General features: G+C 71.4%; 62 protein-coding genes and 1 tRNA gene (2 of these 63 running past the window's edge). 44 read left to right on the plus strand and 19 right to left on the minus strand.

Going from position 1 to position 55,092, the window contains the following annotated elements:
• From ACIRSS_RS40095 to ACIRSS_RS40105, 3 genes are all read right to left on the minus strand, one after another.
• On the minus strand, nt 1-659 hold the 5' portion of the coding sequence (locus tag ACIRSS_RS40095) for a helix-turn-helix domain-containing protein (RefSeq protein WP_400904593.1). Its footprint begins 160 nt before the window's first position; the window shows 659 of its 819 coding nt (coding positions 1-659); it begins with the start codon at nt 657-659; its stop codon lies beyond the left edge, outside the window.
• A gap of 69 nt (nt 660-728) precedes the next feature.
• Nucleotides 729-1,061, minus strand: a complete 333-nt coding sequence (locus ACIRSS_RS40100) for an SSI family serine proteinase inhibitor (RefSeq protein WP_400904595.1) — start codon at nt 1,059-1,061, stop codon at nt 729-731.
• A 58-nt stretch (nt 1,062-1,119) separates the two neighbouring features.
• Nucleotides 1,120-2,754 (minus strand): PucR family transcriptional regulator, encoded by a 1,635-nt coding sequence (locus tag ACIRSS_RS40105; protein ID WP_400904597.1) that lies wholly within the window; start codon nt 2,752-2,754, stop codon nt 1,120-1,122.
• Between the two features lie 153 nt (nt 2,755-2,907).
• On the opposite strand from ACIRSS_RS40105, the gene ACIRSS_RS40110 reads away from it, so the two are divergent.
• Nucleotides 2,908-4,398, plus strand: coding sequence for a CoA-acylating methylmalonate-semialdehyde dehydrogenase (locus ACIRSS_RS40110; protein WP_400904599.1), 1,491 nt, complete (start codon nt 2,908-2,910; stop codon nt 4,396-4,398).
• Nucleotides 4,399-4,471: 73 nt separating this feature from the next.
• The gene (locus ACIRSS_RS40115) at nt 4,472-5,323 is read left to right on the plus strand and encodes an aldo/keto reductase (protein ID WP_400904601.1); all 852 of its coding nucleotides are present in this window, start codon (nt 4,472-4,474) and stop codon (nt 5,321-5,323) included.
• Here the strand turns inward: ACIRSS_RS40115 and ACIRSS_RS40120 are convergent.
• From ACIRSS_RS40120 to ACIRSS_RS40135, 4 genes are read right to left on the minus strand one after another with little or no spacing between them, the layout of a single operon-like run.
• A complete protein-coding gene (locus tag ACIRSS_RS40120) occupies nt 5,320-5,811 on the minus strand; it encodes a hypothetical protein (protein WP_400904603.1) in 492 nt (163 codons plus the stop codon). The genes ACIRSS_RS40115 and ACIRSS_RS40120 overlap by 4 nt on opposite strands.
• Nucleotides 5,808-7,004: a hypothetical protein gene (locus ACIRSS_RS40125; protein ID WP_400904605.1), complete on the minus strand. Its 1,197-nt coding sequence runs from the start codon at nt 7,002-7,004 to the stop codon at nt 5,808-5,810. Before ACIRSS_RS40125 ends, ACIRSS_RS40120 begins: the two co-directional genes overlap by 4 nt.
• On the minus strand, nt 7,001-7,327 hold the full coding sequence (locus ACIRSS_RS40130; protein WP_400904607.1) for a type VII secretion target: 327 nt from the start codon (nt 7,325-7,327) through the stop codon (nt 7,001-7,003). The genes ACIRSS_RS40125 and ACIRSS_RS40130 overlap by 4 nt, the downstream gene beginning before the upstream one ends.
• On the minus strand, nt 7,327-7,719 hold the full coding sequence (locus ACIRSS_RS40135) for a YbaB/EbfC family nucleoid-associated protein (protein WP_400904608.1): 393 nt from the start codon (nt 7,717-7,719) through the stop codon (nt 7,327-7,329). Before ACIRSS_RS40135 ends, ACIRSS_RS40130 begins: the two co-directional genes overlap by 1 nt.
• Before the next feature lie 259 nt (nt 7,720-7,978).
• Between ACIRSS_RS40135 and hrcA the strand changes: the two genes are divergently transcribed.
• The 19 genes from hrcA to ACIRSS_RS40230 all read left to right on the plus strand — a co-directional run bounded on the left by hrcA (nt 7,979) and on the right by ACIRSS_RS40230 (nt 23,025).
• On the plus strand, nt 7,979-9,004 hold the full coding sequence (gene hrcA, locus ACIRSS_RS40140; RefSeq protein WP_372666713.1) for a heat-inducible transcriptional repressor HrcA: 1,026 nt from the start codon (nt 7,979-7,981) through the stop codon (nt 9,002-9,004).
• Between the two features lie 31 nt (nt 9,005-9,035).
• Nucleotides 9,036-10,202, plus strand: coding sequence for a molecular chaperone DnaJ (dnaJ, locus tag ACIRSS_RS40145; protein WP_400904610.1), 1,167 nt, complete (start codon nt 9,036-9,038; stop codon nt 10,200-10,202).
• 4 nt (nt 10,203-10,206) lie between these two features.
• On the plus strand, nt 10,207-10,959 hold the full coding sequence (locus ACIRSS_RS40150; RefSeq protein WP_400904612.1) for a 16S rRNA (uracil(1498)-N(3))-methyltransferase: 753 nt from the start codon (nt 10,207-10,209) through the stop codon (nt 10,957-10,959).
• 389 nt (nt 10,960-11,348) lie between these two features.
• Nucleotides 11,349-11,711, plus strand: coding sequence for a histidine triad nucleotide-binding protein (locus tag ACIRSS_RS40155; protein ID WP_400904614.1), 363 nt, complete (start codon nt 11,349-11,351; stop codon nt 11,709-11,711).
• 86 nt (nt 11,712-11,797) lie between these two features.
• Entirely contained in the window at nt 11,798-12,871 is a 1,074-nt protein-coding gene (locus ACIRSS_RS40160; protein ID WP_400904616.1) for a PhoH family protein, read from the plus strand.
• Complete coding sequence (ybeY, locus tag ACIRSS_RS40165; RefSeq protein ID WP_372666718.1) at nt 12,868-13,428, plus strand: rRNA maturation RNase YbeY; 561 nt, start codon at nt 12,868-12,870, stop codon at nt 13,426-13,428. Before ACIRSS_RS40160 ends, ybeY begins: the two co-directional genes overlap by 4 nt.
• 9 nt (nt 13,429-13,437) lie before the next feature.
• Nucleotides 13,438-14,784 carry a hemolysin family protein gene (locus ACIRSS_RS40170; protein ID WP_400904618.1) on the plus strand — a complete coding sequence of 449 codons (1,347 nt, stop codon included), beginning with the start codon at nt 13,438-13,440 and terminating at the stop codon, nt 14,782-14,784.
• Entirely contained in the window at nt 14,777-15,115 is a 339-nt protein-coding gene (locus ACIRSS_RS40175) for a cytidine deaminase (RefSeq protein ID WP_400904620.1), read from the plus strand. The genes ACIRSS_RS40170 and ACIRSS_RS40175 overlap by 8 nt, the downstream gene beginning before the upstream one ends.
• The gene (gene era / locus ACIRSS_RS40180) at nt 15,112-16,008 is read left to right on the plus strand and encodes a GTPase Era (protein WP_155545747.1); all 897 of its coding nucleotides are present in this window, start codon (nt 15,112-15,114) and stop codon (nt 16,006-16,008) included. The genes ACIRSS_RS40175 and era overlap by 4 nt, the downstream gene beginning before the upstream one ends.
• Before the next feature lies 1 nt (nt 16,009).
• Nucleotides 16,010-16,315: a CD225/dispanin family protein gene (locus ACIRSS_RS40185; RefSeq protein ID WP_400904622.1), complete on the plus strand. Its 306-nt coding sequence runs from the start codon at nt 16,010-16,012 to the stop codon at nt 16,313-16,315.
• A 23-nt stretch (nt 16,316-16,338) separates the two neighbouring features.
• Entirely contained in the window at nt 16,339-16,659 is a 321-nt protein-coding gene (locus tag ACIRSS_RS40190) for a CD225/dispanin family protein (RefSeq protein ID WP_400905882.1), read from the plus strand.
• Nucleotides 16,656-17,105 carry a DUF2752 domain-containing protein gene (locus tag ACIRSS_RS40195; protein ID WP_400904623.1) on the plus strand — a complete coding sequence of 150 codons (450 nt, stop codon included), beginning with the start codon at nt 16,656-16,658 and terminating at the stop codon, nt 17,103-17,105. The genes ACIRSS_RS40190 and ACIRSS_RS40195 overlap by 4 nt, the downstream gene beginning before the upstream one ends.
• A 184-nt stretch (nt 17,106-17,289) precedes the next feature.
• On the plus strand, nt 17,290-18,336 hold the full coding sequence (locus ACIRSS_RS40200) for an RDD family protein (protein ID WP_400904625.1): 1,047 nt from the start codon (nt 17,290-17,292) through the stop codon (nt 18,334-18,336).
• A gap of 70 nt (nt 18,337-18,406) precedes the next feature.
• A complete protein-coding gene (locus tag ACIRSS_RS40205; protein ID WP_400904627.1) occupies nt 18,407-18,865 on the plus strand; it encodes a CD225/dispanin family protein in 459 nt (152 codons plus the stop codon).
• A gap of 61 nt (nt 18,866-18,926) precedes the next feature.
• Nucleotides 18,927-19,751, plus strand: a complete 825-nt coding sequence (recO, locus tag ACIRSS_RS40210) for a DNA repair protein RecO (protein WP_400904629.1) — start codon at nt 18,927-18,929, stop codon at nt 19,749-19,751.
• Between the two features lie 41 nt (nt 19,752-19,792).
• Nucleotides 19,793-20,608, plus strand: coding sequence for an isoprenyl transferase (locus tag ACIRSS_RS40215; protein ID WP_400904631.1), 816 nt, complete (start codon nt 19,793-19,795; stop codon nt 20,606-20,608).
• Nucleotides 20,605-21,030: a YbjN domain-containing protein gene (locus tag ACIRSS_RS40220; RefSeq protein ID WP_400904632.1), complete on the plus strand. Its 426-nt coding sequence runs from the start codon at nt 20,605-20,607 to the stop codon at nt 21,028-21,030. Before ACIRSS_RS40215 ends, ACIRSS_RS40220 begins: the two co-directional genes overlap by 4 nt.
• Nucleotides 21,031-21,118: 88 nt before the next feature.
• Nucleotides 21,119-22,150: a permease gene (locus ACIRSS_RS40225; protein ID WP_400904634.1), complete on the plus strand. Its 1,032-nt coding sequence runs from the start codon at nt 21,119-21,121 to the stop codon at nt 22,148-22,150.
• Complete coding sequence (locus tag ACIRSS_RS40230) at nt 22,147-23,025, plus strand: TIGR03943 family putative permease subunit (protein WP_400904636.1); 879 nt, start codon at nt 22,147-22,149, stop codon at nt 23,023-23,025. Before ACIRSS_RS40225 ends, ACIRSS_RS40230 begins: the two co-directional genes overlap by 4 nt.
• Here ACIRSS_RS40230 and ACIRSS_RS40235 read toward each other — a convergent pair.
• The gene (locus tag ACIRSS_RS40235; protein WP_086679048.1) at nt 23,022-23,435 is read right to left on the minus strand and encodes a Fur family transcriptional regulator; all 414 of its coding nucleotides are present in this window, start codon (nt 23,433-23,435) and stop codon (nt 23,022-23,024) included. The genes ACIRSS_RS40230 and ACIRSS_RS40235 overlap by 4 nt on opposite strands.
• Complete coding sequence (locus tag ACIRSS_RS40240) at nt 23,435-23,800, minus strand: ArsR/SmtB family transcription factor (protein ID WP_400904638.1); 366 nt, start codon at nt 23,798-23,800, stop codon at nt 23,435-23,437. The genes ACIRSS_RS40235 and ACIRSS_RS40240 overlap by 1 nt, the downstream gene beginning before the upstream one ends.
• Nucleotides 23,801-24,066: 266 nt before the next feature.
• On the opposite strand from ACIRSS_RS40240, the gene ACIRSS_RS40245 reads away from it, so the two are divergent.
• The 12 genes from ACIRSS_RS40245 to ACIRSS_RS40300 all read left to right on the plus strand — a co-directional run bounded on the left by ACIRSS_RS40245 (nt 24,067) and on the right by ACIRSS_RS40300 (nt 36,592).
• On the plus strand, nt 24,067-25,152 hold the full coding sequence (locus ACIRSS_RS40245) for an LPXTG cell wall anchor domain-containing protein (RefSeq protein WP_400904640.1): 1,086 nt from the start codon (nt 24,067-24,069) through the stop codon (nt 25,150-25,152).
• Nucleotides 25,153-25,791 (plus strand): class F sortase, encoded by a 639-nt coding sequence (locus ACIRSS_RS40250; protein ID WP_400904641.1) that lies wholly within the window; start codon nt 25,153-25,155, stop codon nt 25,789-25,791.
• 81 nt (nt 25,792-25,872) lie between these two features.
• Complete coding sequence (locus ACIRSS_RS40255; protein ID WP_400904643.1) at nt 25,873-26,508, plus strand: class F sortase; 636 nt, start codon at nt 25,873-25,875, stop codon at nt 26,506-26,508.
• An 83-nt stretch (nt 26,509-26,591) separates the two neighbouring features.
• Nucleotides 26,592-27,980: a glycine--tRNA ligase gene (locus tag ACIRSS_RS40260; RefSeq protein WP_400904644.1), complete on the plus strand. Its 1,389-nt coding sequence runs from the start codon at nt 26,592-26,594 to the stop codon at nt 27,978-27,980.
• A gap of 94 nt (nt 27,981-28,074) precedes the next feature.
• Nucleotides 28,075-29,007 carry an ABC transporter ATP-binding protein gene (locus ACIRSS_RS40265; RefSeq protein ID WP_400904646.1) on the plus strand — a complete coding sequence of 311 codons (933 nt, stop codon included), beginning with the start codon at nt 28,075-28,077 and terminating at the stop codon, nt 29,005-29,007.
• Nucleotides 29,004-29,744 carry an ABC transporter permease gene (locus ACIRSS_RS40270; protein WP_400904647.1) on the plus strand — a complete coding sequence of 247 codons (741 nt, stop codon included), beginning with the start codon at nt 29,004-29,006 and terminating at the stop codon, nt 29,742-29,744. The genes ACIRSS_RS40265 and ACIRSS_RS40270 overlap by 4 nt, the downstream gene beginning before the upstream one ends.
• A gap of 26 nt (nt 29,745-29,770) precedes the next feature.
• Nucleotides 29,771-30,973, plus strand: coding sequence for a sensor histidine kinase (locus ACIRSS_RS40275; protein ID WP_400904649.1), 1,203 nt, complete (start codon nt 29,771-29,773; stop codon nt 30,971-30,973).
• Nucleotides 30,970-31,575: a DNA-binding response regulator gene (locus ACIRSS_RS40280; protein WP_400904651.1), complete on the plus strand. Its 606-nt coding sequence runs from the start codon at nt 30,970-30,972 to the stop codon at nt 31,573-31,575. The genes ACIRSS_RS40275 and ACIRSS_RS40280 overlap by 4 nt, the downstream gene beginning before the upstream one ends.
• A gap of 32 nt (nt 31,576-31,607) precedes the next feature.
• Nucleotides 31,608-32,261: a YdcF family protein gene (locus ACIRSS_RS40285; protein ID WP_400904653.1), complete on the plus strand. Its 654-nt coding sequence runs from the start codon at nt 31,608-31,610 to the stop codon at nt 32,259-32,261.
• Between the two features lie 34 nt (nt 32,262-32,295).
• Nucleotides 32,296-33,570, plus strand: a complete 1,275-nt coding sequence (locus tag ACIRSS_RS40290) for a deoxyguanosinetriphosphate triphosphohydrolase (RefSeq protein WP_400904655.1) — start codon at nt 32,296-32,298, stop codon at nt 33,568-33,570.
• 122 nt (nt 33,571-33,692) lie between these two features.
• Nucleotides 33,693-34,784 (plus strand): serpin family protein, encoded by a 1,092-nt coding sequence (locus ACIRSS_RS40295; RefSeq protein WP_400904656.1) that lies wholly within the window; start codon nt 33,693-33,695, stop codon nt 34,782-34,784.
• A complete protein-coding gene (locus tag ACIRSS_RS40300) occupies nt 34,781-36,592 on the plus strand; it encodes a glycosyl transferase (RefSeq protein WP_400904658.1) in 1,812 nt (603 codons plus the stop codon). The genes ACIRSS_RS40295 and ACIRSS_RS40300 overlap by 4 nt, the downstream gene beginning before the upstream one ends.
• Here the strand turns inward: ACIRSS_RS40300 and ACIRSS_RS40305 are convergent, their stop codons facing one another.
• Nucleotides 36,593-37,279: an alpha/beta fold hydrolase gene (locus ACIRSS_RS40305; protein WP_400904660.1), complete on the minus strand. Its 687-nt coding sequence runs from the start codon at nt 37,277-37,279 to the stop codon at nt 36,593-36,595.
• Nucleotides 37,280-37,329: 50 nt separating this feature from the next.
• On the opposite strand from ACIRSS_RS40305, the gene ACIRSS_RS40310 reads away from it, so the two are divergent.
• The gene (locus ACIRSS_RS40310) at nt 37,330-37,869 is read left to right on the plus strand and encodes a DinB family protein (protein ID WP_400904661.1); all 540 of its coding nucleotides are present in this window, start codon (nt 37,330-37,332) and stop codon (nt 37,867-37,869) included.
• A gap of 1 nt (nt 37,870) precedes the next feature.
• On the opposite strand, the gene ACIRSS_RS40315 is transcribed toward ACIRSS_RS40310, so the two are convergent.
• The 4 genes from ACIRSS_RS40315 to ACIRSS_RS40330 all read right to left on the minus strand — a co-directional run bounded on the left by ACIRSS_RS40315 (nt 37,871) and on the right by ACIRSS_RS40330 (nt 40,700).
• Nucleotides 37,871-39,271 carry a serine/threonine-protein kinase gene (locus ACIRSS_RS40315; RefSeq protein WP_400904663.1) on the minus strand — a complete coding sequence of 467 codons (1,401 nt, stop codon included), beginning with the start codon at nt 39,269-39,271 and terminating at the stop codon, nt 37,871-37,873.
• Between the two features lie 71 nt (nt 39,272-39,342).
• A complete protein-coding gene (locus tag ACIRSS_RS40320; RefSeq protein ID WP_400904664.1) occupies nt 39,343-39,732 on the minus strand; it encodes a VOC family protein in 390 nt (129 codons plus the stop codon).
• Nucleotides 39,725-40,069 carry a VOC family protein gene (locus ACIRSS_RS40325; RefSeq protein WP_400904666.1) on the minus strand — a complete coding sequence of 115 codons (345 nt, stop codon included), beginning with the start codon at nt 40,067-40,069 and terminating at the stop codon, nt 39,725-39,727. The genes ACIRSS_RS40320 and ACIRSS_RS40325 overlap by 8 nt, the downstream gene beginning before the upstream one ends.
• 31 nt (nt 40,070-40,100) lie before the next feature.
• Entirely contained in the window at nt 40,101-40,700 is a 600-nt protein-coding gene (locus tag ACIRSS_RS40330; RefSeq protein WP_400904668.1) for a TetR/AcrR family transcriptional regulator, read from the minus strand.
• 103 nt (nt 40,701-40,803) lie between these two features.
• Between ACIRSS_RS40330 and ACIRSS_RS40335 the strand changes: the two genes are divergently transcribed.
• On the plus strand, nt 40,804-41,481 hold the full coding sequence (locus ACIRSS_RS40335; RefSeq protein WP_400904670.1) for a carboxymuconolactone decarboxylase family protein: 678 nt from the start codon (nt 40,804-40,806) through the stop codon (nt 41,479-41,481).
• Here the strand turns inward: ACIRSS_RS40335 and ACIRSS_RS40340 are convergent.
• Entirely contained in the window at nt 41,478-41,930 is a 453-nt protein-coding gene (locus ACIRSS_RS40340; RefSeq protein WP_400904672.1) for a MarR family winged helix-turn-helix transcriptional regulator, read from the minus strand. The genes ACIRSS_RS40335 and ACIRSS_RS40340 overlap by 4 nt on opposite strands.
• 24 nt (nt 41,931-41,954) lie before the next feature.
• Between ACIRSS_RS40340 and ACIRSS_RS40345 the strand changes: the two genes are divergently transcribed.
• From ACIRSS_RS40345 to ACIRSS_RS40355, 3 genes are all read left to right on the plus strand, one after another.
• Nucleotides 41,955-43,313 (plus strand): MFS transporter, encoded by a 1,359-nt coding sequence (locus ACIRSS_RS40345; RefSeq protein ID WP_400904674.1) that lies wholly within the window; start codon nt 41,955-41,957, stop codon nt 43,311-43,313.
• Between the two features lie 21 nt (nt 43,314-43,334).
• Nucleotides 43,335-43,901: a carboxymuconolactone decarboxylase family protein gene (locus tag ACIRSS_RS40350; protein WP_400904675.1), complete on the plus strand. Its 567-nt coding sequence runs from the start codon at nt 43,335-43,337 to the stop codon at nt 43,899-43,901.
• Nucleotides 43,902-43,964: 63 nt separating this feature from the next.
• Nucleotides 43,965-44,735 (plus strand): hypothetical protein, encoded by a 771-nt coding sequence (locus ACIRSS_RS40355; RefSeq protein WP_400904676.1) that lies wholly within the window; start codon nt 43,965-43,967, stop codon nt 44,733-44,735.
• On the opposite strand, the gene ACIRSS_RS40360 is transcribed toward ACIRSS_RS40355, so the two are convergent.
• Complete coding sequence (locus ACIRSS_RS40360) at nt 44,707-45,660, minus strand: sigma-70 family RNA polymerase sigma factor (RefSeq protein WP_400904678.1); 954 nt, start codon at nt 45,658-45,660, stop codon at nt 44,707-44,709. The two genes, ACIRSS_RS40355 and ACIRSS_RS40360, sit on opposite strands and share 29 nt — an antisense overlap.
• Before the next feature lie 322 nt (nt 45,661-45,982).
• On the opposite strand from ACIRSS_RS40360, the gene dnaG reads away from it, so the two are divergent.
• From dnaG to ACIRSS_RS40375, 3 genes are read left to right on the plus strand one after another with little or no spacing between them, the layout of a single operon-like run.
• Complete coding sequence (gene dnaG / locus ACIRSS_RS40365) at nt 45,983-47,899, plus strand: DNA primase (protein ID WP_400904679.1); 1,917 nt, start codon at nt 45,983-45,985, stop codon at nt 47,897-47,899.
• Between the two features lies 1 nt (nt 47,900).
• Nucleotides 47,901-48,422, plus strand: coding sequence for a hypothetical protein (locus ACIRSS_RS40370; RefSeq protein ID WP_400904681.1), 522 nt, complete (start codon nt 47,901-47,903; stop codon nt 48,420-48,422).
• 48 nt (nt 48,423-48,470) lie between these two features.
• A complete protein-coding gene (locus ACIRSS_RS40375; protein WP_400904684.1) occupies nt 48,471-49,232 on the plus strand; it encodes a trans-aconitate 2-methyltransferase in 762 nt (253 codons plus the stop codon).
• Here the strand turns inward: ACIRSS_RS40375 and ACIRSS_RS40380 are convergent.
• A complete protein-coding gene (locus ACIRSS_RS40380) occupies nt 49,222-49,434 on the minus strand; it encodes a hypothetical protein (protein WP_400905934.1) in 213 nt (70 codons plus the stop codon). The two genes, ACIRSS_RS40375 and ACIRSS_RS40380, sit on opposite strands and share 11 nt — an antisense overlap.
• Before the next feature lie 125 nt (nt 49,435-49,559).
• Between ACIRSS_RS40380 and ACIRSS_RS40385 the strand changes: the two genes are divergently transcribed.
• Together ACIRSS_RS40385 and ACIRSS_RS40390 are read left to right on the plus strand one after the other, a co-directional pair.
• Nucleotides 49,560-49,632, plus strand: a tRNA-Asn gene (locus tag ACIRSS_RS40385).
• 733 nt (nt 49,633-50,365) lie between these two features.
• Nucleotides 50,366-51,022, plus strand: coding sequence for a Crp/Fnr family transcriptional regulator (locus ACIRSS_RS40390; protein ID WP_400904687.1), 657 nt, complete (start codon nt 50,366-50,368; stop codon nt 51,020-51,022).
• A 182-nt stretch (nt 51,023-51,204) separates the two neighbouring features.
• Here the strand turns inward: ACIRSS_RS40390 and ACIRSS_RS40395 are convergent, their stop codons facing one another.
• Nucleotides 51,205-52,398, minus strand: coding sequence for a TIR domain-containing protein (locus tag ACIRSS_RS40395; RefSeq protein ID WP_400904692.1), 1,194 nt, complete (start codon nt 52,396-52,398; stop codon nt 51,205-51,207).
• A gap of 86 nt (nt 52,399-52,484) precedes the next feature.
• Between ACIRSS_RS40395 and ACIRSS_RS40400 the strand changes: the two genes are divergently transcribed.
• Nucleotides 52,485-54,071, plus strand: a complete 1,587-nt coding sequence (locus ACIRSS_RS40400) for an Hsp70 family protein (protein ID WP_400904700.1) — start codon at nt 52,485-52,487, stop codon at nt 54,069-54,071.
• Here the strand turns inward: ACIRSS_RS40400 and ACIRSS_RS40405 are convergent.
• Nucleotides 54,019-55,092: the final stretch of a CHAT domain-containing protein gene (locus tag ACIRSS_RS40405; RefSeq protein WP_400905884.1), read on the minus strand. It continues 3,960 nt past the right edge of the window; only the last 1,074 of its 5,034 coding nucleotides appear in the window; its start codon lies off the right edge, out of view; the stop codon is at nt 54,019-54,021. The two genes, ACIRSS_RS40400 and ACIRSS_RS40405, sit on opposite strands and share 53 nt — an antisense overlap.

Raw genomic sequence — 55,092 nt, forward strand, 5'->3', positions numbered from 1 at the left:
GGCGGCAGGTCTGCGAAGTCGAAGATGACGAAAGGCCCGTACAGCCCAGGGTGATGGCCGCACCCCTCCGGCAGCACGCGAACCGAGACGTTCCGGGCGCGGGAAACCGCCAGCACGTGGCGGAGCTGTTCGGCCATCACCTCTCGGCCGCCGATGTTCAGGTGCAACACCGCTTCGCCGAGCACGGCGCGGAACGGCAGGGCATGGCGGCTGCTGAGCACCTCGCGGCGGGCGAGCCGGCGCATCACCCGCTCTTCGATGTCCGCCTTCGCTCGCGGCGTGGTGGCGAAAAGCGCGCGAATGTAGGCGGGGGTCTGCAGCAGGCCGGGCACCAGGCTCGGTGCCCACTGCACCATGGCGCTTGCAGTCCGCTCGTACTCGACGAATGTTGCCGCGGCGAGCCAGTCGGGCTCGTTCGCGTGGCGGACCAGGTCGAAGAGCCGAGCGCGTTCGTCGGGCGCCACCCGGAGCACGGCGAGGATCGTCGCGACCTCTTCGGGCCTCGGCACGCGTTTGCCGTGTTCCCAGTTGGAGATCTCTTGCGGCGACAACTGAGCCAGCCGGGCGAGTTCCCGGACCCCGAGCTTTCGGGCCAGCCGAGCCTTCTTCATACCGAAGCCCAAGGCTCGAGCCCTGGGCGTGGCGAACGGTGGTGACATGGACACAGCCTGCCCACGCGCAGGCCGTGCCCGGTCGGGCGACCAACCGTTTCCTGTAGCGGAACAGCGTCAGAACGCGAAGACGCCGTCCGAGTCTCGGTCCGCTTCGCACCGGTTCGCATACGTCATCCGGAACGTCACCGGCTTGCCTCGCCACGAACCGACCGCCGTCACGTCCACCGGGGCGTAGATCAGCGTGCACATCTGGTGGCGTGACTGGATCCGGGAGAAGTCGCCGCCGGCGGTCGTCAACACCGCGCATGCCTTGTCGTGCTTGGGGTGCGTGCCGCCCGCCGGGTCGCACGTCAGGACCACCGAACCGATCCGGTTGGCCGTGTCGTGGGTGGTGAGCTGCAGCGTCGACGCCGGCGGCTGCGCGGGCGCGAGGCAGCTCAAGCTCATCAAGCAGGCTGCGAAGGGGAGTAGGGCCATATCGGTTCCATCGGCAGCCCGGGGTCGATCACTGTGCTCCACGTCCGGGTGAGTCTTCTTCGCTCGACCGAGTGAGGTCCGCCGCCAGCAGTGCGACGTAGAGCGAGAGCATCGACTCCGGGTCCTCCAGCCGGACGCCGAGGACCTGCTCGATCCGGGCCAGCTGCTGGTAGTAAGCCGTCCGTGAGGTGTGCGCCGCCGCGGCCGCCGCCGACTTGTTGCCGCCCTGCTCGCAGTAGTGCCGCAACGCCTGGACCAGCCGGCTGCCGGACGCCGCGTCGCGCTGCAGCAACGGCCCCAGCTCCCGTTGGGCGAACGCCGTCACGCGCTCGTCGCCGGACAACAAGTGCAGCAAGCCGCGCAGCCTCACGTCGGACAGCCGGTGCAGAACCCGTTCGGATCCGGTCCCCAAGGCAGCCGCCGCGACCTGGCCGGCTTCCAGCAAAGTCCGGCCCGCTTCGGCCGGCGAAAGCACCGTCGTGCCGACCGCGAGCACGCCCGGCGCGCTGCCGCGGGCCTCGTGGACGTCGGTCGCGAGCCGGTGCAGCACGGTGTCCGCGTTCGCCTCCGGCGACAGCGCGATCAGCGCCCGCACCCCCAGCTCGTCGGTCGCCACCAGCGCCGACACCTTCGCGCGGCGCGCCGCCAGGACCGTCGCCTCGGCCAGCTCGCGCAGCACCGGCGGCGTGGACAGCGCAGGCCGGTTGCCGGCCAACCGGGGCCGGACCGCCAGCCCGACCAGCTGCCGCCCGGCCAGGGGCACGGCCAGCGCCGACGCGCGCGCCAGCAGCTCCGCCGACGGCGCCGGCGACGCGAGCAGCTCGTTGAGCACCGCGCGGTGGGCCTGCCGCTCCAGGCCGTCGGAGTCCTTGGCGACCAGCCGGTGCACGGCCAGCGCGGACGCGGCCCGCTCGGCGACCACCCGGTGCCGGTGCGGCGGCTGGTCGGCGCAGACGACGACGAGGCGCCCCCAGTCGTGCCCGCGCGCGCCGACGACGGTCACCAGCCAGCCCGAAGCCGCGTGGTAGCCGGTCCGCTCGCCCAGCTGCACCACCCGCGACCGGGACGGCCAGCCGGTGAGCAGGTCGGCCGGATCGGTGCCGGCCGCGTCGTAGGCGAGGACCTCGTGCGAGAGCGTCTCCAGCACCACCGGCTGCTCGGTCAGCCGCGCGACCTCGCCGAGGACGACGCCGGGTTCGGCACCCGCGACCGTCAGCGCGGTGAACGTCTCGTGGACGCGCTCGGCGGCGCGCAGCTCGGCGACCTGGGCGTCGACGATCTGGCCGTTCACCGCCTCGGTGACGCTCACGTACCGCGTCTCGCGCGAGAGCGTCACCAGCGGCAGGCCGTGCTTCTCGGCCGCGTCGACCAGCGCGGCGGGCAGCTTGTCGCTCCAGTGCCGGACCAGCTCGATCACCAGGCCGGCGGCGCCGACGCCGGCCAGGTCGGCGACGTAGCGGGCGAGCGCCGGGCCGTCGTCGGGCAGCGCGACGCCGGTCGTCAGCACCAGCTCGCCGCCGCGCAGCAGGTGCGCGATGTCGGCGACCTCGGCGACGTGCGCCCAGCGCACCGGGGCGTCGAGCCCGGCCGTGCCGGCGACGACGTGCGGACGGCCCTGGCGCAGCACCGGCAGCGCGAGCACCTCGGCGACGGTCGGGTACATGGCTCCTCGCGGTCTTACAGCTCCTCGCGGTCTGATCGGCAGGGACAGACTGTACGGCCGGGACGGTGAGTCCGTACACGTTGTCGATGGCGTTGGCGTGGCGCCCGACCGGAGACTCGCAGGAGACGTCCCCCGAGCGAAGGAGCGCGCGCCGTGACCGACCGCATCAGCCACTGGATCGACGGCAAGCCGTTCACCGGGACCGCCGAGCGCTCGGGCGAGGTGTTCGACCCCGCGACCGGGCAGGTGCGGGCGCACGTCGACTTCGCCGGCGACGCCGAGGTCGAAGCCGCCGTCGCCGCGGCCAAGGCGGCGCTGCCGGGCTGGCGCGGGACCTCGCTGGCCGGCCGGACCCGGGTGCTGTTCGCCTTCCGCGAGCTGCTGTCGGCCCGCAAGCACGAGCTGGCGAAGATCGTCACGAGCGAGCACGGCAAGGTCGAGTCCGACGCGGCGGGCGAGGTCGCGCGGGCGATCGAGAACGTCGAGTACGCCTGCGGCGCCGCCCAGCTGCTCAAGGGTGGGTTCAGCGAGAACGCCTCCACCGGCGTCGACGTCTACTCGATCGCGCAGCCGCTCGGGGTGGTCGGCGTGATCTCGCCGTTCAACTTCCCGGCCATGGTGCCGCTGTGGTTCGTCCCGAACGCGCTGGCCTGCGGCAACACCGTCGTGCTCAAGCCGAGCGAGAAGGACCCGTCGGCGGCGGTGTTCATCGCCGAGCTGTTCGCCGAGGCCGGGCTGCCCGCGGGCGCGCTGAACGTCCTGCACGGCGACAAGGTGGCGGTGGACGGGCTGCTCTCGCACGCCGACGTCAAGGCGATCTCGTTCGTGGGGTCGACGCCGATCGCGCGCTACGTCTACGAAACCGGGACCCGCCACGGCAAGCGCGTGCAGGCGCTCGGCGGGGCGAAGAACCACATGGTCGTCCTGCCCGACGCGGACCTCGACCTGGCCGCCGACGCCGCGGTGTCGGCCGGGTTCGGCTCGGCGGGAGAGCGCTGCATGGCGGTGTCGGTGGTCGTCGCGGTCGACCCGATCGGCGACGACCTCGTCGAAAAGATCACCGAGCGGATGTCCCGGTTGCGCGTCGGCGACGGCCGCGACCCCGAGTCGGAGATGGGACCACTCGTCACGGCGGCACACCACGCCCGGGTCAAGTCCTATGTGGACGCCGGAGTTTCGGAGGGTGCCTCTCTGGTGGTCGACGGCCGCGGGATCGAGGTGGCCGGCGACGGCTTCTGGCTCGGCCCGACGCTGTTCGACCACGTCCGCACGGACATGTCGATCTACACCGACGAGATCTTCGGCCCGGTGCTGTCGGTCGCGCGGACGGCTTCGTACGACGACGCGCTGGAGCTGATCAACGCGAACCCGTACGGCAACGGCGTGGCGATCTTCACCGGCGACGGGGCGTCGGCGCGGCGGTTCCAGAACGAGGTCGAGGTCGGGATGGTCGGCGTGAACGTCCCGATCCCGGTGCCGGTCGGGTACTACTCGTTCGGGGGCTGGAAGGACTCGCTGTTCGGCGACAGCCACGCCTACGGGCCGGAGGGCTTCCACTTCTTCACGCGGACGAAGGTCGTGACGTCGCGGTGGCCGGACCGGTCGCACGCGGGCGTGAACCTGGGCTTCCCGCGCAACTCCTGAGGGTTTCCGGGAATCGTCCGGGGTACTCGCGAGGTTCACCCTCGAGAGCACCCCGGACGACGATGGGACGGACATGAGCGCGAAGAACTCCGGCACTTTCACCATCGGCGGCGACCTTCCGGTCACCCGCCTCGGCTACGGCGCCATGCAGCTCACCGGGCCCGGCGTGTGGGGCGACCCGAAGGATCCGGAGGAAGCAGTCCGCGTGCTGCGGCGCGCGGTCGAGCTGGGCGTCAACCTGATCGACACGGCCGACGCCTACGGCCCGTTCGTCGCCGACCTGCTGATCAAGAAGGCACTGCACCCGTACGCCGACGACCTGGTGATCGCGACCAAGGCCGGCTTCACCCGGCAGGGCCCGAACCAGTGGATCCCGGTCGGGCGGTCCGAGTACCTGCGGCAGCAGGTCGAGCTGAGCCTGCGCCACCTCGGCGTCGACCGGATCGACCTCCTGCAGCTGCACCGGATCGACCCGAAGGTGCCCGTCGCCGAACAGGTCGGCGAGTTGAAGAAGCTGCAGGACGAAGGCAAGATCCGGCACATCGGCCTGTCCGAGGTCAGCGTCGGCGAGCTGCGGGAAGCGCAGCAGACCGCCGAGATCGTCTCCGTGCAGAACCTGTTCAACCTGGCCAACCGCGACGCCGAGCCGCTGCTGGAGCACGCGACCGAGCACGGCATCGCGTTCATCCCGTGGTTCCCGCTGGCCACCGGCGCCCTCGCCGGGGCGGACAGCCCGCTCAGCGCGCTCGCCAAGGAGCACGACGCCTCGCCGTCGCAGCTCGCGCTGGCCTGGCTGCTCAAGCGGTCGCCCGTCGTGCTGCCGATCCCGGGCACGTCGTCGGTCGCGCACCTCGAGGACAACGTCGCGGCGGCGGACATCGAGCTGACCGACGCCGAGTTCGACGCCCTCAGCAAGGCGGTCTAAGCGGGCAGGACGTTGATCAGCAGCTTCGACCGCGGGGCGATCAGCACCGTGTTGACGCGGTCCGGCCGGATCCGCTCGCGGAGCTTCCGCTCCAGCGGGTAGGTCCGGCCGCCCGTCTTCAGGTAGTAGTGCTCGTTGTAGCCCTGGCTGAGCCGGGTGGAGAGCTCGATCGGGTGGTCGCCGCCGGGCCGTTGCCTGCCGCAGTCGTGGGTCCAGCCCGTGGTCGCGACCAGCTGCCCGCTCCGCACGTCCGCCAGCCGGCGCCGGCAGACGAACGCGAACCACGCGGTGATCGCCAGGATCGGGACGAGGGTGCCGAGGACTTCGGCGGCGGTCTCCGCCACGGTGGCGAGCAGCACCGCCACCACGAGACCGGCGACGACCAGGACGGCCGCGACCCAGAAGGTGAAGTCGAGCAGCTTTCCCCGTTGCGAGGGGTGGAGCCGGCCGTGGCGGTTGGCCAGCTCCACCTCGGCCTGCTCGATCACTGGGCCTCGCCTTCGGGGTGTTTCTTCTCGTAGGCCTCTCGGCCTTCGTGATAGCGGTCGATCTGTTCGTTCTCCTGACGGCGGCCCTCGGTCACGACACCGACGGTGTCCGCCGTGCTCCACCCCGGATAGCCGCCGGCCTTCTGCCACTCCGCCGGCTTGAGCGCGCTGCGGCCGTCCTCCGAGTACTTGTCGCCGAGGCCTTCGACCTTTTCTCGGCCGGGGACATGTGACTCGGCGGCGTCGCTCCACCCCTTCGCCGTCTCCTCGGCCGACTTCGCCTCCTTGCCCGCCTGCTTGAGCTCGTTGGCCTTGCGCTCGATGTTCGCGGCCGTGTCGACGCTCTTGTCCACGAGCTTGTCGACGCCCTTGCCCACCTTCTTCAGCGCGTTCGCCGCGCCTTCGAGGGCCGCCTTCGACTTGCCCGCGCCCTTCGCCAGGCTCTCCAGCTTCTCGACGACCTTCGTGATGCGCGTGCTGATCTTCTCGGCGAGCACGCCGCCCTCCACGACCGTGTCGGCGATGAACGCCGCGACCGTGCCGCCGAAGGTGCACCACGACGCGGCCAGCGCGGCCACGGCTTTGACGATCAGCTCGCCGACGAACGACGAGATCATGTCGCGGATCAGCCCGCGCTCGGTGCCGACCAGCGCGGCGCCGACGTTCATGGCCGTCGACGCGTCCGAGGCGTGCGACGCCGCGCCGCGCAGGACGCTGACGTAGCTCTCCGCCGTCCGCTGGTAGGCCTCCGCGGAGCCGCAGTCGCTGAAGGACTGCTGGACCTTCTTCGCCTGCTGCTCGTAGCTCTCGGCCGTCTCGGTGAGCGACTTCGAAATGTTCGTCCAGGTCACGGCCTTGGCGGTGACGGCTTCGGGCTTGCCGGCGAGCTTGTCGAGGCCGTCCTTGAGGAAGCTGATGTGCTCGATCAGCCAGCCGACCCCCGCGCCGGCAAGGGTGCCGAGCGGGTCCATCGCCGCGCCGAGCAGGTCGAGGGCATCGGTGCCGACGTCCATCGCGAGGTTGCCCCAGTCGCCGTTGCGGGCGTCGGTGAGCGTCGACGCGGCGTCGTTGAAGATGCCGGCGCCGCTCGTCTGGGCGTTGACGTTGTCGAGCTCGCCCTTCGAGCCGTCGCCCATGCCGGTGGTGAAGCCGCCCGGCGACTCGGCCGTCGCGACCAGCGAGTTCTCGGTCATGCGGGCAGCTCCTTGCCGATGCCTTCGATCAGGCACTTCGTCTTGTGTTCGTGCTCGCGGAACGCCGTGTGCGCGGCCTTCACCCGGTCCGCGACGTCGTGGCCGGCCTCGACGGCCGCGCTCAGGAAGCTGTCGGCGGTGTCCACCCAGCCCTGGATCGGCACCGCGAACACCTGCCCGACCAGCCCGAACGCGTCGAAGTCGAGCGCGCCGGCGGTGCCCGCGGCGTCGACCGCCTGCTGGACCCGGCCGGCGATCTCGCGGATCTCGTCCTCGTGCCCGCCGAGGACGTCGAAGTCGACCTTCATCGCTTCGCCCGCCATCACTGCCCCCGGCGCAGGATCGGGCCGCCGAAGTCGTCGTCGGCGGACGGGTTCCGGGGCGGTTCCCGGCGCGCTTCTTCGGCCGGGAGCTCGGGTTCCGGAATCTGTTCCTGAAGGAATTTCATGGCGTCGCTGTCGGCGCCGATCACCGGCGCCATGACGGCGGTCAGCTGCCGAGCGGCGTCGAGCTGGGCGCGTTTGGCGGTCGCCAGGACGGCCTGCGCGAGCCGGGTGCGCGGCAGCTCGTCGGCGCGCGGGCCGAAGGTGAGTTCCTGCAGCGCACCGCTGGTGTTGACGGTGACCGTGACGGCCCCGTCGGCGCTCGTGGCGGTCGCCGAGACGCGCTCGAGCCGCGCTTTCGCCTCGGCCGCTCGCCGGGCGATTTCGGGCATTCCGGCCGAAGCGGGTTCAGTTCGGTTCACGGCGACCTCGGAAGTCGGGGACTGGCATGTGGATCAGAGGCAGCAAACCGGTTTTCGGTTCCCGTCTCAAGCCGGGAATTCATTTCGGGGAAAACGCATGGGAATTCGTTTGCCCGTTCTTTACCCGGTTCGCGGGGCGACACCCCTGCCCCGGTGGGCGGGGTTGAGCACGACCGGCTCAGGCTTCCGTAAACTCAAGATGAGCAGCGAGCGAGGTAGGTGAGGAACGGTGGCCAACGCGGATGAGCGCCGCTTCGAAGTGCTGCGCGCGATCGTCGCCGACTACGTGTCCAACCAGGAGCCCGTCGGGTCGAAGGCGATCGTCGAGCGGCACAACCTCGGTGTGTCCAGCGCCACCGTGCGCAACGACATGGCCACCCTCGAGGAAGAGGGCTACATCACCCAGCCGCACACCAGCGCCGGCCGCGTGCCGACCGACAAGGGCTACCGCCTCTTCGTCGACCGGCTCTCGGAGATCAAGCCGCTCTCGACCGCCGAACGCAAGGCCATCACCACCTTCCTCGACAGCGGCACCGACCTCGACGACGTCCTCAAGCGCTCGGTCCGGCTGCTCGCGCAGCTGACCCGGCAGGTCGCCGTCGTCCAGTACCCGATGCTGACCAACGCCAAGGTGCGCCACCTCGAAGTGGTGCCGCTCACCCCGGCGCGGCTCATGCTGGTGCTGATCACCGACAACGGCCGCGTCGACCAGCGCACGGTCGACCTCGGCGACGTCGTCACCGAAGAGGACGTCGCCCGGCTGCGGACGGTGCTGAACACGGCCATGTCCGGCCGGCGGCTCAACGACGCCGCCGCGCGCGTCGCCGAGCTGCCCGACCAGGCGCCGGGCGAGCTGCGGGACGCGCTCATCCGCGTCACGACCGTGCTGGTCGAGTCGCTGGCCGAGCACCCGGAAGAACGCCTGGTCCTCGGCGGGACCGCGAACCTCACGCGCAACGTCGCCGACTTCCCGGGCTCGCTGCGCCAAGTCCTCGAAGCCCTCGAGGAGCAGGTGGTCGTGCTCAAGCTGCTGGCCGCCGCGCGCAACCCCGGTGCGATCACGGTGCGCATCGGTGAGGAAAATGAGGACGAGCAGATGCGCAGCACCTCGGTCGTCTCGATCGGCTACGGCCGCGACGACGTGGTGCTCGGCGGCATGGGGGTGGTCGGCCCGACCCGGATGGACTACCCCGGCACGATCGCCGCGGTGCGCGCGGTCGCCAACTACGTGGGGCAGATCCTGCACGGCCGCTGAGCCGGGCAGAGCAGAAGGAGAAGCGAAGACGGTGGCGAGGGACTACTACGGCATCCTCGGGGTGGCGAAGAACGCGAGCGATCAGGACATCAAGCGCGCGTACCGGAAGCTGGCCAGGGAGCTGCACCCCGACGTCAACCCGTCGGAAGACGCCCAGCACAAGTTCGGCGAGGTCACGACGGCCTACGAGGTGCTGTCGGACCCGCAGAAGCGCAAGATCGTCGACCTCGGCGGCGACCCGATGGACAACGGCGCGCGCGGCGGGGGCGGCGGTGACCCCTTCGCCGGCTTCGGCGGCCTCGGCGACATCATGGACGCCTTCTTCGGCGCGGCCGGGGGCGGCGGCGGACGCGGGCGCGGACCCCGCAGCCGCGTCCAGCCCGGCTCCGACGCGCTGATCCGGCTCGGCCTCTCCCTCGAGGAGTGCGCCACCGGCGTCGACAAGGAGATCGCCGTCGACACGGCGATCGTCTGCGACCTCTGCCGCGGCGCCGGCACCAGCGAAGGCACCTCGGTCAAGACGTGCGACACCTGCGGTGGCGCCGGCGAGGTCCAGTCCGTCCAGAGGTCGTTCCTCGGCCAGGTCGTCACCGCCCGCCCGTGCCCGGTCTGCCGCGGCTTCGGCGAGGTCATCCCCGACCCCTGCCGCCAGTGCGGCGGCGACGGCCGCATCCGCGCCCGCCGCAACGTCACCGCCAAGATCCCGCCGGGCGTCGGCGACGGCATGCGCATCCGCCTCTCCGGCCAGGGCGAGGTCGGCCCCGGCGGCGGCCCGGCCGGCGACCTCTACGTCGAGATCGACGAGACGCCGCACGAGGTCTTCGTCCGCCAGGGCCACGACCTGCACTGCAACTTCCGCGTCCCGATGACCACCGCCGCCCTCGGCGCCACGGTGCCGATCGCGACGCTGGTCGACGGCGACTACGAGCTCGACATCGAACCCGGCACCCAGCCCAACGCCGAGCTCGTCCTCACCGGCAAGGGCATGCCGCGGCTGCGGTCCTCCGGGCGCGTCGACGGCCGCGGCGACCTGCACGTCCACATCGACGTCCAGGTGCCGACCAAGCTCGACGAAGCCCAGCGCGAGCTGCTGGTCGAGCTGGCCCAGCAGCGCGGCGAGGAGGCCCCGACCCTCTCGGCCAACGGCACCAAGCACGGCGGCCTGTTCTCCAAGCTGCGCACCAAGAACCACCGCTGACCCCGTGCCCGACACCACCCTGCCGGTCTTCCTCGCCTCCTCCGTGCCCGCTTCCGGGCGCACCGTGCTCGACGGCGAGGAAGCCCGGCACGCGGCCACCGTCCGCCGCCTGCGCGCGGGGGAGCGGCTGGTGCTGTCCGACGGCGCGGGCGCGATGGCCCGCTGCGTCGTCGAAGCCGTCCAGCCCGGCCGGGACGCCGCGCTGACGCTGTCGATCGAGGAAAGCTGGACCGAGGACCCGCCCGCCCTGCGCGTCGTCGTCGCCCAGGCCCTCGCCAAGGGCGACCGCGGCGAACTCGCCGTCGAACTGGCCACCGAGGCCGGCGTCGACGCGATCGTCCCCTGGCGCGCCGCCCGCAGCGTCGCCAAATGGGAAGACGGCGGCCGCGGCGACAAGGCCCTCGCCCGCTGGCGCGCCACCGCCCGCTCCGCCGCCAAACAAGCCCGCCGCGCCCACGTCCCCGACGTCACCGAGGCCGTCAGCACCCACGAGCTCGCCGGCCTCGTGGCCACCATGTCCCTGGCCATCGTCCTCGAATCCGACGTCCCCGACCGCCTCACCGACCTCGACCTCCCCGACACCGGCGACGTCCTCCTCGTCATCGGCCCCGAAGGCGGCATCACCGACGGCGAACTCCACACCCTGCGCGAAGCCGGCGCCCGAGCCGTCCGGCTGGGAACGACCGTGCTGCGCACATCGACGGCAGCGGCCGTCGCCCTCGGAGCGCTGGGCGCCCTCACCGCCCGGTGGCGGTGAAAAGATCACCGGAAAAAAGAAGCCCGATTTTGCGCCCAGTTATGGCGCGATCACACTCCGACCCGTTACTCTCGTTTACTAACGCACCACGCACGGTCTCGGACCGTTACGGACGGTGCGCCACTGGGAAGTTACAAAAGCTCCGCCGGGCACCTCCCCCCTCGGTCCGGCGGCCGCCGCGGATGCGGTAGATCGACCCCCAGGGTCTACCGCTCCGCGGCCCCCTTCCTCTCGCTTCGCTCGACTCAGGCGGCCGCTTCGCGTTCGTTGTGTCTTCTGGGGGTCAAACCCCCAGACCCCCAGCCGGGGGCTTCGCCCCCGGACCCCCCGCGACTCTCGCCCCGTGTCTGTCTGTGTGCCGCGGCTTGTGGTCGGTAGGGTTCTTCCTCATGAGTGAGGATGAGACTCTCTTCGAGCGGATCATTGCTGGTGAGATCCCTGCCGATGTCGTCTACCAGGATGACTCCACCTTTGCCTTCCGGGATATTCGGCCTCAGGCGAAGGTTCACGTCCTTGTTGTGCCCAAGACTCGGTACCGGAATCTTGGGGAGCTTGCTGCTGCCGATCCTCAGCTCCTTGCCGACGTTGCTCTCGCCTGTCGGAAGGTTGCCGAGCTCGAGGGGGTGCTCGAGAGTGGGTATCGGGTGGTGTTCAACACCGATGGAGATGCCGGGCAGACCGTCTTTCATGTTCATGCCCACGTTCTTGGTGGGGAGCCTCTGGGGCTCTTCGGGGCTCCTCAGGAGGACTAGGGAAACCGGCCTGCGTTCTGTCGGTGGGTGCCAGTAGCATCGGTGGGGTCCGTTCTCCCTCACCGAGAAAGCAGGCCTGAGGCCACGTGGCCGGAACCGTACCGGGTGGTGCCGCCCGACCCGACGTCCCCGGGGACGTCGCCAAGACCGAGGATGCCTCCGTTCAGGCTGCGCAGTCCCGGTTCCCCATCCCAGATGCCGCCGCCCTCAGCCTGCTCGGCTCCCGCGACGAAAACCTGCGGGTCGCCGAAGAGCTCCTGGCCGCCGACGTGCACGTGCGCGGCAACGAGGTCACCCTCACCGGAACACCCGCCGACGTCGCCTTCGCCGAACGCGTCTTCGCCGAGCTCGTCCAGCTCGCCGGCGGGGGCCAGCAGGTCGGACCCGACACCGTCCGCCGCACCATCGGCATGCTCTCCACCGGCGACGCCTCGCCCGCCGAGGTCCTCAGCCTCAACATCGTCTCCCGCCGCGGCAAGACCATCCGGCCCAAGACGCTCAACCAGAAGCGCTACGTCGACGCCATCGACAAGCACACCGTCGTCTTCGGCATCGGCCCCGCCGGAACCGGCAAGACCTACCTCGCCATGGCCAAGGCCGTCCAGGCGCTGCAGGCCAAGCAGGTCACCCGCATCGTGCTGACCCGCCCCGCCGTCGAAGCCGGCGAGCGCCTCGGCTACCTGCCCGGCACCCTCAACGAGAAGATCGACCCGTACCTGCGGCCGCTCTACGACGCGCTGCACGACATGGTCGAGCCCGAGTCCATCCCGCGGCTCATGCAGGCCGGCACCATCGAGATCGCGCCGCTGGCCTACATGCGCGGCCGGACCCTCAACGACGCCTTCATCATCCTCGACGAGGCCCAGAACACCACGCCCGAGCAGATGAAGATGTTCCTCACCCGCCTCGGCTTCGGCTCCAAGATCGTCGTCACCGGCGACGTCACCCAGGTCGACCTGCCCAGCGGCCAGCGCAGCGGCCTCCGCGTCGTCCGCGACATCCTCCACGGCGTGGACGACCTCCACTTCGCCGAACTGACCAGCCAGGACGTCGTCCGGCACCGGCTCGTCGCGAGCATCGTCGACGCCTACGAGAAGTGGCAGGCCGTGCAGGACGCGCAGGAACCGCAGGGCAACGGCTGGAAGGGCAACCGGCGGTGAGCATCGAAATCGCCAACGAGTCCGGCGTCGACGTCGACGAGACGTCCATCGTCTCGGCCGCCCGCTACGCCCTCGACAAGATGGAGGTCAGCCCGCTCGCCGAGCTGTCCATCCTGCTCGTCACCCTCGACGTCATGGAAGACCTCCACGAACGCTGGATGGACCTCCCCGGCCCCACCGACGTCATGGCCTTCCCGATGGACGAGCTCGACTCCAGCCGCCGCCCCGACGCGCCCGACGCGTCCCCGGCGCTGCTCGGCGACATCGTGCTCTGCCCGGCGTTCGCCAAGGACCAGGCCAAGACCGCGGGCCACGCCCTGATCGACGAGCTGCACCTGCTCACCGTCCACGGCTGCCTGCACCTGCTCGGCTACGACCACGCCGAACCCGCCGAGGAACGCGAGATGTTCGCCCTGCAGAAGCGCATCCTCGGCGAGTACCAGGACGCCGTCGCCGCCCTGCAGAAGCAGGACGCCCAGCGCAGCTCCGACGACCGCGTCCTCGGCTTCGCCGGGCTCGACGCGTCCGCCGAACCACCCGCTGGGGAAACGCCCTAGGCGCCAGCCATGGTCCAGCTCCTCTTCGCGATCGCGCTCGTGCTCCTCGCGGGCGTGTTCGCCGCGGCCGACGCCGCCATCAGCACCGTGTCGCAAGCCCGGGCCGACGGCCTCGCCCGGCTCGGGCTACCCGGCGCCCGCCAGCTCTCCGCCGTCGTCGTCGAACGCCGCCGCCACATCAACCTGCTCCTGTTGCTGCGCCTCGGCTGCGAACTCACCGCCACCGTCCTCGTCACCGTCGCGGTCGGCAGCTGGGTCCACCCGCTCGGCCTCGCCGTGCTGGTCACCGCCGTCGTGATGGTCGTCGTCAGCTACGTCCTCATCGGCGTCGGGCCGCGCACCCTCGGCCGCCAGCACCCCTACCGCATCGGCCGCTACGTCGCCGGGCCCGTCCGCGTCCTCGGCTCCGTCCTCGGCCCGCTGTCCCGGCTGCTCATCCTCATCGGTAACGCCATCACCCCCGGCCAGGGCTTCCGCGAAGGCCCGTTCACCTCCGAAGTCGAGCTGCGCGAACTGGTCGACATCGCCCAGGAACGCGGCGTCGTCGAGGACTCCGAGCGCGAGATGATCCACTCGGTGTTCGAGCTCGGCGACACCGTCGCCCGCGAGGTCATGGTGCCGCGCACCGAGATCGTCTGGATCGAGCGCACCAAGACGGTCCGCCAGGCCCTGGCACTGGCGCTGCGCACCGGCTTCACCCGGCTCCCGGTGATCGACGAGTCCGTCGACGACATCGTCGGCGTCGTCAACATCAAGGACCTCATGGCCGCGTACATGGACCCGGACGGCCCGAGCACCATCGTCAGCACGCTGATGAACGAAGCCTCCTTCGTCCCCGACTCGAAACGGCTCGACGAGCTCCTCAAGGAGATGCAGCGCTCGCACAACCACATGGCGATCGCCGTCGACGAGTACGGCGGCACCGCCGGCCTGCTCACCATCGAGGACGTCCTCGAGGAGATCGTCGGCGAGATCACCGACGAGTCCGACGCCGACGAGCGCCCCGAGGTCGAAGAGCTGAGCGACGGCGCCGTCCGCGTGTCGTCCCGGATGAGCGTCGACGACCTGGGGGAGCTCTTCGGCCTCGACCTCGAAGACCACGACGTGGAGACCGTGGGCGGCCTGCTCGCGGAACGACTGGGTAGGGTCCCGCTGCCGGGGGCCGAAGCCGAGGTCGCCGGCCTTCGGCTGTTCGCCGAAGGGGGCAAGGACCGGCGCGGCCGCATGCGGATCACCACCGTGGTCGTGCACCCGGCCGACGCCGAGGCGATGACCGACCCGGCCGACCGCACGACCCGGCGCCGCACGCGCCTGCCCCACCCCGACGAACGCGACAGGAGCGTCGAACATGCCTGACCTCGAGGCGGAGGACCGGAAACTGGTCGTCCTCGCCCGGTCCTCGCGCGCCCGCATCCAGGCCCCCGAGGGCGCCGCGGTCCGCGACACCGACGGCCGCACCTACGCCGCCGGCACGGTCGACCAGCCGTCGTTCAAGCTCACCGCCCTGCAGGCCGCGGTCGCCGCGGCGCTGTCCAGCGGCGCCGAAGGCATCGAAGCGGCCGCCGTCGTCAGCGAAGAAGGACTGCTGAAGGGCGCGTCCGTGCAGGCCGTGCGCGACATCGCGAAGTACGCGCCGATCATCCTCGCCGCCCCGGACGGCGCCGTGCTCGAGGTGCTGCACCGATGACCGAACACCGCTCCGGCTTCGCCTGCTTCGTCGGCCGCCCCAACGCGGGCAAGTCGACGCTCACCAACGCCCTCGTCGGCACCAAGGTCGCGATCACCTCGAGCAAGCCGCAGACCACGCGCCACGCGATCCGCGGCATCGTCTCCCGTGAGGACGCCCAGCTCGTCCTCATCGACACCCCCGGCCTGCACCGCCCGCGCACCCTGCTCGGCGAGCGGCTCAACGACATCGTGCACACGACGTGGTCCGAAGTGGACGTCGTCGGGTTCTGCGTGCCCGCCAACGAGAAGATCGGCCCCGGCGACAAGTTCATCGCCGGCGAGCTGCAGAAGATCGCCAAGCGGACCCCCGTGATCGGGATCGTCACCAAGACCGACCTCGTCCAGCCCCAGCAGGTCGCCGAGCAGCTGCTCGCGCTGCAGGAGGTGATGGAGTTCGCCGAGCTGATCCCGGTGTCCGCGGTCGACGGCTTCCAGGTCGGCGCGCTCGCGGACCTGCTCGTCGGCAAGCTCCCCGAAGGCCCGCAGCTCTACCCGGGCGGTGAGCTGACCGACGAACCCGAGCAGACGCTGGTCGCCGAGCTGATCCGCGAGGCGGCGCTGGAAGGCGTCCGCGACGAGCTGCCGCACTCGATCGCCGTCACCGTCGAGGAGATGCTGCCGCGCGAAGGCCGCGACGACCTCATCGACGTGCACGCGTTCCTGTTCGTGGAGCGGCCCAGCCAGAAGGGCATCATCCTCGGGCACAAGGGCGAACGGCTGCGCGAGGTCGGCGCCACCGCGCGCAAGAACATCGAGGCGCTGCTCGGCTCCAAGGTCTACCTCGACCTGCACATCAAGGTGGCCAAGGAGTGGCAGCGCGACCCCCGTCAGCTGCGCCGGCTCGGGTTCTGACGTGAGCGAGCAGCCGCGGCCGCCGGCCGACTACAACCCCGGCCCGCCGCCCGCGAGCCACCTGGTCTGGGGGATCGTCAGCGCGATCCTGTGCTGCCTCCCGTTCGGCGCGCTCTCGATCTACCAGGCCGCGAAGGTCGAAAAGCTCTGGGCGCAGGGCGATCCGGAGGCCGCGCACGAGGCGGCCCGCGACGCCCGGCGGTGGGCGGTCGTCGCCGCCGTCGCCGGCGCCGTCCTGTGGGTCGCGGCGATCGTGACGGTCGTGCTGCTCTTCGGAACGCTCACCGACGACGCCGCGTCGAACTGACGCAGGCTCGGCGGCAGGAGGCGATCCCGGTGTACCAGCAGTACCCGCCCCACGGCTGGGGACCCCACTACGGACCCCCCCCGGACAACAACATGGTCTGGGCGATCCTGTCGACGGTGATGTGCTGCCTGCCGTTGGGTATCGTCTCCATCGTGAAGGCGAGCCAGGTCAACTCCCTGTGGTTCCAGGGCTTCCACGCGGAAGCGCACCGGGCCGCCGACGAGGCCCGCAAGTGGGCGATGTGGTCGGCGATCTCCTTCGCCGTGCTGATCGGGCTCTACCTGGCCGTCGTGTTCGCCCTGTTCGCCTTCGTCGGCGTCTCCGCCTGGACGCTGGTGCCATGACGACCGTCTACACGGGATACCCGGCCCGCGGGGCCAAGGCGACGCTGCGCGCCCTCGGCGCCCCGATGGCCGTGGTGGGCGGGCTCGGCGCGTGCTGCGTGGCGGTCTGGATCGGCGACCCCACCACCCCCGGCGGCTGGCTCCCGATCTGCCCGACCAAGGCCCTGTTCGGCATCGACTGCCCCGGCTGCGGCGGCATGCGGATGGCCTACAGCCTGATGCACGGCGACCTCCCCGCGGCGCTGCACTACAACGCCGTGTCGCTCGTCTTCGTGCTCCTCTTCGTGTGGAGCACGGTCGCCTGGACCGTCGGCCGGCTGCGCGGCCGCTGGGTGAACAGCTGGCTGCACTGGCGCTGGACCCCGCTGACCGCCGGCGTCGTGTTCGCCGTCTGGTTCGTCATTCGCAACCTCCCGTTCGCCCCGTTCACCAGCCTGCACGTCTGATTCGGACGGACGGGAACCGCGTCGCCACGCTCTGCGTCGGAGGCTCGTGCGGGTCACCCGGACAGGGGAAGCCTGGGCAGCGCGGCCGCAGGTGAACCGAGTACGCTCCCGCGGACCAGTGCCGTGTGTCCGGTGTGGTCCCGTGCGGAGTGCGCGGTGGAGTTACCAGCGAGGGGGAGACCCAATGACCGATCCCTACGGTCAGCCGTCCTTCGGGCAGCAGCAGCCCGGCGGCCAGCAACCGTTCGGACAGCCGCAGCCCGGTCAGGCACCGCCGCCGTACGGGCAGCCGTCCTACGGGCAGCAGGCGCCGTTCGGCCAGCCGGGTACCCCGTTCGGTGCACCGCAAAACTACGCGAACTGGGGCCAGCGCGCCGGTGCCCTGATCATCGACCAGGCGCCGGTCATCGTCGTCTACCTCCTCGCGTTCGTCCTCGTCCTCGCCGGCGCGCAGACCGTCGGCGTGATCCTGTACGTGCTCGGCGGGCTCGCCGGCATCGGCTGGGCCGTCTACAACCGGTGGATCCAGCAGGGCAACACCGGTCAGTCGCTGGGCAAGCGGATCCTCGGCATCAAGCTGATCGGCGAGCAGACCGGGCAGCCGATCGGCGTCGGATCCGCGTTCCTGCGCGACCTCTGCCACATCATCGACGGCCTTCCCTGCTACGTCGGGTACCTGTGGCCGCTCTGGGACGACAAGAGCCAGACCTTCTCCGACAAGATCCTCGGCACCGTCGTGGTGCAGGCCGACGCCGCGCCCGGCCAGGCCCCGTTCGGGCAGCAGCAGCCCGGCGCGCAGCAGCCCTTCGCCGGCGGCTACCCGCCGGCGGGCCAGCAGCCCGGTCAGCCCGGTCAGTTCGGCCAGCCGCCGTCCGGCGGTTTCCCGCAGCAGCCCCAGTCCGGCGGCTTCGGCCAGCCCGCGCCGGGCGGTTTCCCGCAGCAGCAACCGGCTTCCGGCGGGTTCGGGCAGCCCCCGCAGCCGGGCGGCTTCGGGCAGCAGCCGGGCCAGCCGCTCGCCCCGCCGCCGGGCGGCGGGTCCGCGTTCGACGAGGTCGAGCGCACCCAGATGCTCCGCCCGGATTCCGCCGGGGGCGGCGGATCCGCGTTCGACGAGCAGGCCGAGCGGACGCAGATGCTGCGTCCGGAAGGCCAGGGCGACGCCGGGGAGACCCGGAAGATCCCACCGGGACAGTTCGGCCAGCCGCCGAACGACCAGCCGCCGCACCACTGAGGCACGCCTTTTTCACACCACCGCCCGGGGCGACCCGGCGGACGTTCACGAATAGTTGGGGTACCAGTTCATGACCAATCCCTACGGCCAGCAGCAGCCGCCTTACGGCCAGCAGCCGCAGTCCGGCGGTTTCCCGCAGCAGCAGCCCGGTTACGGCCCGCCGTCGGGCGGGATGCCCGCGTACGGCCAGCCCGCGCCGTACGGCCAGCCGCCGTCCGGCGGCTTCGGCGCGCCCGGCTACGGCATGCCCGGCGGCGACATCAACGCCATCAAGGACTACAAGGGCTGGGCGATCGCCTCGCTCTTCCTGGGCGGCCTGATCCTCGGCATCTTCGCGATCATGAAGTCGAACGAGGTCGGCACGTACAAGATGCAGGGCAACTACATGATGGCGGAGCAGGCGTCGCGCACCACCAAGACGCTCTGCCTGATCTCCACCATCCTGGGCAGCATCGGCTGCGTCATCGCCATCATCGCGATCATCGCCTCGGCGGTGGCCGTCAGCACCTGCTACGGCTACTACTGCTGATACTCGCTTTTTCCGCGGGGCGCTCCACCCCGGCATCGCCCCGAAGTGGGACGATGTCGGGGTGGTGAACCTCTACCGCGACACCGGGGTGGTGTTGCGCACGCACAAGCTGGGTGAGGCCGACCGGATCGTCACCCTGCTCACGCGCCGGCACGGCAAGGTCCGCGCCGTCGCGAAGGGCGTGCGGCGCACCTCGTCGCGGTTCGGGGCCCGGCTGGAGCCGTTCGGCCACGTCGACGTGCAGTTCTACACCGGACGGACCCTCGACGTCATCACCCAGGTCGAGACCGTCGACGCGTTCCAGCTGCCGCTGGTCGCCGACTACCAGCGCTACACCGCGGCCAGCGCGATCGCCGAAACCGCGGACCGGCTCTCGGCCGAAGAGGGCGAGCCGGTGCTCAAGCTCTACCTCCTCGTCTGCGGTGCGCTGCGGTCCCTCGCCGCCGGGGAGCGGGACGCGTCCCTCGTGCTCGACGCGTTCTTCCTCCGCGCGATGTCCTACGCCGGCTGGGCGCCCGCGCTCACCGAGTGCGCCCGCTGCGGCCTGCCCGGCCCGCACGTCGCGTTCAGCGTCCCCGCCGGTGGCTCGATGTGCCAGGACTGCCGCGTCCCGGGGTCCGTGCACCCCGCGCCCGAGGTCCTGGACCTGCTCACGGCCCTGCTGCACGGCGAGTGGACGATGGCCGAGTCGACACTGCCCGGCACCCGCCGTGACGCGAGCGGCCTGGTCGCGGCCCACCTGCAGTGGCATCTGGAGCGTCAGCTCCGGTCCCTTCCCCTTGTCGAGCGACGCGCCCGGGAGGCTGTGCTGCCATCCGGGGCTTCGCCCCGGGCCGGGGGCTCCGCCACCCGGACCCCCGAAGGGCAGGGGGTGCCCGGGCAGTAGGGTCGGGCCTGATCGGTTTCACCCATCCAGGGAGGCTCGCAGTGCTGCGCAGGGGACGCGAGAGCAAGGCGTCGCGGTACGAGCTGCGGGCGCCGGATCCGCACCCGTCCGGCGCGAAGCCACCGGAGATCCCGCGCGAGCTGGTCCCCAAGCACGTCGCGCTGGTCATGGACGGCAACGGCCGTTGGGCCAACCAGCGCGGCCTGCCGCGGATCGAAGGCCACAAGCGCGGCGAAGCGGTGATGATCGACGTCGCCGCCGGCGCGGTCGAAATCGGCGTCAAGTGGCTCTCGGTGTACGCGTTCTCGACGGAGAACTGGAAGCGCAGCCCCGAAGAGGTGCGGTTCCTGATGGGCTTCAACCGCGACACCATCCGCCGCCAGGTCGACTACCTCGGTTCGATCGGCGTGCGCATCCGGTGGGCCGGGCGGCGGCCGAAGCTGTGGGCGTCGGTGATCAAGGAGCTGCAGGCGGCCGAGGAGAAGACCAAGCACAACACGGCGCTGAACATGACGATGTGCGTCAACTACGGCGGCCGCGCCGAGCTGGCCGACGCGATGCAGCGGATCGCGCGCGACGTCGCGGACGGCAAGCTGAACCCGGACAAGGTCACCGAGAAGACCATCGGCAAGTACCTGTACCAGCCGGACATGCCGGACGTGGACCTGTTCCTGCGGCCCTCGGGCGAGCAGCGGACGTCGAACTTCCTGCTGTGGCAGTCGGCCTACGCCGAGATGGTCTTCCAGGACACGCTGTTCCCGGACTTCGACCGGACGCACCTGTGGCGCGCGTGCCTGGAGTTCGCGAAGCGCGATCGCCGCTTCGGCGGCGCGGTGGACCAGGCGGCCTCGTCGTGAGCGCGACCGAAGCGGCGGAGACCGCGGAGCTGCTGACGCAGGCGAAAGACGCGCTCGAGCGGTACCTCGAGGTGCGCGTCGACGACGACGGCGCGCTGACGTTCTCCCACGGTGACGTCCCCTGCGTGATCCAGGCGACCCGGCTCGGCGAGGGGCTCACCGTGCTCTCGCTGACCTGCGTGGTCGGCTGGGACCTGCCGGACCGCCCGGACCTGTCGGTCGCGGTCGCCGAGCGGGCGGGCCAAGGGCTCTTCGGCACGCTCGGGGTCGGGCATTCGGACGGCGGCCTCGACGTGACGCTGCGGTACGCGTTCCCGGCGGCGGGCCTGGACGCGGCGGCGCTCGGGACGCTGCTGATGCTGGTGGTGTCGACGGCGTCGCAGCTGCGGACCGATCTGCCGGGGATCGTGCCCGGCGAATAACCCACAAGGGGCTTTTCGCCGCCGCGAACGGTAAATTCCGGCCGGAAACCGGCCTTTTCCGACCGTTCGCGGAAGTGCGGTGCTCTCGGTGTCGGACCCGGCTGGCATCATCGCCGTCGTGAACACGGTTTCCGATACCGCCCGGCGCACCCGCCGGTTCCGGATCAGCTCGGTCGAGGTGCTGTGCGCGATCCTGCTGGTCGCGATCCTCGCCCAGGGCTGGCTGCAGCAGGCCTTCGACGTGCCCGCGCTGCGCACCGGCTCGACCGTGTTCGTCGCCGTCTGCGTGCAGGCGCTGCCGTTCCTGGTGCTGGGCGTGCTGATCAGCGGCGCCATCGCCGCGTTCGTGCCGGCCCGGGTGCTGGAGAAGGTGCTGCCGCGGCGGGCCGGGGCGGCGGTCGGCGTGGCGGGCCTGGCCGGCGTCGCACTGCCGGGGTGTGAATGCGCTTCGGTGCCGGTGGCGCGCCGGCTGATGGGCCAGGGCGTGGCCCCGGCGGCGGCGTTGACGTTCCTGCTGGCGGCGCCGGCGGTGAACCCGGTGGTGCTGGTGGCGACGGCGGTGGCGTTCCCGGGCAAGCCGGAGATGGTGCTGGCGCGCTTCGCGGGCTCGCTGGCGACGTCGATGGTGATGGGCTGGCTGTGGGCCCGCTGGGGCAAGCTGGAGTGGATCACGGCCCGCGCGTTGCGGCGGCTGCCCGACGTGGCGGGCGGGCAGCGGTGGCGGGTGTTCGCCGAGACGGCCCGCACGGACCTGGTCGAGGCGGGCGGCTTCCTGGTGCTGGGGGCGCTGATCTCGTCGGCGCTGAACGTGCTGGTGCCGGCCCGCTGGTTCGGGGTGCTGGGTGACCAGCTGGTGCTGGGCATCGTGGTGATGGCGGTGCTGGCGGTGGTCCTGGCGCTGTGCAGCGAGGCGGACGCGTTCGTGGCGGCTTCGCTGACGGCGTTGCCGCTGCTGCCGAAGCTGGTGTTCCTGGTGGTGGGGCCGGCGGTGGACGTGAAGCTGTTCGCGTTGCAGGCGGGGACGTTCGGCAGGTCGTTCGCCGTCCGGTTCGCGCCGGTGACGTTCGTGGTGGCGGCGGCGTGCGCCGTGGTGACCGGACTGGTGGTGGGGCTGGCGTGAGGCGCGAGACGCAGAACATCCTGCTGGTGCTGCTGGGCGGGGCGCTGGTGAAGATCGCGGTCAACGGCGACTACCTGCGGTACGTGAAGCCGGCGCAGCAGCCGTGGATCATCGCGGGAGGGGCGGTGATGGTCCTGCTCGGCGCGGTGGCGATCGTGCGCGACTTGCTTGCGGCGCGAGCAAAAGCGACGGCAGGAGTGCAGCCGGCCGCGGCCATCGACCACGGCGGGCTGGACTCTGCTGGCCTTGACCCGGCTGGCCTTGACTACGGCGGCCATGACCCAGCCGGCCACAGCCACAGCGGCTACGACCCAGCTGGCCTTGACCCTGCCGGCCATGACCCAGCCGGCCATGACCATGCCGGCCATTCCCACTCCGCGCGGCCCGCCTGGCTCCTTCTGGTCCCGGTCCTGGCGGTCTTCCTCGTCGCACCGCCCGCCCTGGGCGCCGACTCGGTCATCCGCACCGAGGCGCGGGTCCCGGCGAGCGCGGCCGCCGCCAACGCCGCCGCCTTCCCGCCCCTGCCCGCCGGGGCCGTCGTGCCGCTGAGCGTCAACGAGTTCGTCAGCCGCGCGGGCTGGGACGCCTCCGGCACCCTCGACGGCCGCACCATCTCGCTGACCGGCTTCGTCGTGCACACCGGCGGCACCACCCTGCTGGCGCGCCTGGTGATCAGCTGCTGCGCGGCCGACGCGTTCCCGGTGACCGTCCACCTCCGCGGCGGCGCGGCCGACCACCTGGCCAGCGACGCCTGGATCCAGGTGACGGGCCAGGTCGTCCCCGGCACGGCCACGAAGAACAACAGCTACACGCCGGAATTCACGCCGGCGTCGATCTCGACCGTCCCCGCGCCGAAAGACCCGTATGAGTACTAGTGCTCCGCGCAGGTGCCGGTGATCTCCACCGTGTGCGAGATCTGCGAAAACCCGTGCTCCGCCGCGATCTTCTCCGCCCAGCGCTCCACCGCCGGCCCCTCGACCTCCACCGTGCGGCCGCACAGGCGGCACACCAGGTGATGGTGGTGGTGCGCCGAGCAGCGGCGGTAGATCGCCTCGCCCGAGTCCGTGCGCAGCACGTCGATCTCGCCGGCCTCCGACAGCGACTGCAGCGTGCGGTACACCGTCGTCAGGCCGATGCCGTCGCCGCGTTTGCGCAGCTCGTCGTGCAGTTCCTGGGCCGACCGGAAGTCGTTGACCTTGCTCAGCAGCTCGACGACGGCCGCCCGCTGGCGGGTCGACCGGCGCCCGGGCACCGGGGCCTGGCTGCGCGGTGCGGCGGCGTTCATCACTTTCCTTCCTGCACGTGCGCGACGGCGTCGACGACGATGTGCGCCAGGTGGTCGTCGGCGAGCCGGTAGACGACCTCGCGGCCGCGACGCTCGCCCTGGACGACCCCGGCCGTCTTCAGCACCCGCAGGTGCTGGCTGATCAGCGGCTGCGCGACGTCGAGGGCGTCCACCAGCTCGTGCACGCAGCGGTCGGCCGCGCGCAGCTGCAGCACGATCGCGATCCGGACCGGCGCCGCCAGTGCGCGCAGCAGGTCGCCCGCGTCCGTCAGGACCGACGCCGGCGGGTGCGCCGGTGCCGCGGCCGCCGCCGGATCGCACTCCGCGAGCCCCGGCTGGGCGCCGCCCCCGGTCACCGTCGCCATACCCGCCTCCACCCTCGTCGCCGCGACATGAATTCCGTAGTCATTGCCGATAACGGCTCGGCCCATCCTAGTGTTCCCCCGGACGGGCTCCCGTTCCGTCACCTCGCCTGCGGACTACGGCCGGTTGTACTAACCCATTCGGGTGAGTTCGTGGGATATTGCCTCTTCGGCTTCGCATGTCGTGGCCGACGGTGCAAGGTTGTCGCGGAGCGTTTCGTCGCTTCTCGTACGCTGGCGATCCGCCGGAACAGATGCAGTGGGGAGACATGACCCGTTTCGTGACGAAAGCAGCCGTCCTGACGGCCGTCCTCTTCCCGCTGGCCGCCACCGGGGTCGCCGGGGCGCAGAGCCAGGCCGTCGACGAGAAGACGGGGCCGGTCTCGTTCGCGAACATCGCGTCGGTCCGGATCGGCGGCGAGGGCCAGCGCGGCGGCGCCCTGATCACCGAGACCCAGCGCTCCCCGCTGCTGCCCGGCCAGTCCAAGCTCGGCACCGACCGGGTCACGGTGCCCAAGGACGACGGCGAGCGCGCCACCTTCGGCGGGCACTACCAGATCGACCTCGGCCGCTACACCAACGGCAACCCCTACCCGGCGGGCATCGCGAGCCGGGACCACAACGTCGTCGCCGCGCTGCAGGCGACCACCGTGCCCACCGCCGTCGCCGAGACGAACTACGCGCTGCGCGACACCTGGCAGGGCGGGGCGAAGCCGGCCGACAACACCGTGCTCGTGCTCGAAGGCGCGAAGACGTCGGTGGACTGCACCTCGCCGGGCAAGCTCACCGGCACGTCGGCGGTGAACCGGCTGTGGGTGCGCCAGGGCGGCGGGCTCGGCATCGTCCCGATGCCCGGCGGCAACGCGGGCCTCGAGCTGAAGAACCTGCGGCTCGGCCCGCCCGGCGACATCACGAACGCCAGCAAGGACACGACCGTCTCCGACCTCAAGCTGACCCGCGTCGCCGCGTTCGACCAGCTGATCCGCCAGGACGGCTGGCGCGGGGGCGACTACACCGCCGTCGCCGGCTGGCGCGTCGAGATCACCACGCACGTCAAGGACGCGGCGGGCGCCGCGCTGCAGGACGTGCAGACGAACATCGTGCTCGGCGGGGTCAGCTGCTCGGTGCCGAAGGGCTTCGTCGCGAAGGCCGCGGGCAGCACCGGCGGCGGCACGGGCGCGACGCAGGCCCCGGTGCCGACGCAGGTCCCGGCCGGCTACCTCGGCGCGGCCGCGCCCGACACCGGCGGCGACAGCTCGCGCATCCCGCTCGGCATCGGCCTGCTGTTCGGCGGGGTCTTCTTCGCGGCCGTCGCGCTGCTGCTCGGCAGGCGGCGCAAGACCGGGACGGACTAGGTGCTGCGCACGGGGCTGGCCGCCGTCTCGGGGGCGCTGGCCGTGGCCGCGTTCGCGGCCGGGGTCGTCGTGCTGACCTGGTTGCCGCCCACGGCCACGCAGGCCGCCGCCCCGCCGCCCGGCTCGCTGCCGGGGGAGAACGCGGCCCCGGCTGTGCTGCCCGCGGACAGCGAATCGGCCGCGCAGCAGCGCCCCGGCACGGTCCGGCTCCCGGACGGCGCGACCGCCCGCCTGGTCCGCACGGAGCTGACCGACCGCGGCGTGCTGCCGATCCCGCGCGGCCTCGGCGACGCGGCCTGGTGGGGCGCGAAGCTGGGTGCGGCTCAGGGGGCGGCGCTGCTGTCCGGGCACGTGAACTGGGAGGGGCAGCGCGGCCCGTTCGACGAGCTGTGGCGCATGCGCGACGGCGACGAGGTGAGCGTGGTCGATGCCCGCGGCGGCCGCTGGGTGTACCGGGTCGACGACGTCGTGACGCTGCCGAAGGAGACGTTGCCGGAGCAGGCCGCGAAGTGGTTCGGGCAGGACGGGCCGCACCGGCTGGTCCTGGTCACCTGCGGCGGCGACTACGTGGGCGGCACCGAGGGCTACGACGAGAACCGCCTGGTCACGGCCCAGCTGGTGACGCGCCCGACGGGCTGACCCGAGTCCGGTGCAACCTCCCGCGCCCGCCACCGCATGTGAACCTTCGCAACGGCACGACCAGCGAAGGAGCGCACGCGCATGCAGGAGCGGAACCCGGCGGAGAAGAACGGCTCCGGCCGCTGGTGGATCGTCGGGGTCGCCGGCGCCTTCGTGGTCGCGGCGCTCGTCGCCACCCTGCTCATCTTCACCGGAAAGGATGAACCCGCCGGTGCGAACGGCACCGCGACGCCGACCGCGGCCGCGGTCCAGCCCCAGCAGGACACCAGCCAGGCGCCCGCGAACCTCGCCCTCCCCGGCGGCGGCACCGCGAAGCTCGTCCAGGAAGACCTCGACGCGGCTGGCGAGCTCAAGATCCCCGAAGGCCTCGACGAAGCCGCCTGGTGGGGGGCGAAACTCGGTGCCGACCACGGCGTCGCCCTCCTCTCCGGGCACGTCAACTGGAAGGGCAAGAAGGGCCCGTTCGACGAGCTTTGGCAGGTCAAGCCGGGCCAGGAGGTCAAACTGACCGACGCCGCCGGCGGGGCGTGGGTCTACCGCGTCGACGCGACCGAGACCATCCACAAGTCGGAGCTCGCCGGGCGCTCGGAGCAGCTGTTCGACCCCGACGGCCCGCACAAGCTGCTCCTCGTCACCTGCGGTGGCGAGTACGTCGGCGGCAGCGAGGGCTACGAGGACAACCGGGTCGTCACGGCGTCGCTGGTGACCCGGCCCTAGCCTGCGCGAAAAGGGCTCGGCCCCGGCGGATACCCTGGACGTTCCAGTCCGATATCCGTCCCCGCATGCTTCCGGAGCGTGGAGTGCCCACGAACACCATCGATACCGTAGTCAGCCTGTGCAAGCGCCGTGGTTTCGTCTTCCCGAGCGGGGAGATCTACGGCGGTACCCGCTCGGCGTGGGACTACGGACCGCTCGGGGTCGAACTCAAGGACAACATCAAGCGCCAGTGGTGGAAGACCGTGGTCCAGGGCCGCGACGACGTCGTCGGCCTCGACTCCTCGGTCATCCTGCCGCGCCAGGTGTGGGTGGCTTCGGGGCACGTCAACGTGTTCACCGACCCGCTGATCGAGTGCCTTTCGTGCCACAAGCGGTTCCGTGCCGACCAGCTCGCCGAGGAGTACGAGGCGCGCAGCGGCAAGCAGACCTCCGAGGACGACCTGTCCGACGTGCCGTGCCCGAACTGCGGCACGCGCGGCGAGTACACCGCGCCGCGGGACTTCAACATGATGCTGAAGACCTACCTCGGCCCGGTGGAGTCCGAAGAGGGCCTGCACTACCTCCGCCCGGAGACCGCGCAGGGCATCTTCGTCAACTTCTCGAACGTCCAGACGACGTCGCGGATGAAGCCGCCGTTCGGCATCGGCCAGATCGGCAAGTCGTTCCGCAACGAGATCACGCCGGGCAACTTCATCTTCCGGACGCGCGAGTTCGAGCAGATGGAGATGGAGTTCTTCGTCGAGCCGGGCGAGGACGAGAGCTGGCACCAGTACTGGATCGACGAGCGCACGAAGTGGTACACCGACCTCGGCATCAAGGCCGAGAACCTGCGCCACTTCGAGCACCCGAAGGAAAAGCTCTCGCACTACGCGAAGCGCACCGTCGACATCGAGTACCGCTTCGCGTTCAACGCGGGCCAGGAGTGGGGTGAGCTCGAGGGCATCGCCAACCGCACCGACTTCGACCTGACCACGCACTCGAACCACTCGGGTCAGGACCTGTCGTACTTCGACCCGACGTCGAAGCAGCGGTACCGCCCGTTCGTCATCGAGCCGGCGGCCGGTGTCGGCCGGTCGATGATGGCGTTCCTGATCGACGCCTACTACGAGGAAGAGGTGCCGAACGCCAAGGGCGGCACCGACAAGCGCGTCGTGCTGAAGCTCGACCCGCGGCTGGCGCCGTTCAAGGCCGCGGTGCTGCCGCTGTCGCGCAACGCCGACCTCACGCCGAAGGCGAAGGCCGTCGCCGAGCTGCTGCGCAAGCACTGGAACGTCGACTTCGACGACGCCGGCTCGATCGGCAAGCGCTACCGCCGGCACGAGGAGATCGGCACGCCGTACTGCGTGACGGTCGACTTCGACAGCCTCGAGGACAACGCCGTCACGGTCCGCGACCGCGACACCATGGCACAGGAGCGCGTCGCGATCGACAAGCTGGAGGCGTACCTCGCCGGGCGCCTGATCGGCTGCTGATCCACCCCCGGCCCGGGTACCCCTGACACCTGTCACGGCCAGTTCGTGACGCACGGTCTGGGGACCCGGGCCGCCCGGGCGGCAGCCTGGGGGCATGCGAGAAACAGACACCCAGGCGGTGGCGGCGGGGGCCGCGGTCCACCTCACCGGCCTGCGCAAGCACTACGGCGACGTGCCCGCGGTCGACGGCGTCGACCTCACGATCGCCCCGGGCGAGGTGGTCGCCCTGCTCGGCCCGAACGGCGCCGGCAAGTCCACCACCGTCGACATGATCCTCGGCCTGACCAGGCCCGACAGCGGCGATGTCCGCGTGTTCGGGCGCAAGCCGATCGACGCGGTCCGCGCCGGCCTCATCGGCGCGATGCTGCAGGGCGGCGCCCTGATGGACGACCTGACCGTCGGGGAGACCGTCGGCATGGTCGCTGCGCTGCACCGCAAGCCGCTGCCGGTCGCCGAGGCGCTGCGCGCCGCCGGGATCGAGGAGCTGGCCGGCCGCCGCGCGAACAAGCTGTCCGGGGGCCAGAAGCAGCGCGTGCGCTTCGCCGTCGCCCTGGTCAGCGACCCCGACCTGCTGATCCTCGACGAGCCGACCGCCGCGATGGACGTCGGCACCCGGCGCGAGTTCTGGCAGTCGATGTACGCGTTCACCGAGTCCGGCCGCACGGTCCTGTTCGCCACGCACTACCTCGAAGAGGCCGAGGAGTTCGCCGACCGGGTGGTGCTGATGCGCCGCGGCCGGGTCGTCGCCGACGGGAGCGTCGCCGAGGTCCGCGCGCTGGCCGGCGGCCGCACGCTGCGGGCCGCCGTCCCGGGCGCCACCGACGCGGTCATCGCCGCGCTGCCCGGCGTCAAGGAGTTCGAGCTGCGCGGCGACCGCGTCGCGATCTCCACCGGCGACTCCGACGCCACGCTGTGGGCGCTCAAGGCCGCGGTGCCGGCCCTGCGCGACGTCGAGATCAGCGCCGTCGGCCTCGAAGGCGCCTTCCTGTCCCTGACCGCCGACGAGACCCCGGAGTCCGTGCGATGAACGCCACCTACCTGTTCACCGAGATCCGCCGGAACTTCCGGGCGCCGCGGTTCCTGGTCTTCGTCATCGCGTTCCCGGTGCTGATGTTCCTGTTGCAGGCCAGCGTCTTCGTCAAGGCGAGCGACCCGCAGCACGCCCAGTTCGCGGCGATCGTGATGATCAACATGATGACCTTCGGGACGTTCGCCGCGGCCAACACCAGCGGCGGCCGGCTCGCCCTGGAGCGGGCGCTCGGCTGGCAGCGGCAGCTGCGGCTGACCCCGCTGACCGGGTTCGGCTACCTCGGCGGCAAGGGGCTCTCGGGCATGCTCGTCGGGCTGCCCGCGCTGGTCCTCGTGCCTCTGCTGGCCGTGACGGTCGAGGGCGTGCACCTGGACGCGGCCGGCTGGGTCCGGATCCTCGTCGGGATCTTCCTCGGCACGCTCCCGCTGGTGCTGCTCGGCCTGCTGATCGGGCAGTTCGGCACGCCGGACTCGATGCAGCCGATCAGCATGATCGTCACCCTCGGCATGGGCTTCCTCGGCGGCCTGTGGATCCCGCTGGAGACGATGCCCGGCTGGATGCACGACCTCGCGCAGATCATGCCGACGTACTGGGTGCTGCAGGTCGCGCGACCGGTCGTGACCAGCGACATGGTGGTCTCGCTGCCGACGGCCGTCGGCGTGCTCGCGGCGTGGACGGTCGTGCTGGGAGCGCTCGTGATCAGGCGTTACCGTAAGGACAGCGCCCGCGTTTGAGGGCCGGAGAAGGGCGAGGAACGGCGATGGCGAAGTCCGAGAGGCACGCGTTCGGGCTGAACAACAAGGAAGCGTGGTGGGCCGACCCGCTGCCCGATCCGGAGAACAACGGCCCCGACCGGGTGCGCTGGCCGATCATGGGCGTGGTCTTCCTGCTGCCGTTCCTCATCCCGGTCACGAGGTCGCTGGCCGCGCGGCCCGAGGTCGACGCCGGAGTGGTGCTCATCGGCGTACTGGTCTACGTCTACGCGCTGTGCTACCTGCTGTTCCCGTTCGTCTTCCCCCGGACGCTGCGGGTGAAGCTGGGCTTCGGTGCCGGGATGAACCTGCTGGGGCTCGGCGTGGTCGCGGCGACCTCGGCGAGCCCGTTCATCCTGCTCTACGGCACGGCGGTGATGGTCTTCCTGACCCCGGCCGCGTGGGCGGTGATCGTCGACCTCGCGACGCTGCTGATCGGGGCGCTGCTGCTGGTGGCCGAGGGGAAGTTCCTGGACGACTACGGCGACCTGATCACCGTCGGCTCGGTGACGCTGGCGATGTTCTTCATGGCCAACCTCATCCGCGCGGTCCGGCGGCTGGAGGTGGCCAACAAGGAGATCGCCACGCTCGCCGTGACGAACGAACGCCAGCGCGTCGCCCGCGACCTGCACGACCTGCTCGGGCACAGCCTCACCACGATCACCGTCAAGGCGGGGCTGGCCCGGCGGGTGCTGGAGAGCGCCGGCGACATCCCGCGCGCGGTCGAGGAGATCCGCGAGGTGGAGAGTCTCACCCGCAGCGCGCTGTCCGACGTCCGCGCGACCGTGTCGGAGTACCGCGAGGTGTCGCTGCCGGCGGAGCTGGCCGGGGCGCGCGCGGCGCTGAGGGCCGCGGAGATCGACGCCGACCTGCCGCACGCCGTCGACAACGTCCGGCCGGAGTTCCAGACGACCTTCGGGTACGTGCTGCGCGAAGCCGTGACGAACGTGCTGCGCCACTCCGGCGCCAAGCTGGTCAAGGTGCGGCTGGGGGACACCTGGCTGGAGGTCGAGGACGACGGCACGGCCACCGGGGTCGTCCCGGGCAACGGCCTGCGCGGGCTCACCGAGCGGCTCGACGCGGTCGGGGGCACCTTGCGGGCTTCGGCCCGGCCCGGGGGAGGATTGCTGGTGCGGGCCGAGGTCCCGCTGCCGGAACCCCGCGCGGCGGCCCCGGCCGTGCGCGCCGAACCCGCGGGAGGACTCGCTTGATCCGGGTGTTGCTGGCCGACGACCAGGCCATGGTGCGCGGCGCGCTGGCCACCGTGCTCGGCCTCGAGAACGACATCGAGGTGGTCGGGCAGGTCGGCTCGGGTGACGAGGTGGTGGCTGCCGCGCTCGAGGCCAAGCCCGACGTCGCGCTGCTGGACGTGCAGATGCCGGGCAAGGACGGCCTCGAAGCGGCCGCCGACCTGCGGGCCGCGCTCCCGTCGTGCCGGGTGATCATCTGCACGACGTTCGGCCGTCCCGGCTACCTGGCCCGCGCGATGGCGGCCGGCGCGGCCGGGTTCGTCGTCAAGGACGCCCCGCCCGAGCAGCTCGTCGAGGCGGTCCGGCGAGTCCACAGTGGACTCCGGGTGGTGGACCCGGCGCTGGCCGCCGAGTCGCTGGCCACCGGCGCCAGCCCGCTCACCGCGCGCGAGCGGGACGTGTTGCGGGAAGCCGAAGACGGCAGCACGGTGGCCGACATCGCGCGCGCGGTGCACCTGTCCGAAGGGACGGTGCGCAACCACCTGTCCGCCGCGATCGGCAAGACCGGCGCCCGCACGCGGGCCGAAGCCGTCCGCGTCGCGGAGGAGCGCGGCTGGCTCTGAGCGGCGCGCGGCGTTCTGACAAGATGGGCCGGGTGGGTACCGCTGAACGCACGAAACCGACGTTCGCGAGCTGGGCGCGCCGGATCGCGTTCGGCACGGTCCTCATGCTGCTCGCGCTGGTCGGCGGCACGGCGTTCCGCGTCTGGCAGGTCGCGCGCGACAACGACCGGACGCCCGCCGACGTCATCGTGGTGCTGGGCGCGGCGCAGTACAACGGCAAGCCGTCGGACATCTACGCGGCGCGGCTGGTCAAGGCGAAGCAGCTCTACGACGCGGGCGTCGCGAAGACGATCGTCACCGCGGGCGGCAAGAAGGCCGAGGACAACTTCACCGAGGCGCGGGCCGGCCAGCTCTGGCTGACCCGGCACGGGGTGCCGGCCACCGCGACCCTGGCGGTCGGCGAGGGCAGCGACACGCTGCGCAGCCTCCGGGCCGTCGCGGAGCAGGTGCAGGGGCGCGGCTGGCACACGGCGGTGCTGGTCAGCGACCCGTGGCACTCGTTCCGGGCCCGCACGATGGCCGACGACCTGGGCCTGGACGCCTGGACCGCGCCGACGCACAGCGGGCCGATCGTGCAGGAACGCGTCACGCAGGTCCGCTACATCGTCCGCGAGACGGGCGCGCTGCTCTACTACCGGCTGACGAAGACCCCGGCCGACGACCTCTTCGCGACGTTCCTGGGCTGAGTTTTTTGTCGGACCCGCCGTTTAGGCTGGTCGGGTGGATTACACCGAGCACGACACCGCCCGCCTGCTGCCGGAGCCGGCGAAGGGCGCGGCGCTGCCCGGCACGCGCGCGGACGGGCGCAGCGCGTTCTCGCGCGACCGGGCGCGCGTGCTGCACTCCGCGGCGCTGCGGCGGCTCGCGGGCAAGACCCAGGTGGTCGGGCCGGGGGAGGGCGCCGAGGTCACCGGCGTCCCGCGCACGCGGCTGACGCACTCCCTGGAGGTCGCGCAGATCGGCCGCGGCATCGCCGACGAGCTGGGCGCGGACCCGGACCTGGCCGACACGGCGGGGCTGGCGCACGACATCGGGCACCCGCCGTTCGGGCACAACGGCGAGCGCGCGCTCGACGAGGTGGCGGCCGCGTGCGGCGGCTTCGAGGGCAACGCGCAGACGCTGCGGATCCTCACGCGGCTGGAGCCCAAGCTGTTGTCCGCCGAGGGTGACCCGGTCGGGCTCAACCTGACGCGCGCGTGCCTGGACGCGACCACGAAGTACCCGTGGCCGCGCAAGCCGGGGCAGGTGAAGTACGGCGTGTACGCCGACGACGTCCCGGTGTTCACGTGGTTCCGCTCCGGGGCGCCGGCGGAGCAGACGTGCCTGGAAGCGCAGATCATGGACTGGGCGGACGACGTCGCGTACTCGGTGCACGACGTCGAGGACGGGGTGCTGGCCGGCCGGATCAAGCTGCGCGTGCTGGCCCACCCGGACGAGCGCGCGGCGGTCGCCGAGGCGGCGGCGAAGCACTTCTCGGCCCAGTCGGTGTCCACTTTGGAGGATGCGGCGGCGGAACTGCTGGCGTTGCCGGTGGTGGCGGAGCTGGCATCGGCGGAACCGGACGGTTCACCGGGCGCGCAGGTGGCGTTGAAGAGGCTGACGAGCGAGCTGGTCGGCCGCTTCACGACGGCGGCGGTCACCGGGACGCGAGCGGAGTTCGGCGAGGGGCCGCTGGGCCGGTACCGGGCGCGGCTGTGCGTCCCGGACCAGGTGGCGGCGGAGGTGGCGCTGCTGAAGGCGCTGGCGTTGCGGTACGTGATGAGCGACCGCCGCCGGCTCGCGATGCAGGAGGGGCAGCGCGAGCTGCTGGTGGAGCTGGTCCACGCCCTGGCGCGACGGGCGCCGGAGTCGTTGGACCCGCTGTTCGTACCGGCCTGGGAGTCGGCGCGGGACGACGCCGGGTTGCTGCGGGTGGTGATCGACCAGGTCGCTTCGTTGACCGACGCGCAGGCTCACGCTTGGCATTCGTGGCACGTGACCCGCCACCACCGGTGATCCGCCGGATCGAGGTGGTTCTGGCACCCGGCTGTGCGATCACCCGTGGGGGATTTGTCACCCGTGGGCGGAGTTCCGCGTAGCCGCCCGGTGGGGTCGGCCGTTCCGGTACTCTCGCCCGCATGGCCACGGACAGCCACCTCCGGTTCGCCCTCGCCGTCCACCGGGCCCTCGGTGCCGAGGGCGGGAACCTCTGTTTCTCCCCCTACTCGGTGGCCAGTGCGCTGACCCTCGCCGCGCGGGCCGCGCGGGGCCGGACCCGGGATGAGCTAGTGGCCCTGGTCGGGGATCCCGGCGAACAGACCGCCCTCCTGCGCGAGGCCGCCGAACTCGTCGGAGAGAGCCGGGGCGAACAGGCCGAGCTCGCCGTCGCCAACACGCTGTGGGCCGACGACCGGCTGCCGCTCGAAGACTCCTTCAAGGCCGAGCTGGCCGAATGGCCCGGCGCCGCCGTGTCGAGCGCGCCCTTCGAGAAAGACCCCGAAGCCGCGCGCGCCCTGGTCAACGCCGATGTCGAACGCACCACGCGCGGGCTCATCCCGCAGCTGCTGCCGCCCGGGTCGATCGACCGCGACGTCGCCGCCGTGCTCGTCAACGCGCTCTACCTCAAGGCCGCCTGGAAGCTGCCGTTCCGCGAGGCGAACACCTCCGACGCGCCCTTCCACGCGCCGTCCGGCACGCGGGACGTGCCGACCATGTGGCTCGGCGAGCGCGTCGGCTACGCGCACGCCGCCGGCTGGCAGGCCGTGCAGCTGGTCGCGGCGGGCGGCCTGCAGGCCGTCGTGCTGCTGCCCGACGGTGACCTCGCCGACGCCGAAGCCGCCCTCGACCAGCCCACCTTGACGAGCCTGCTCGGCCGGATCAAGGCCAAGGCGGTCGAGCTCGCGCTGCCCAAGATCGCGCTCGACGTCCCCAGCTCGCTCACCGGCGTGCTGCGCGGGCTCGGCGTCCGCACGATGTTCACCGACGAGGCCGACCTGAGCGGGCTCTCCCCGGACCCGCGGCTCACCGTGTCCGAGGTGCTGCACCAGGCCGTGCTGCGGGTGGACGAACAAGGCTTCGAGGGGGCCGCGGCGACCGCGCTCACCATGCGCCTCACCTCGATGATCATCGACGAACCGGTCACCGTGACGGTCGACCGGCCGTTCCTGCTGCTGGTCCGGCACGCCGGCACCGGGGCCCTCCACTTCATCGCCAGGGTGGTCGAACCGTGAGCTTGAAGTCCGAAGCCGTCCCCGAACTCGTTCCGCCCGCACCCGAACCACCCGAAGGCCCGAAGCGCTGGGCGTGGCAGGACTCCGCCATCGCCGGCGGCTTCCTGCTCTTCACGATCCTGCTCTACAACGGGCTCTGGTTCGACCTCAAGCGCGGCTACCTCTGGAACGGCGCCTCCGACCAGAGCCAGTGGGAGTGGTACTCGACGGTCGTCGCGAAGTCCGTCCTGCACTTCCAGAACCCGTTCACCACGGACCTGCAGAACTACCCGCACGGCGTCAACATGGCGGCGAACGCGGCGATGTTCGGCCTCAACATCCCGCTCGCCCCGATCACGCTCACCTTCGGCGCCACGCTGACCTGGGCGATCGTGCTCACCGCCGGCCTCGCCGGCACCGCCACCGGCTGGTACTGGGTCTTCTCCCGCCACCTGGTGCCGAACCGGACGGCGGCCGCGATCGGCGGCGCCTTCTGCGGCTTCGCGCCGCCGATGATCTCGCACGGCAACGCGCACCCGAACTTCGTCGTGCTGTTCGTGCTCCCCTTCATCGCGCTCAAGACGATCCAGATCGCGCACGGCGAACGGCCGATCCGCAACGGCATCTGGCTCGGGCTGCTCGTCGCGTGGCAGATCCTCCTCGGCGAAGAACCGCTGATGATCTTCGCGCTGACGTTCCTGGTCTTCGCGATCGCCTACCTGATCCCGCACCGCGCCGAGATCCGCGGCATGCTGGCGCCGCTGGGCAAGGGGATCGGCGTCGGCGTGGTCGTCGCGCTGCTGGTCGCCGGGTTCCCGTTGTACTGGCAGTTCTTCGGCCCGCAGAGCTTCCACTCGCTGCTGCACGGTTCGGCGGGCAACGACACGGCGGCGTTCACCCGGTTCGCGACGCAGTCGATCGCCGGCTCGCCGGAGGCGGCCGCGGACGTGTCGATGAACCGCACCGAGGAGAACGCCTTCTTCGGCTGGCCGCTGATCGTCCTCATGGTGGTGCTGACGATCTGGCTGTGGCGCGACGTCGTTTCGCGCGCGCTGGCGATCACGATGTACGTGATGGCCCTCCTTTCGCTGGGCGTCGAAATCACGGTGGCGCACGACGACACCGGCGTCCCCGGCCCGTGGAAGTGGCTGGGGCAGCTGCCGCTGCTGGACTCCTTGCTCGAGTCCCGGCTCGCGATGGGCTGCATCCCGGTGGCCGGCGCGCTCCTGGCGATCGCGACGCACCGCGTGTGGACGGCGGCGTCCGAGCAACCGGAACCCCTCGACGGCAAGCAACGTTTCCCCCTGCGCATGGTGTGGATCGGCGCGGTGGTGGCGGTGCTGCTGCCCATCGCGCCGACGGAGCTGGTGACGCACGAACGCCCGCTGTCGCCGCCCTTCTTCGCCGACGGGATCTGGCGCCAGTACGTCGCCCCCGGCGGTTCGCTGGTGCCGGTCCCGCTGCCCAGCACCGGCGAGGCGGAACCGTTGCACTGGCAGGTCGACGCGGGCCTCGGCTACCCGATGCCGGAGGGCTACTTCGTCGGCCCGACCTCGCCGACCGACCGCCGCGGCCGCTACGGCGCGGTGCCCCTGCCGACGTCGGACCTGTTCGCCGAGGTGGAGAAGACCGGACAGGCCGCGGACGTCACCGAAGCCGACCGCACCCAGGCGCTGGCCGACCTGCGCGCCTGGAACGCCGACGTGCTCGTGGTCGGGCCGCGGCAGAACCAGGAAGCGTTGAAGTCCACTGTGGAGCTCCTCCTCCGGAAGCCGGCGGAGTTCGTCGGCGGGGTGTGGGTCTGGGACGTGCGCGCGCTGACGCCGTGATCACGCCTTCGCGGCGTCGAGCAGGATCGCGGTCAGCTCCTTCGGTTGCGAGAACATCGGCCAGTGGCCGGTGGTCATCTCGACCAGCTCCCACCGGTCGCTCTTCAGCAGCTCGACGACGTCGGGGCTGGGCGTTTCCCCGTCGAGCAGGCACTTGACGTAGGTCGCCGGGAGCTCGCCCAGCGGCCGCGCGAGCTCGGCCGGTTCGGTCAGCGACGCGGCCGGGTGCGGGGTCGAGCCCTCGACGATCCGGGCGATCTCGGCGTCCGAAAGTCCTTGACCGGCAAAGTCTTCCGCTGTCAGCGGTGGCCAGAAGCCGCGCTCGGTGAGCGCCGCGACCTGCGCCTCGGACCAGACGGACGTGAACGACTTCCCATCCGTGGGCACGTTCGAGTCGACGAACACCGCGCGCCTCAGCCGGTCGCCGATCCGCTCGGCCGCCTGCCCGGCGGGGATGCCGGAGTAGCTGTGCCCGACCACCACGACGTCCCGCAGGTCGCCTCGCGAGACGACGTCGACGATGTCCTGCACGTGCCTTCGCTGCCCTGAGGGCACTTCGCGGTTTTCGGCGACGCCGGACAACGTCACCGCGTGCGCGCCGTGACCCGCTTCGCGCAACCCCGGGACGACGTCGTCCCACGCCCACGAACCGAGCCAAGCTCCTGCCACCAGAACGAATTCGGCCATGCCCGGAAACCTAGTGGAGGGGTCCGACAATTTCGGTAGAGTCGGCGCCCGTGACCTCAGTGGACGACCAGGGGCGGACCGAGCCGCCCGTCGACGGCGACGAAGCCGCGATCCTGCTCGGCTTCCTCGACTTCCACCGCGACACGCTGGCGTGGAAGTGCGCCGGGCTCGGCGAAGCGGGCCTGCGCGCGACGCACCCACCGGCCACGCTGACGCTGGGCGGGCTGCTCAAGCACCTCGCGTACGTGGAGGACTACTGGTTCTCCTGCGTCCTGTTCGACCGCGAGCAGGCGCCACCGTGGAACACCGTCGACTGGCGCGAAAACCCGGACTGGGACTGGGATTCCGCGACCGAAGACACGCCGGAGCAGCTTCGCGCGCTCTGGGCGGACGCGGTCGCGCGGTCGCGCGAGCGGTACGCGGAAGCGCTGGCGAACGGCGATCTTTCCCAGCCCTCGAAGCACACGCGGCGCGACGGCACTTCGCCGAGCCTGCGCTGGATCCTGGTCCACATGATCGAGGAGTACAGCCGCCACAACGGCCACGCCGACCTCATCCGCGAGTCGATCGACAGCAGCACGGGGGAGTAGCTCACCCGCTCTTGGCGAGCGCGTCGGAGTCGATGCACAGCTCGCCGTCGCGCATGGCGAGCCCGAGGACGTGCGTTTCGGTGGTGTCCGGGCGGCCGTCGCGGTGGTGCAGCCGGATCCGCGCGGTCACCGTGCTGCCCTCGACCGCGGGCGTCCCGACGACCTCGGCGCCGCTGAACTTGCTCCAGAACTTCTCGTAGCTGTCCCGCGTCCGCAGCCGCAGGTTCGGGCCGATCAGCTCCCAGCCGGCGGCGGTGTCCGGCATCAGCCCGTAGTAGTGGACGACGAACCCGGCGAGATCACCCGGGGCCGGCCGGCTCGCACCGGCCGTCGTGACCTGGGAGGGCGCGGCCGGGGTGGTCGTGCGGACGGGCGCCGGAACCGGTGCGGCGAGCGGTGCCGACGTCGGCGTCCCGGCCGGGGTCCGCGCCAGCAGGGCGGGCAGGGCGATCAGCGTGCCCGCGCCGCCGAGCAGGAGGACCGTGACGATCGTGAGCGCGACCAGCAGCCCGGTCCGGCGCCGCGGGGCGGCCTCCGGTGCGACCCGGGTGAAGGCCTGGGTCGCCGGCGGTGTCACGAAGCCGCGCGGCGAGCCGAGGGCGGCTCTCGCGCCCGCCGCGAGCGCCGCGGCGGTGGGGTACCGGTCGTCCGGGCTTTTCGCCATGCCCCGGGCCACGACGCCGTCGAGTGCCGCGGGGAGGCCCGGGCGCAGCAGGCTCGGGCGCGGCGGCGTCTGGTTCAGGTGGGCGTGCAGGAGGGACGCGGCCGTCGTCGCCGCGAACGGTTTGGTGGCGGTCAGGCACTGGTGCAGCACGCACGCCAGGGCGTAGACGTCGACGCGCTGGTCGGGCCGGGCGCCGGTGAACCGCTCGGGGGCCATGTAGTCGAGCGTGCCGATGGCCGCGCCCGCGCCGGTCAGCCCGGTCGCCGACTCCTGCGACCGCGCGATCCCGAAGTCCACCAGGTAGGCGAACCCGGTGCCGGTCAGGAGGATGTTGGACGGCTTGACGTCCCGGTGCACCAGGCCTTCGGCGTGCGCGGCGGTGAGGGCCTGGGCGATCTGGCCGACGACGTCGACGGCTTCGGCGGCGTCCATCGGCCCGCGCGTGTTCAGCAGCGTCGCCAGGTCTTCGCCGTCGACGAGCTGCATGTCCAGGTAGAGCCGGCCGTCGATCTCCCCGAACGCGTGGATCGGCACGATGTGCGGCTCGCGCAGCCGGGCCGCCGCGTGGGCTTCGCGGCGGAAGCGTTCGCGGAACTCCTCGTCGGCGGCGAGGTGGGGCGGCAGCACCTTCAGCGCGACGACCCGGTCGAGCCGGGTGTCGCGGGCGCGCAGCACTTCGCCCATGCCACCGCGCGCGATCGGCCGTTCGATGCGGTACGGCCCGAATTCCGGGTTCACAGGGCTCCTTCGGAGGCGGACTACCCCCGAAGTCGCGGCGCCGCCGGTGGCGCGTTACGGGCCCGGCGAAATCAGCCGACGAAGAGGCAGAACGGGTGGCCCGCCGGATCCGCGTAGACGCGCAGCGGCTCTTCCGGGTCGTCCGCGTGGTCGGCCAGCAGCCGCGCGCCCAGGGAGATCGCTCGTTCGTGCTGCTCGTCCAGGTCGGTGCGCGTCTCGACCGTCAGGTCCAGGTGCAGCATCTGCGGCCGCGGGCCGTCCGGCCACGTCGGCGGCGGCAGCCATGGAACCCGCTGGAACGCCAGCCGCGCGGTACCCGACGCGTCGAGCAGGACCGCCCAGTCGTCCGGGTCGCCCGGGCGGATCGTGAACCCCAGCAGCCGCCGGTAGAACTCGGCCAGCGCCCGGGCGTCCGTCGCGTCGAGGACGACTTGGCGCAGCCGCGGCAGGCGGTCACCCACGCCGGTGCGCGATCTGGAAGACGTTGCCGAACGGGTCGCGGACCATCGCGCGGCGGTCGCCGTACGGCGTGTTCGCGGGTGGCTCGAGGCTCGTCGCGCCGCAGTCGAGGGCCCGGCGGTACGTCGCGTCCGCGTCGGCGACGTACACGTACAGGAACGCCGGGAACAGCTCGCGCTCGCCTTCGGCCGACACCATGACGAGCGAGTCTCCGATGTGGATCTCGGCGGGCCGCCCGCTTTCGACCTCGCCGGTGGCGCCGAACACCGAACGCAGGAACGCGACGGCGGCGACGAGGTCGCGCACCACCATCCGGGGGACCACCGTCTGGAGGCTCATACCCGCCCACCCAAGCCGGTTCCCCGGCTGATCACAAGTCCAGGCCCACCAGCTTCACCAGGAACCGGTCGACCTGCTCGACCGCCGGCGGCCACGGCAGGTCCGGCTCGTTGATCCGCTGGGCGAGCATGCCGTTGACGGCGGTCCGCAGGTCGATCGCGACGGTCGCGGCGTCGTCGGCCGGGGCCAGGCCCGCGTCCATGCACGCCTGGACCGCCTCGGTCGTGCGGGCGACCATGACCTCCTTGAACGGCATGCCGTGGCGCCGGTGGACCTTGCTTTCGTGCAGCACCTTGTAGAGCCCGGAGTGCGCGCGCGCCCACTCCGCCTGCGCCAGGATCCGGGCGCGGAGCGCGGCCGCCGGGTCCGGCGCTCGGGCCGCGGCCGCGTCGCCGGTGCCGACGAGGTCCTCGTGGCAGCGCTGCATGGCGGCCAGGACCAGCGCGTCGCGGTCGGGGAAGTGCAGGTAGACCGACGTCGCCGCGATCGACACCTCGCGAGCGACGGCGCGCAGCGAGAGCGCTTCGTCGTCGCCCAGCTCCTCGAGCATCCGCACGGCGGCCGTGACGATCTCGTCACGCAGCAGTTCGCCCTGGCCGCGGGCGTTGGGGCGACGGCGGGTTCCGGTCATGGTCGGTCCAGTGTAGCTGGACACCCATCGCGCTACAGGTGTAGCGTCAATTGCACTACAGCTGTAGCGCTACGAACGTTCACCACACTGAGGGAGCACGACCTTGACCACGACCGAAACGAGCCTCGACCGGCTCGCCGCGCTCGACCCGGCGTTCGCCCAGCTGGTCGGCGCCACCGCGAAGCACGTCCGGGCGATCCCGGAGCTGACCGACCGGGAGAAGACGTTCCTCTGCGTCACCGCCGACGTCTGCCAGGCGAGCCTGGGCCTGGCGTTCAGCGCCCACGTGCGGGCCGGGCTGGCCGCCGGAGTGTCCACTTCGGACGTCCGCGAGCTGCTGCGGTTCGTCTCGTACGACTGCGGCTACCACGCCGCGACGGCGGGGATCGAGCGGATCGCCGAGCTGGAAGGGGAACTGGGCATCGACCCGGTGCTGGCGGAACCCGAACCGGTGCCGGACGGACCCAGCCCGCTGCCGGAGGAGGTGCGGACGCGGCTGAACGAGCTGGACCCGCACTTCACCGGCTACTTCGACCTCCAGTCGCGGATGCGTGCCGGGCACGGGCCCGGCACGCTGAGCGAACGCGAGCGCGGCCTGGTCAGCCTGAGTGTCGACGTCCACTACCAGACCCTGGAGGACACGTTCCGCATCCACGTCGGGCGCGCGCTGCGCGGTGGCGCGTCGCCGGAAGACGTGCGCGCGGCCCTGCGGTTCAACGCCCAGTTCGGCGTCACGCGAGCCTGGCGCGCGTGGGAAGCGCTGAACGCGATTCTGAGCTAGCCGAGGACTTCGTCCGCGAGCCGCGTCAGATATCCCGCGAAGCGGTCGCGATCCGCCGCGTCCCAGTGGCCCACCAGCGCCTCGAACGCCTGACGCTGGTGGGCCTGCGAAGCCGCGAGGAACTCCTTCGCGGCTTCGGTGAGCGTCAGCACCGCGCGGCGGGCGTCGCGGGACGACGTCGAGCGCACGACGAACCCGTCGCGCACCGCTTCGGCGACCATCCGGCTGGCCACCGACCGGTCGATGCCCAGCTGACGGGCCACGTCGGCGACCGTCACCTCGTCGCCCGACGTGCCGTCGACCGCCTGGATGACGAAAAGGTTCGGCACCGTCCACGCCGGCGGGGCGTCCGCGGCGAAGCGCTCGACGACGTCCGGGGCCCACTGGCGTGCCCAATGTCGGACCAGGCGGAACAGCGCGGGGCCACCAGTGGAGCTTGATGCGTGCATAAGGCACGTTATAACGTGTGCTTTATGCACGCATCTCGGAACCTCGCGTTCGCCGGCCTGCTGCTCGGCATGGCCATGGCCCAGCTCGACGGCCTGATCGTCACCGCGGCCCTGCCATCGATCGGCGCCGACCTGCACGCCCGCACCGGGCTCGTCGCCGTGACCGCCGCCGGCCTGCTCACCCTCACCGTCGCGACGCCGCTGCACGGCCGGCTCGGCGACCTCTACGGCCGCCGGATCTCCTTCGCCGGCTCGGTCCTCGTGTTCGCCGCGGCTTCGGCGTGGTGCGCCACCGCGCCCGACCTCGGCTCGCTGGTCGCCGCCCGCGCGCTGCAGGGGCTGGGCGGCAGTGGCCTGATCGTCACGGCGATGAGCGCGCTCGGCGAGCTGTTCGAGCGTGACGAGCTGCTGCGCCGCCAGGGCTGGCAGACGGCGGTGTTCGCGGCCGCCACCCTCGGCGGCCCGCCGCTGGGCGGGCTGCTCGCCGCGGGGCCGGGCTGGCGGTGGATCTTCCTGGTCAACCTGCCGTTGTGCGTGCCCGCGCTGGTGCTGGGCCTGCGCGGCCTGCCTGCGAAACCCCGTCGTACCACCGAAAAGTTCGACGTCGGAAGCAGCTTCCTGCTCGTGACCGCCGGGGCGGCGGTCGTCGCGCTCGGGACCGTCGACGCGCACGCGCACAGTCCACTGTGGACGTCGGTGCTGGCCGGCACCGCGGTGGTGACGGGGTTCCTGTTCGCGCGCCGGCAGCGCCGGGCGAAGAGCCCGTTGATCTCGCCGAAGGTGTTCGCGGACGCCGTCCTGGCGCGCGCGGTGGTGGTCAACGGCCTGGCCGGCGCCGCGCTCTACGGCACCTTCACCTACGTCGCGCTCGTCGCGGCGTTGGACGCGGACGCGGCCGGGACGGGGTTGCTGCTGGTCGCGATGACCGCCGGGCAGCTCGTGCTGTCCGCCTCCTTCGCCGCGCTCGCCCGCCGGCACCCGGACCTGCCCGCGTGGGGCCGGTTCGGCTGCGTCCTCGGCACGGCCGGCCTCGCCGGGATCGCCGTCGCGGCCGCGTTGGGCGGCAGTCCGTGGCTCCTCGCGCCGGGCCTGTTCGCGATCGGCGCGGCCTTCGCGGCCTGCACGTCCGCCTACACCGTCCTCGGCCAGACGCGGGCCCGGCGCGACCTGCTGGGCGTCACCCTCGGGTCGCTGACCTTCGCCCGGCAGGCCGGCGGGCTGGCCGGGGCCGCGGTGCTCGGCTGGCTCGCGCTGGCCACGACCGGCGGGCTCGGCGCCGCCGGGCTCACCGTCGTGTTCGCCGCCGCGGCCGTGCTCATGCTGGCGGCCTGCGTCACCGCGCCCGCTGTCACGTCTTCCGACGCGGTCTCGTCCCCGTCGTGACCGCGAACGAAGGAGAACGCGATGCCTCGCATCCCCGCGAAGAAGACGTCCGAAGTCGGCCTCGTGCTCAAGCTGATGTACCGGTTCGCGGGCCGGCGGTACGGCGCCGTGCCCGAGCCGATGGCCGTCGCCGCCCACCACCCGGCCCTGCTCCGCACCTACGCGGTGCACGAAACGCTGGCCGGGCGCGCGTCGAAGAAGGTGCCCGCGAACGTGCGCGAGCTCGCCGTCTACCGCGTCGCCACCCGGATCGGCTGCTCGTGGTGCGTCGACTTCGGCACCATGCTGCAGAAGCACGACGGCCTCGACATCGAGCGGCTGAAGAAGATCGACGACTACGCGACCTCGCCCGCGTTCAGCCACCAGGAACGGCTCGCGATCGCCTACGCCGACGCCATGTCGGGCGACCGGGTCACGGTCACCGACGAGCAGGTCGCCGAGCTCGAGCGCGAGTTCGGCCAGGCCGGCGTCGTCGAGCTGACCTACCAGATCGCGCTGGAGAACTCGCGCGCCCGGATGAACAGCGCGCTCGGCATCGTCGACCAGGGCTTCACCTCGGGCGACGCCTGCCGCGTCCCGCTCCCGTAGGACCCCGGGGATCGGACCCCGGGTGGACGCGCCGCCGGGGTCCGCCGCGGGACCGTTCCGGGCATGCACCTCGTCGCCAGTGAACGGATCAAGCTCTTCAGCATCGCCACGCCCTGGGTGTGCGGCGTCTTCGCGCTCGTCGCGCTGGCGTTCCCGGCCGCGCTCACGGCGCTCACCGCCACCGAGTCCGGGCTGCCGCCCACCGTCGCGAGCACTCAGTTCGGCTACCAGCTCGCGCTGGTCGCCGTGCTGGTGCTGGGCGCGCTCGCGGTGACGAGCGAGTACCACTCCGGCACGATCCACGGCACCTTCCAGGCCGTGCCGAGCCGGACGCCGGTGCTGCTGGCCAAGGCCGCGCTCGTCGCCGGGTACGCGTTCGGGATCGGCGAAGCGGCCGCGTTCGCGGCCTGGCTGGTCGCGCGGGTGCTCGCCCCGGACGCCGACCTGGCCCTGGACAGCGTCGCGGACTGGCGGATCGTCGCCGGCACCGGTCCGGTGTTCGCGCTGGCCGCGGTCGGCGGGGTAGGCGTCGGCCTGCTCCTGCGCCACACCGCCGGGGCGGTCGCCGTGCTCGTGGCCTACCCGCTGATGGCGGAGAACGTCGTCCAGCTGATCCCGCGGGCCGGGCACGTGATCCACCGGTGGCTGCCGCTGAACGCCGTCACGAAGTTCCTCAGCGGTTCCGGCGAGGCGAACGCGGGCCGGGACGGCGGCAACGCCGCGGTGCTGTCCGACTCGCCGCTGCCCCCGGCCTGGGCCTTGGCCTACTTCGGCGCCTTCGCCGCGCTTCTGCTGGCGGGCGGGATCACGCGGGCTCGTCGCCGGGACGCGTGATCCGGGCCAGCTTGTCCGGGTTGACCACGTCGTAGATCGCCACGATCTTCCCGTCGCGGACGGTCATCGCCTGCACGTGCTCGTCGAGGGCGAAGAAGCCGTCCTGGCCCGGCTGCGGAGCGAGGTACACCCCGAGATCGCCGTTGACGAGCACGGGCCGGCCGCCGGTGAGCACCCCGGGCGGGTACTTGCCCGTGAGGCCCACGAGGAACCGGACGATCTTGTCCGCGCCGACGATGAGCTGGCGCGTGGTCCGGCCCTTGCCGTTGGAGTCGCCGACGAGCACGACGTCCGGGGCCAGCAGCTCGGTCATCGCCCGGATGTCCCCGGCCTGCAGCGCGACGACGAACTTCTCGAGGATCTTCGCCTGGTCCTCCAGCGGCACGCGCGGCGCCGGGTCGGCGTCGGCGAGGGCCTTGCGGCCGCGGGACGCGTGCTGGCGTGCGGCGTCGACCGAGATGCCGAGCGCGTCGGCGATCTCCGCGAACGGCACCGAGAAGGCGTCGTGCAGCACGAAGGAGACGCGCTGCTCCGGGGTCAGCTTGTCCAGCACGACGAGCGCGGCCATCCGCAGCCCGTCGTCGCGCACGGCGACGTCGAGCGGGTCCTCGCTCACCGGCCGGCCGAACGGCGTGACGACGGGCTCGGGCAGCCAGTTGCCGACGTACTTCTCGCGCTGGGCCGCGGCCGACTTGAGCCGGTCGAGGCAGATCCGCCCGACGACGGTGGTGAGCCAGCCCCGCAGGTCCCGGATCGCCGCGCGGCCGGCGTCGTCGAGCCCGGCCAGCCGAAGCCAGGACTCCTGGACGGCGTCCTCGGCGTCGGCGCGCGTGCCGGTCAGCCGGTAGGCGACCCCGATGAGGTGACCGCGGTGCTCGGCGAACCGCGTGGCCAGCGTGTCCTGGGCGGTGGGCGTGGAGACCATGCCCCGAGTGTGCCGGATGAGGTCGCATCTTGTAGCCGATTCGCTTCTCGATCGGACCTTTGGCGCCGCGGCGTCCGGTGAACCTTCCGGCTAGTGCTTCGCACGGCGGGCGCACCAGCACCCGCCGTGGCACTGGGTGTCGATCGGACAGTCACACTGCTGCCGGCCCCTGGCCGTGGCCACGCCTTGACGTGGCGGAACGCGCGTCGCGGGGCTCTGGCGCGTCCGAACGCGGACGATGCCCGCGCTCGGCGGGTGACGTCAACCTCGAACCCGACGATTCGTGCGAGGTCCGATTCCCCCGCCGGATGAGGTCCAATCTATGGTGGTATCCGTGGCAGGACGGATTCGGGAGAGCGACATCGCGGAGGTGCGCGAGCGGAACCGGATCGACGAGGTCGTCGGGGAGTACGTGGCGCTGCGCCGCGCCGGTGGGGGCAGCCTGAAGGGCCTCTGCCCGTTCCACAACGAGAAGACCCCGTCGTTCAACGTCCGCCCGACGCACGGCACCTTCCACTGCTTCGGCTGTGGCGAGGGCGGCGACGTGATCAAGTTCGTCCAGAAGATCGACCTGATCACGTTCGTGGAGGCCGTCGAGCGGCTGGCCGACCGGGTCGGCATCCGGCTCACCTACGAGGGCGGCGGCGCGACGATCCAGCGCGACCGCGGCAGCCGCAGCCGGCTGATCGAGGCGCACCGCGCCGCGCAGGAGTTCTACGCCGAGCAGCTGCTGACCGACGAGGCGCGCACGGCGCGGGACTTCCTGTCCGAGCGCGGGTTCGACGCCGCCGCGGCGAAGACGTTCGGCTGCGGGTACGCGCCGGGCGGCTGGGACAAGCTGACGAAGTTCCTGCTCAACCGCGGCTTCGAGGTCAAGGAGCTGCTCACCGCGGGGCTGTCCAAGGAGGGCCAGCGCGGCCCGATGGACCGCTTCCACCGGCGCCTGGTCTGGCCGATCCGCGACGTCGGCAACGAGGTCGTCGGCTTCGGCGCGCGGCGGCTGTTCGACGACGACCGGATCTCTGCGAAGTACCTCAACACCGCCGAGTCGCCGATCTACAAGAAGTCCCAGGTCATGTTCGGCCTCGACCTGGCCAAGCGCGAGATCGCGAAGCGGCACCAGGTCGTCGTGGTCGAGGGCTACACCGACGTGATGGCGATGCACGCGGCGGGCGTGCCGACGGCGGTCGCGTCGTCGGGCACGGCGTTCGGCGAAGACCACATGAAGGTGCTTCGCCGGCTGATGATGGACGACGACGCCTTCCGCGGCGAAGTGATCTTCACCTTCGACGGTGACGAAGCCGGCCAGAAGGCCGCGTTGAAGGCCTTCGAGGGCGACCAGACGTTCGCCGGCCAGACGTACATCGCGGTCGCGCCGGACGGCATGGACCCGTGCGAGCTGCGCCTGGCCAAGGGCGACAGCGCGGTGAAGGACCTGGTCGCGCGGCGCACCCCGCTGTTCGAGTTCGTCATCCGCAGCACGCTCAAGAACTACGACCTCGACTCGGTCGACGGCCAGGTCGCGGCGCTGCAGAAGACCGTGCCGATGGTGGCGTCGATCAAGGACCGCGCGGCCCGCGACGGCTACGCGTCGAAGCTCGCCTGGTGGGTGGGCTGGCAGGACGTCGCCCAGGTGGTCAACCGGGTCCGCGGCAGCGCGGGCGCGACCGACAAGCGCGGGGGCGCGCCGCTGCGCCAGCCCGCGCGTGCCCAGGCCGCCCCGGCCGCGCCGACGCAGGACGTGGCCCGTCCGGCGCCGAAGGACCCGCGGTTCGCCGTCCAGCGCGAGGCGCTGAAGGCGGCGCTGCAGCAGCCGGCGATCGCCGGGCCGGAGTACGACGCGCTGCCGCTGGAGGCGTTCACGCACCCGGTGTACGTGGCCGTCCACGAGGCGGTCTTGAAGGCGGGCGGCGCGGGTTCGGGCCTGACCGGCCCGGCGCTGCTCGACGCGGCGGCCCCGCACTGTCCGGAAGGGACGGTCCGGCGCGTGCTGTCCGAGCTGGCCGTGGAACCGTTGCAGGCCAAGGACGAAGTCGACTCGCGGTACATCTCCTCGATCCTCGCGCGGCTCCAGGAGGGGCTCGTCGGACGGCAGATCGCGGAGATCAAGGGCAAGCTGCAGCGGCTGTCGCCGGTCGAAGCGCCGGACGACTACCGCGCGCTGTTCGGCGACCTCGTCGCGCTGGAGCAGTACAAGAAGTCGCTGGGCGAGCAGGCGGCCGCCAGCACGTGGAGCTGAGATGAGCTGGTTGCGCCGGTTGCTGGGCGACCGCACCCCGCCGGGCTTCGCGGGGTCGTTGGAGCCGGGCGAAGACGTCGTCGACAGCGCCCCGGTCGAGGGCGGCGGGCACCTGGTGGTGACGCAGCTCGGGCTGTGGGTGCCGTCCGATGACGGGGCGCGCCGCGTCGGCTGGCACCTCGTCGGCAAGGCGGCCTGGGCGGACGGCGTCTTCACGCTGACGGAGTCGTCCGAGGTGGGGACGGCGGGTTCGGCGGTCGTGCTGGCCGACCTCCCGCCGGTGCGGTTCCGGTTGCCGGCGCCGGGCAAGCTGCCGCGCGAGGCCTACCAGCGCGTCGAGGGCTCGATCCGCTCGCGGCACCGGCAGGAGATCGGGTCCGGGGGAGCGTGGTTCGTGCAGCGCAAGGTGCCCGGCCGCGACGGCAGCGTCCTGCAGGTCCGGCCCGACCCGGGCACCGACGTCGAGCTGGTGACGTCCATCGCCGAGCAGGTCGCCGCGAAGCTGGTCAAGCCCGCCGAGTAGCAGTACGCTCGTACTCAGTACAGGCGTACTGTTTACTGGGAGGCTGTCGTGTGGGATCCGGACAAGTACCTCGACTACGCCGACCTGCGGGCCCGGCCGTTCTACGACCTCATCTCCCGCATCGGCGCTTCCGCCCCGCGACGCGTCGTGGACCTGGGGTGCGGTCCGGGCAATCTGACCGTCTCGCTGCGAGAGCGGTGGCCTTCGGCGGTGCTGGAATGCAGTGATAGTTCACCCGAAATGGTGACGGCCGCGCGCGCTCGCGGACTCGACGCGTCGCTGCTCGACGTCCGTGACTGGGAGCCGGCGCCGGACACCGACGTCGTCGTGTCGAACGCCGTCCTGCAGTGGGTGCCGGACCACGCTGCGTTGCTCCGCCGGTGGGTGTCCGCGCTGCCGTCGGGCGCGTATGTGGCGGTGCAGGTGCCGGGCAACTTCAACGCGCCGTCCCACGCGCTGACGCGCCAGCTAGCGGCGTCCCCGGCCTGGTCGTCCCGGCTGGCCGAGGTCGTCCTGCGCGAGGACGACGCGGTGTCGAGCCCGCTGGAGTACGCGAACCTCCTGGCCGACGCGGGCTGCGGCGTCGACGCCTGGGAGACGACGTACGTGCAGCCGCTGCGCGGGCCGTCGCCGGTGCTGGAGTGGATCGCGGGCACGGCGCTGCGGCCCATCCGGGCGGCCTTGCCGGACGCGGAGTGGGAGCAGTTCCGCGCCGAGCTGGCCCCACTGCTGGCCACGGCGTACCCGACCCGCCCCGACGGCACGACGTGGTTCGAGTTCCGCAGGGTGTTCTTCGTGGCTACCGTTTGACCTTCTCGCTGATCTTGGCCCGCGCGACCCCGGCGGCACCTTGGACCATGGGGTGGTCGACGACCCGGCGGTAGGTGCGCACGAGCTGCTCGTACCGCCCCCGGCCTGCCTTGGCGCCCAGCACGTACCCCAGGCCTGCCCCCAGCAGGAACTTCTTCATCCGCGTCCACGCCTTCCATCCGTAGGTCGTCCGACTGTCCATTGTCCAGGAAAACGGCCGCGAGGGGGTGGTTGCGCCAAGTGGGGGGTGGGTGCGGAGGGTGTGCGGGCATGGGCTAAAGTTCTTCTCGTCGGACGGAGACGGACGACACCGGAAGTGAGCGACATTCCCCTGTAGCTCAACTGGCAGAGCATTCGGCTGTTAACCGGAGGGTTCTTGGTTCGAGTCCAAGCGGGGGAGCAGAGGCCCAGGTCATCGACCTGGGCCTTCTTTGCGTCCGCGGTCTGGGCGACTCGGCGCCGATTTTGACGATCGCCCAGTGATCGGTCGTCGTCCTGATGCGCTGCGTGACTGCTGGCTACGGCTTGCCCGGCCGACGTCGACGCCGCGGCCGGCGGACGTAGGAGCGAGTGACCGAAGCGCCTGTCTGGTCCGAGCCTCGGCACCCTAAGTCGGCCGGCGGGCCGAAGCTAGTCGGCTGCGGCGACTGACGGGACCTTCATCGGCATTGGCATCGGCCGGCTCGACCGCGCGGCGGTCACCGACCTCACCTACCGGTCGTCCGGGCACGGCGGGTCCGCGAGGGTGCCGATGCCATCCGGACGTGGTCGCGGCCCGAGCGGAGTCAGGGTGAACCCCATCGAGGGGCGCGAGCGCGTAGATGGGTGCCACCGGAGCGTGGAACCGGTCGGCGAGGGCCCTGAACTGCCATTTTGCCCTGCCGCGTCGAGCAGAATTTCAGTGGCAGTCCTTTGTGGAGGAATCCGGGAATCGTGCAGATTTCACGTGCCGGCTCGGAAGACGGTGATGGTCGCCGGTAATCGGATGATCATTCGTTCCGGTGCGTCGTCCGGATGAGTGATGGTCAAATTTAGGACATTCGCCTGATCGGTGCCGTTGCCTGTGGTCACTGCCTGTAAGGATGGGGCGACCGTGTCGAGCGTTGGTTGTGGACGACGGATCGGAGACGAGTATGGTTTGCCTGGACGATCTGCGCGGGAAGGGAGTCCGGCGCAGCTGGCCGGCCGGTGCGACGGTTCTCCACGAAGGCGACGATTCGGATTACGTCGTCATCATCGAAATCGGTAGTGTTAAAGTTTCCCTTTCGTCCCCTGCCGGGCGCCAGGTCGTTTTGGCGATCAGAGGACCGGGTGATTTGCTTGGCGAAATCGCCGCCATTGACGGCAGGGCGCGGTCGGCGACTGTCACCGCTTTGTCGTCGGTCACCGCCACTGTGTTGCCGGGTGCCGCCTTCCGAAGTCTCCTGATGAAGGACGGCGCTCGGTCGTTCGCGATGCTGCGAATGGTGACCGAGCGGCTCCGCGAAGCCGACGCGCACCGGCTGGAACTGAGCACCTATGCCGTGCTGCACCGGACTTCCCGGCTGCTGGCGGACTTCGCCGGACGTCATGGCTTCGTCGGTCGTGACGGTGCCGCCATCCAGGTGCCGCTGTCACAGGCGGAACTGGCTCAGGCGACCGGAGCTTCGAGGGAAGCTGTGGTCAAAGCTCTCCGTCACCTGCGCGAACTCGGTGCGGTGCGGACATCCCGTCGGAGGATCGAGATACTGAACCTTGATGTGCTCAGCATGATCACCGACGATCTCCAGCCGGGTACATCGCCGGTTTGATCGGAGAAACAGCTGATCACCCGTGCGGCAAGGTCGTCGGTGCGTACCAGGGCGGGGGAATGACCGTGGCGCATCGCGACGACAGGTCGAGGTTTCCTTCGCGAACAACGACGTGGACCACCGCCGCCCCAGGACAGCGCAGGTCCGAGCCGGCACCCACGTCGGAAATACGCAGACCTGGTTCACCCCGGGAACAGCGGCCGGGCCGGGGTCCTCGGCCGACGGCCGAGGATCGACGCCTGGATCTCGGTGTGGAGCTTCCGGCGCGCCTGCGCTTGGGAAAGACCGGTCAAGTCGATGTACTTGATGCCACGCAGCAGGCCGTCGGGCTCGCACCGCTCGATCCGCACCGGGATCAGCTTGCGCCGCATGCCATCCCGGTCGGCAGACCACGCCGCCTGCCACTCCGGCCCCACCTGGGCCGACCGGAGGTAATCCGGTGACAAGAGGGCCAAGGTGCGCTTCGACCACCGGACCGCGTCGTGCAGCCGCTGCACGTCGTGGGTGCCCGCCACCGCGTCCCACGCCTCGATGTGCACCTGGTGACCGGAGCCGGTCAGCTCCCAGGCGATCCACTCCGCCCACCGCTCCTGCTCGGGCGCGTAGGAAACGAGGAAGTCCCAGGCAATCATCGACTCTTCCGGCGAACCCGGTTCCGTGGACGGTCCGGTCTCAGTCGGATCCGCTTCGGCTGCCGGGCCCGGTTCCGCCGGAGCGGCAGCGCGCCCCGGCACGTGGACGTAGGCCGAACCGGTGAACTTGGGCACCAGGACGTCGACGTGCCGGAACGTCTCGGGGTCGAGTCCGCGGAACCGCTCGGCGACCGTGCACTCGTGAATCTCCGCGGACACGATCAGCGCGACGTCCGTGTCGTCGTCGGCCTCGAACACCCGCCGGACGGGCGGCGAGTCGATCAACCGCGAGGCGACCACCACCGCATCACCGGCGAAGCCGATCTCGTCGAACACGACATCGCCGTGGTGGACGGAGACGCGCAGCCGGATCCGCCCTTCGGGGTTGCGAGTCCGGTTGTGTTCGGCGAGCAGGCCGGTGAGCTCCCGGACGAAGTCGGCGACCACGCGCGGTTTCGGGACGGTGCCCGACACGAGCACCAGGAAACCGTCGCCGCGGTCCTCGGCCCGGTACTGATCGGCGGCTATCCCCGCGGCCCGCATCGCCGCGGCCAGGGTTTCGCGGATGCCTTCCCGCCAGCTCAGCTGCACCAAGGTGCCGTGCCGGCTGAACCCGACCGCATCGAGCACGACGACGGTCACCGGAACCGGCTGTCCGTCACGAGCCGCCAGCACATCCATTTTTCCTCCTGTCCGAACCGGCATGCGCAACAAAGCTACTATTGCCCGAACCGGATCGCTCACGATATTCGAAAAGCATCACGTGATTGATTTCGAAGCGGCGGCCGAGCCGCTTCGAATGGCACCATACCCGTCGAGTTGGGGAACAGATGACCATCTACGGAATCGACCTCGGAACGACCTACTCGTGCATTGCCCGCGTCGACAGCTCTGGCAGACCGGAGATCATCCGGAACCGGCTCGGCCGAGAAGTTACGCCGTCGGTCGTCTACTTCGAGTCGCCGTTCCACGTCGTGGTCGGCGACGACGCAAAAAAGGCCGCTCTCACCCACCCCGACCTGGTCGTGTCCCGGATCAAACGGGAAATGGGCCACCCCGAAGCCGAGCTCGACTTCCACGACCGGTCCTTCACACCCGAAGGGATCTCCGCGTTCGTCCTCGGTGACCTGGTCGGCTCGGTGCGGGAGGCCACGGGCGAAGAGGTCAAGGACGTGGTCATCACCGTGCCCGCCTACTTCGGTGTCGCCGAGCGGGAATCGACCAAGGCGGCGGGAGCCATCGCCGGGCTCAACGTGGTGAACGTGGTCGCGGAGCCCGTCGCAGCAGCGTTCTTCTACGGCGTGCACGACACCGACGCCACCCGGACCGTGCTCGTCTTCGACCTCGGTGGCGGGACCTTCGACACGACCGTCATCCGCCTCGGTCCCGGGGAGGTCACCGTGGTGTGCACCGACGGGGACCACCAGCTCGGCGGCGCGGACTGGGACGACCGGCTGGCCGCGCACCTGTGCGACCTGTTCACCGAGCAGTTCCCCGGAACCGGTGCCGAGGACGACGAGAAGTTCCTCCAGGACATCGCCCTGCACGCCGAAGAGCTCAAGCAATCGCTGACCAGCAGGCAGGCGTGCCGGCACCGGATGACCTTTGGCGACCACACCGCCGTGGTGGAGGTGCGGCGCGACACCTTCGAAGCGATCACGGCCGAGTTCGTCGAGCGGACGATGGCGATCACCGAACGCACGCTCGGCCTCGCCGCCGAGCGCGGTGTCGACCACTACGACGAGGTCTTGCTCGTCGGCGGGTCCACGCGGATGCCCGCGATCGACACCGCACTGCGCGAGCGTTTCGGTTTCGCGCCGAAGCTGCACGAGCCCGACCTCGCCGTCGCCAAGGGCGCGGCGTGGTTCGCGCTGCACGAGTCGGTGCGGCTGCGCCGGCCCGTCGGCGACGACTCGCCCGCCGCCGAGATCGCCCGCGCGATGGAACTGCCCGAAGGTGTCGTCCGCGCCACGGCCGAGCGGGCCGTGACCAACGTGGTGCCGCGTGCGTTCGGCGTCGCGGTCGTCGACCCGGCCGACCCGGACGGCGACTCGTTCCTGGTCAACCACCTGATCAGCGCCAACACCGCGCTGCCGGTGCAGAAACGGAAGCAGTTCGTCACCGCCTACGACGACCAGACCTCGATCCAGGTGCTCATCTACGAGCAGGCCGGGTCGATCGAGTCCGAAGAGGCCGAGCACAACAAGCACATCGGTGAAGCCGTGGTCAGCCGCTTGCCGCCGCTGCGCAAGGGATCCCCGGTCGACGTCACGTTCAAGCTGGACGCCGACGGTGTCCTGAACGTCGACGTACTGGAGATCAAGACCCGCGGCACGGCCACCGTCGACATCAAGATCGGGGACCTCACCGAACGGCAGGTGGCCCGGGCGCGAGATGACGTCGCAAGACTGACGTGACGGACGGGGAGACCACGGAGGGCACTCCGGAAACGCCGGAGAACTGCGGCATGAGTTCGGTGACGATCTCGTCGATCGGGGCGCCCGCGTAGGCGGCCATCCGGTCGTCGAACACCGCGCCGGTGTCGACCGCGCGGACCCGCCGCAATGACAGCAGCTCGGCGAAGTCGTCGTCGGCGGCGGCCACCCGGTCGAGGGTCTCGCCCGGGCCTCCGTCTCGCGCTAGCGCTTCCGCGCAGCCCAGCGCTTCGCGCTCACCGAGCCTGGCGGCGTATTCGGCCGATCGGAGGTGGAGCCGCCGCGCCCGTTCACGGTCGCCCTGCACGGCGACGATCAGGCCCAGTTCGCGCAGCAGGTGGACGATCAGCATCTGGTCGTCCTCGCGCTCGGCGATCTCCAGCGCGTGCTCCACCGACAACCTGGCTTCGGCGATCCGGCCGTCGTCCCGCGCGAGCCGGCCTTGGTGCCACAGACAGTCGACCAGGAGCTGCGGTTCGCCGGTCACGCGGGCGGAGTGCACCGCCTTCCGGAAGAAAACGCCTGCTGCCGGACGGTTCCCGGTCTCCACCGCGTGTTCGCCCGCGAGCAGCAGCCGGGCCACCTCGAGCTGGGGTGGCAATCCGGCCGCGTCAATGCCGGCCGCCCGCCGTTTCACGCTGCCGGCTTGCTGCGGACGGCCGGCCCGGGGAAGGACCCAGGCGAGGCACACCAGGCAGGACAGCACCCAAACCGGCTCCCCGAGCTCGGTGAACGCTTCCGCCGCGCGGAGCAGCGCCTCGGCCGCCCGGCGTGGTTCACCCCGGTAGAGCCGGCACCGCCCGACCTGGCGCAGCACGTCGGCCCTCAGGTGCGGCGCACTGACCATCCCGAGCAAGACGAGGCACCGGTCGTAGAGCTCCTCCGCTCGGTTGTTGTCGCCTTCGTCCAATTCGAGGTCCGCGAGCCGGGCCAGGCACTCGGCCTCGACTCGCGGGTTGTGTTCGGCCGAGGCTGTTTCGAGGGCGGCTTCGTACCACCGCGC

The organism is Amycolatopsis sp. NPDC101161 (assembly GCF_044768185.1).
In the GTDB taxonomy this organism is placed as follows: Bacteria; Actinomycetota; Actinomycetes; order Mycobacteriales; family Pseudonocardiaceae; genus Amycolatopsis.

Coding starts and splice junctions, on each gene's coding strand:
- ACIRSS_RS40100 (WP_400904595.1), bottom strand. CDS start 1,061: ATGAGCTTGAGCTGCCTCGCGCCCGCGCAGCCGCCGGCGTCGACGCTG.
- ACIRSS_RS40105 (WP_400904597.1), bottom strand. CDS start 2,754: ATGTACCCGACCGTCGCCGAGGTGCTCGCGCTGCCGGTGCTGCGCCAG.
- ACIRSS_RS40115 (WP_400904601.1), top strand. CDS start 4,472: ATGAGCGCGAAGAACTCCGGCACTTTCACCATCGGCGGCGACCTTCCG.
- ACIRSS_RS40125 (WP_400904605.1), bottom strand. CDS start 7,004: ATGACCGAGAACTCGCTGGTCGCGACGGCCGAGTCGCCGGGCGGCTTC.
- ACIRSS_RS40130 (WP_400904607.1), bottom strand. CDS start 7,327: ATGGCGGGCGAAGCGATGAAGGTCGACTTCGACGTCCTCGGCGGGCAC.
- ACIRSS_RS40135 (WP_400904608.1), bottom strand. CDS start 7,719: ATGCCCGAAATCGCCCGGCGAGCGGCCGAGGCGAAAGCGCGGCTCGAG.
- ACIRSS_RS40155 (WP_400904614.1), top strand. CDS start 11,349: ATGAGTGAGGATGAGACTCTCTTCGAGCGGATCATTGCTGGTGAGATC.
- ACIRSS_RS40170 (WP_400904618.1), top strand. CDS start 13,438: ATGGTCCAGCTCCTCTTCGCGATCGCGCTCGTGCTCCTCGCGGGCGTG.
- ACIRSS_RS40175 (WP_400904620.1), top strand. CDS start 14,777: ATGCCTGACCTCGAGGCGGAGGACCGGAAACTGGTCGTCCTCGCCCGG.
- era (WP_155545747.1), top strand. CDS start 15,112: ATGACCGAACACCGCTCCGGCTTCGCCTGCTTCGTCGGCCGCCCCAAC.
- ACIRSS_RS40195 (WP_400904623.1), top strand. CDS start 16,656: ATGACGACCGTCTACACGGGATACCCGGCCCGCGGGGCCAAGGCGACG.
- ACIRSS_RS40200 (WP_400904625.1), top strand. CDS start 17,290: ATGACCGATCCCTACGGTCAGCCGTCCTTCGGGCAGCAGCAGCCCGGC.
- ACIRSS_RS40205 (WP_400904627.1), top strand. CDS start 18,407: ATGACCAATCCCTACGGCCAGCAGCAGCCGCCTTACGGCCAGCAGCCG.
- ACIRSS_RS40235 (WP_086679048.1), bottom strand. CDS start 23,435: ATGAACGCCGCCGCACCGCGCAGCCAGGCCCCGGTGCCCGGGCGCCGG.
- ACIRSS_RS40240 (WP_400904638.1), bottom strand. CDS start 23,800: ATGGCGACGGTGACCGGGGGCGGCGCCCAGCCGGGGCTCGCGGAGTGC.
- ACIRSS_RS40245 (WP_400904640.1), top strand. CDS start 24,067: ATGACCCGTTTCGTGACGAAAGCAGCCGTCCTGACGGCCGTCCTCTTC.
- ACIRSS_RS40255 (WP_400904643.1), top strand. CDS start 25,873: ATGCAGGAGCGGAACCCGGCGGAGAAGAACGGCTCCGGCCGCTGGTGG.
- ACIRSS_RS40265 (WP_400904646.1), top strand. CDS start 28,075: ATGCGAGAAACAGACACCCAGGCGGTGGCGGCGGGGGCCGCGGTCCAC.
- ACIRSS_RS40270 (WP_400904647.1), top strand. CDS start 29,004: ATGAACGCCACCTACCTGTTCACCGAGATCCGCCGGAACTTCCGGGCG.
- ACIRSS_RS40275 (WP_400904649.1), top strand. CDS start 29,771: ATGGCGAAGTCCGAGAGGCACGCGTTCGGGCTGAACAACAAGGAAGCG.
- ACIRSS_RS40295 (WP_400904656.1), top strand. CDS start 33,693: ATGGCCACGGACAGCCACCTCCGGTTCGCCCTCGCCGTCCACCGGGCC.
- ACIRSS_RS40305 (WP_400904660.1), bottom strand. CDS start 37,279: ATGGCCGAATTCGTTCTGGTGGCAGGAGCTTGGCTCGGTTCGTGGGCG.
- ACIRSS_RS40325 (WP_400904666.1), bottom strand. CDS start 40,069: ATGAGCCTCCAGACGGTGGTCCCCCGGATGGTGGTGCGCGACCTCGTC.
- ACIRSS_RS40330 (WP_400904668.1), bottom strand. CDS start 40,700: ATGACCGGAACCCGCCGTCGCCCCAACGCCCGCGGCCAGGGCGAACTG.
- ACIRSS_RS40340 (WP_400904672.1), bottom strand. CDS start 41,930: ATGCACGCATCAAGCTCCACTGGTGGCCCCGCGCTGTTCCGCCTGGTC.
- ACIRSS_RS40345 (WP_400904674.1), top strand. CDS start 41,955: ATGCACGCATCTCGGAACCTCGCGTTCGCCGGCCTGCTGCTCGGCATG.
- ACIRSS_RS40350 (WP_400904675.1), top strand. CDS start 43,335: ATGCCTCGCATCCCCGCGAAGAAGACGTCCGAAGTCGGCCTCGTGCTC.
- ACIRSS_RS40355 (WP_400904676.1), top strand. CDS start 43,965: ATGCACCTCGTCGCCAGTGAACGGATCAAGCTCTTCAGCATCGCCACG.
- ACIRSS_RS40360 (WP_400904678.1), bottom strand. CDS start 45,660: ATGGTCTCCACGCCCACCGCCCAGGACACGCTGGCCACGCGGTTCGCC.
- dnaG (WP_400904679.1), top strand. CDS start 45,983: ATGGTGGTATCCGTGGCAGGACGGATTCGGGAGAGCGACATCGCGGAG.
- ACIRSS_RS40370 (WP_400904681.1), top strand. CDS start 47,901: ATGAGCTGGTTGCGCCGGTTGCTGGGCGACCGCACCCCGCCGGGCTTC.
- ACIRSS_RS40380 (WP_400905934.1), bottom strand. CDS start 49,434: ATGGACAGTCGGACGACCTACGGATGGAAGGCGTGGACGCGGATGAAG.
- ACIRSS_RS40390 (WP_400904687.1), top strand. CDS start 50,366: ATGGTTTGCCTGGACGATCTGCGCGGGAAGGGAGTCCGGCGCAGCTGG.
- ACIRSS_RS40400 (WP_400904700.1), top strand. CDS start 52,485: ATGACCATCTACGGAATCGACCTCGGAACGACCTACTCGTGCATTGCC.